This window comes from Hamadaea sp. NPDC051192 (genome assembly GCF_040682475.1).
Lineage (GTDB): Bacteria > Actinomycetota > Actinomycetes > Mycobacteriales > Micromonosporaceae > Hamadaea > Hamadaea flava.
Genome location: NZ_JBFBAZ010000003.1, coordinates 56,452 through 114,122, shown reverse-complemented (window position 1 = coordinate 114,122; position 57,671 = coordinate 56,452). Strand labels below are relative to the sequence as shown.

The following is a 57,671-nucleotide window of genomic DNA, read 5'->3' as shown; positions in this document are numbered from 1 at the left end:
GTCGCCGCGGTGGGCCGGAACCGCACGGGGACGGTCACCTCGCGGTGGCCGGGGGCGATCACGGCGACACCGCTGAGGCCGTCGTAGTCGACCCGGTGGCGGGCGGAGCCGTCGAGGTCGTAGCGCACGACCAGTGGTGCTGCGAGATCGTCGCCGAGCCGCCGGATCGTCACGGTCGCGGTCCCACCGGGGCGTACCATCCGGCGATCGGCGTAGAGCACGACCTTGGCCGCGCCGGCGTGCGGACGGATGTCGAGCGCGACGTCCTTGGTGGCGCCGGCGGTGTCGATGATCGGGTCCTGCGGGCTGACCGCCCAGAGGTCGCCTTGGACGTTGCACAGCGTCGGGTCGCCGGCTCCCTCGACGCCCGCGAGGAACGGCCCGGCGAGGTTGCCCTGCAGCATGGCGTCGTCGAACTGGACGTTTCCGTATTCGGGCAGGACGGTGACCAGCCCGGACCAGATCTTGACGAACGGTTCCGTGCGGGGGGTGTCGCGCAGCGCGGTGAAGGCGACCCGCTCGAACGTGGTACGCAGTCCGTCGTAGCCGCGCTGTCCGTAGACGTTGACGGTGCCAGGCGAGTCGCCGGCGTCGAAGACGCAGTCACGGAAGACGACCGTGCCCTGCTCGGCGGGGCCGCGAGCGCCGGGCTGGACGTGCACGACCGCGTCGCCGGTCGGACCCATGTAGCAGCGCTCGACCAGGACGGAAGCGGGGGTGCTCTCGGGTCGATAGCGCATCAGGTTGATCTCGAAGCTGTACTTCTTGTTGCCCGCGAACACCGTGTCGCGGACGACGACGCCCCGGATCGGCTGAGACAGCGTGTCGGGTTCGAAGTCGATGCCCGCCTCCGGCGCCGTGCCCTGAGTGTTGATCAGCGCGCAGCCCTCGATGAGCAGCCCGTCGGCGGCGATGACGCTGATCGCGTTGCGCTTGTTGTCGTCGCAGACGACATTGCGGATCGTGACGTTCTTCGACCCGGCGCCGAGGATGATGCCGTCGCCGGGCGCCCCGCGCAGCGTCATCCCCTCGATGGTGACGGACTCGCTGGTGCCCATGCGGACGATCGATCGCCACTCGCCGGTGTACTCGGGCTTGTTCATCACACAGGTCGCGCCGTAGCCGACAAGCTTGATGTCATGGCGCTCATGGATACGCCAGATGCCGTCGCGGGTGTCGGGGAAGCCGCCTGGCAGACCACGCAGCACGACGCCGTCCTCGAGGATGACGGTGAGGTTGTCGCGCTGAATCCACAGCGGTCGGGTGATCCAGTCCTGCCCGACGTTGTCGATGATGACGACATCGGCGCCGCTGTTCAGCGCGCCGGTCAAGGCGTCGGTGGCGTCTACCGGGTCGAAGCCGAACTGCGAGGCGCGGACGACCGTGGCGTCCTGGCTCGGCGTGGCGGCGGCGGCACTTGCCCGGGTGGCGCCGTAGAGCGCGGGCAGGACCGCGGCCATCCGTAACATCATCCGGCGGGAAACGGTGGGGTTATTCGGCATGGATGTACTCCAGAAACGTCGAAGTTCAGGGAGCGGTAGCGTTAGACGATCTTCTTTCGAACCCGGTCCGGCCAGGCAAGCTCGACGCCGAGGCGCCCAGCCAGGACACGCTGGTATTCGGTGAGGTGATCCGGTTTGCCGCGAACCGCGCGCGGTGACTGCCCGGTGGTGAGGCAGTACGCGGCCAGGGCTCCGGCGGCCTCCCCGACGTTCCATTCCACCGGATGCATTCGGTAGCAGCCGTTGGTGATGTGGGTGGTGCCGATGTTCTTCGCGGCCGGCAGGAGGTTCTCCATCCGCACCGGAAGAAACGCGCCCAAGGGGATCTGGAAAGGGTGACTCGCAATGTCCACATAGGTGTGTGGTACGCCCGAGCCGGTGCTGGGATGCAGGTCGATGCGGTAGCAACCGATGCCGACGGAGTCCTCGAATATCTCCGAGCCGGCCGGCCTGCCCGAAGCCTCGCGGGCTTCGACGCCGACATGCTCCTCGGTGACGGTGAGGTCGGCGACGATCCTGCGGGACTCCCGGATGTAGGGACGCTGGGCGAGCCACTGAAGCCGAAGCTCCGGATAGCCCGCGCCGCCGTCATGCCGAGGCGCCTCGGTCTGCATCCAGTAGAGCAGCGACAGGCTCAACTCCTTGGCGGCGTCGATGCTTCGCTGCTTCTCGGCAGCGTCGACGCCGATCAGCGGGCCGAGAAAGTAGTCGTTCTGCGGCCAGTTGACCAGAGTGATGTCGCTGGCCAGGAAGCCTGGCTCCAGGTTGCGGGCCGACAGGATTCGCCGGTAGGTCCAGCGGTCGATCGCGTGACCGCCGGTGAGGGAGGCCGATTCGGCGACGAGCGGCTGTGTTCTGGCTTCGAGGGTGATGGGAACGACATCGGTCCACGACAGCAGTGGTCCAGGCCAGAACTCCGGCGTGTAGCTCCGCCAGAAGTCGTAGTCCTCCGGGCGGTCGATGGTCCAGTTCTCGCCATCGCGGTAGTCCATGGCGAAACACCACGTGATGGCCTGCTGGTCAAGAGGTTGCGGCGGGCCCGCAAGGGCGTGCATCTCCCCGGTGGTGGCCTGGCTCTCGGCCCCGGTGACCCACTCGGTCCCCGACAGCTCCAGCAGGTCGCCTAGCTCCGTCGCGTCAAGGACGTAATCGGCGACGACCGTGACCGTGCCCAGCTCCTCCGATGTGAAGGTAACGGACGTGATCCGATCACCGTCGGTAGTGACGTGCTGTGGCTGCGTGCCGGTCAAGACGGTCAGCCGGCCGCAGGTCACGTAAGGCGCGAGCATGCCGTCGATCGCGGCGAGCGCCGCCTTGGGTTCGAAGCACAGCGGGCTTACCCGGCCTCCACCGGGGCTGAGAGCGTCCTGCGCTCGAGCGGACTGGCTCAGCGGATAGAAGCGCCGGTAATAGTCTCGGATCTCTCTGCGCAGCGTGCGGTAGCTGCTGGTGCCGCCGAACGTCTCGATCCAGTGGTTCTCGTCCGGCGGCACGGCCTGGGACGTGAGCTGGCCACCCAGCCACGGTGACTCCTCGGTCAGCACCACCCGCTGGCCGAGGCGGAGCGCGGCGAGCGCAGCGGCGACTCCTCCGGTGCCGCCGCCCACCACCAGGATCGGTGTTTCGGTCTGCATCTGTCGGCCTCCCGACTCCAGGACCTGCTTGCGAGCTAAAGCGCTTCCAGCTTTGGCTAAAGCGCTTTAGCGGATGCTAGGCTCACCGTATGACGTTGTCAATGCGCGCGGGTCTCCGGAATGGACACGGCGACCTCCAAGGGCAGGCAGGCAGGCATGAGTGAGCGCCAAAGGACCGGGCGGCGGCGGGTGACCCAGCAGGACGTGGCCCGCGCGGCCAACGTCTCCACCGCCATCGTCTCGACCGTCGTGAACAACAAGGCCGACACGCTGCGAGTCAGCGAGCAGACGCGCGCCCGGGTCTGGCAGGCCATACAAGATCTGCGATACGTGCCCAACGCGGCCGCCCAAAGCCTGGCCGGCGGGCGTAACCGGCTCATCGGCGCGTTCACGTATCAACGCCTCTTCCCCTGGGAGAGCCGGGACTTCTACTACGAGTTCCTGCTCGGTATAGAGGAGGAGGCGGAGCAGACGGGGCACAACCTGCTGCTGTTCACCGGCGCACGCAACGACGCCGGCGAGCGGTCGATCTTCAACCACAACACCAACCTGCTCGAGCTGGCCGACGGCGCGATCCTCGTCGGCGGACGCATCGACGGCGACGAGATCCAGCGGCTGGCCGAGGAGAAGTACCCCTTCGTGATGATCGGACGACGCGACGCCGCCGGGCCGAAAGTCTCCTGGATCGCCGCCGACTACACCGCCGCCACGCAGATGGTCGTCGACCGGTTGCATGCCTTGGGGCACCGCACCATGCTGTTGGTGGTCGGAAGCCGCACGCACGAGACGGTGCTGGAGCGGCGCGCCGGATTCCAGGCGGCCCGGCGGCGGCACCGGCTGGGCGACCGGGCGCAGACGGTGGTCTACGGCGAGCCGAATCCCGACCTGCCCGAAGCCAAGTGCGTCGCCGACGAGGCCGAGGTACTACGGTTCGCCCGCGCGGCGGGGGCGACGGCGGTCATCGCCGAATCGTCCTATGTCATTCACCGCATCTACCAGGCGGCGCTCGCTGAGGGCCTGCGCATCCCGCAGGATCTGAGCCTGGTCGGGCTAGGCGACCATGGCGACCGGCAGAACGTGCTCTCCCCCGACCCCGCCCTGACCCTGGTGCACACGCCGAGCCGGCTCATCGGCGCCACCGCCGTACGCACGCTGCTGCGTCGGCTCGACGCGCCGGAATCCAAGCCCGACCAGATTCGAATCCCATGCGAGCTGTCCGAGGGGACGACCGTCGCGGCGCCGCCGCGCAGAAGGGCTGGCCAGTGAACATCGGAGTGCAACTATATTCCGTCCGCGCCGACCTGCAGGCAGGCACTCCGGGTGACGTGCTGGGCCGCCTGGCAGCGATGGGATACAGCCTGGTGGAGCCGACCTTCGGGCTGTTGAACGGCGACGCGCTGGGCTTTCGCCGAGTGCTCGACGACCTCGGCCTGACCGCGAGCTCGCTCCACGGCCCGGCATTGGGACCGCTGCGCCCCCAGGTGGCCGAGGCTGCCCACGCGATCGGCGCCGACACCGTGGTGGTGCCGGTCATTCCCGACACCGACTTCGCCACCGCGGCCGGCGTCGCCCGCTCGGCGGAGCGGCTGGCAGAGGCGGCGGATTCGCTGACCGCTCTGGGACTGCGGCTCGCGTACCACAACCATCACTGGGAGCTGGCCAGCCGCCCGGGAGGCCAAGCCGGTCTGGAGTTGCTCGCCGCGCTGCTGCCACCCGAGGTGGGACTGGAGGTCGACGTCTACTGGGCGGCCGTCGGCGGCGCCGACGTGCCCGCGCTCCTGCGCGACCTGGGTGACCGGGTGCGGTTGCTGCACGTCAAGGACGGACCCGCCACGGTCGACGACGCCATGACCGCTGTCGGGTCGGGCACGCTACCGATCCGGGAGATCCTGGCGGCCAGCCCGGAGGCGCTTCGCATCGTGGAGCTGGACCGCTGCGACGGCGACGTGTTCGAGGCGCTCGCCGCATCCTTCGCCTACCTCAAGGAGCTGCCGTGAAGCCGGTCGGCGTCGCTGTGGTGGGCTGCGGCACGATCAGCCACCAATACTTCACCACCCTGGCCGCGCGACCGGAAGTCCGGATCATCGCCTGCGCCGATCTCGACCTCGATCGTGCCGCGAAAGTCGCGCTCGACCATGCCGTGCCGGTGCACGGCGACCTGGCAACGGTGCTGGCCCATCCCGAGGTGGAGCTCGTGGTCAACCTCACGATCCCCGCCGCCCACGCACCGGTCGCGCTGGCGGCCATCCGTGCCGGCAAACACGTCTACACCGAGAAGCCGTTCGCCGCGACGCCTGCCGAGGCCGCCGAGGTGCTGGCGCAGGCCGCGGCTGCCGGGGTGCTCACGGGCGGCGCGCCCGACACTTTCCTCGGCGCCGGTCTGCGAACAGCGGCGCGGGTCGTGAGCGACGGTGAGATCGGGGACCCGCTGTCGGCGATCGTGCTGATGCAGGGACCGGGTCCCCATCGCTGGCATCCCGATCCGGAGTTCCTGTTCGGACCGGGCGGCGGCCCGCTGTTCGACATGGGACCCTACTATCTGACCGCGCTGGCAGTCCTGTTCGGACCAGTCACGCGGGTCAGCGCCACGGCTCGCAAGGGATTCACCGAGCGGGTCATCGGGCAGGGACCGCGCGCCGGGCAGACGTTTCCCGTCGAGGTGGCCACCCACGTCACGGCGCTGCTCGAGTACGCCGGTGGCCAAGTCGCCACTGTCGTGTTCAGCTTCGACTCGCCCCTATCGCGACAGGGCTTCTTCGAGATCACCGGTACCACGGCCACGCTTGCCGCGCCCAACCCCAACAAGTTCACCGGGCCGGTCCAGATCCGCCGCGCCGGGGACTCGGAGTGGACGGACATCCCCGTGCCGGAGGCAGACGACGGGCGCGGCATCGGTGTCTGCGATCTTGCCCGCGCGATCCGCACCGGCGAACGACACCGGGCCAGCGGCGAGCTCGCGGCCCACGTCGTCGACGTCATGGCGGCGATACAGGAGTCGGCCGAACGGAGTGCGATCATCGAGTTGTCGAGTCCCTGGAGGCCATGAGCCGAACCGAGGTCGCGTCGCGACGCGCGGTGCCGCCGGTTCGGGGATCGCAGCCGCGACGTGGCTGTTCGAAACGCGCTGCTGCCGCAGCTGACCTGCCCTGGATGAACCGGTCCGCGTCTTGTGAGGTGCGGGCCGGTTGGTCTGTGCTGCCGTCCGATATGGCGCGTCTGCCACTCGTGACAGTAGACGCGCACCGGTGTTCCGGCTGACCGTGCTGACGGTCGGCGCGCGCGGGCGGCCTGATCGGCGTACCCCGGCCAGGGTGGCGGGTGTCGGATCGACGACCGGCGCACGTGGTCGGCGTACAGCGGCTCCGCGACGGCCTTGCGGGAGGGGGAACGCGCCGACAGGGTGTGGGGCCTGGAACGCGACGAAAGGGCAGGTGGGGCCCCATGCGACGGTTGGCGATGGTGGGTGTGCTGGTCATGAGCCTCGGCTTGGCGGCCGGGTGCAGCGGCGACAAGGTCGCGGATAAACCGCCGACGGTCCACGCCAGCGTCCAGGCTGGACAGCCGGTCAAGCTCGCGGACGAAACTCACCACCTGGTCGTCGAGGCCGCCGCCGACGCACTGCCTCCGGGCAACCTCGTCCTCGCGGGCGTCGCGCCTGCCAATGACAAAGCAGTCGTACGCGACGCGGTGTCGATCACGACGGACAGCGGTGAGCCTGTCGCCGGTGCTGTGACGTTGACCTTCACCGTCCCCGCGACCGCACCGGACACGGCCACTGTCGCGTACCTCGAATCCACGACGCAGCAATGGATTCCGGTTCCCTCGCAGCGGTCGGGCACCACGCTCACCGCCGAATCCAGTCACTTGACGGACTTCGGCTGGTTCGACGACCTGCGCCTCGGGCTCGGGCAGGCGCTCGGCACCCGGGCCGCAGCGCCGACGTGTGGCGGTCGACCGGCCTGGTTCAAGGATCTGGTCATCGTGCCGAGCGCGGACGCCCAGATCTTCGCGTGCGCCGAGTCAGCCGGCTCGGACGTACGGCTGAAGGTGGTCAACAACCGGGCCTTCCCAGTCGGGCTGGAACTGTCCGCCAAACCGTCCGGCATCACCAGTCCCATGTGGCCGACCACCTTGGTCGAACTCTTGAACGCGGCGCTGACCCGGACCCTCAAGTCCGACCGGACGATCGCGCTGCCGCCCTTCGGCGAGGTCGACCTCACCTTCCGCCAGCCGGCCGACCCGGTTCATGTGACCGGATACGTGCGTACCGACATCGCCGTGGCACTGCCGACCGTGCTGCTCAACGCAGCTCTGGACGTCAGCGACTTCGACCTGGTGATGCCGGGCGGCAAGAAGCTCGGCGTGGCCGTCCTGAACTGCTTCGGCAGCCTCCTTTCGTCGACCAAGGGCCTGGCCGACGGCGTACGCACAGCGAACCGCGGACTGATGATCACGGCGATCGCCAACCTGGCGGGCTGCTTCGAGGAGGTCTTCAAGACCGAGCGTGCGGCGCTGGCGTTCAAGAACCCGGACACCGGCGTCGTCCGGGTCATGGCCGACAAGAAGGCGCAGTACCTCCGGCTCTCCAAAGCGCTCGACGCGGTCAAGTACTACAAACTCGCGAAGGCCGCCGCCCAACTCGCCGACCTCGCCATCGACACCTGGAGCAAGGACGTCCGCGAAGGCGCCGACGTCTCGGCCACCCTCGACAGCCCGCCGAGGATCCTGCTGACCGGCACGACCGTCGGCAAGATCCGTGTCGACTCCACCACGGCCGACATCGAGAAGCGCCTGAAAGATCTGTTCGGCGCTCCGACCAAGACCTCTGACTGGTCCTCCTGCTCGCTGGGCGGAAACCCGGAGGCTCGGCGCAGCCTCGAATGGGGCGCGCTGGAGGTCACGATCCGCCGACCGGGCCGGTCCAACGCCCAGCTGGTCGGCTGGACTGTCCGCCCGGGAAAGCTCCCCGACACCGTTCGCCTGCCGTACAACGTCACGACCTCGATGACCGTGAAGGCGGCGATGAAGGCGATCCCGGACGCGAACGGCGAGTGGCTCGACACCTTCGAGATGTACCTCGTGACTACGCCGCGCACGTCGTCGATGACCTGGGCGGGCGATCGAGCCGACGGGAGCGGCAAGATCAGCTACATCTCGAACATGTTCGAACCCTGCGACTGAAAGCCTGCGTCCAGTTCCTGACGGCTGGAGGTGTCACCTGCGCCCAAGGTACTCGGCCGACGTGGCCGGGGTCGTGTCAGTGCAGCCGCTCTGGCCGCACACACACGCGTACGGAAAGGCCGGGAGGGTCGCATCGACATGCCGCTCGTGCGCCACGATCTGCCGATGGACGACGTCGTTCTCAGCACGTCGTCGCGACGCCAGTTCCCGCCCGGGTCGCAACCGCGCGAAGGGCGCCGTGGCGGTGTGGATGGCCGTACGCACCGAGGCCACCACATCGTCCCAATCGACGTCGGTCGGGACTTCCACGACGGCGCGTCCGGCAGCCGCAGCCGCTGATCGTAGCCGCGCACTGATCAGCTGGTCCCGTTCGACCAGCGCTTCCACCCGGACACGGGCCGCGTGGTCTCCTTCCACGAGCCGTTGCCGTCGAGCCACCCGCGTACGCTCGGCGGTGGTGATCAGCCAGATCGCACCGACAGGCGACCACGTCGCCGCCGCTCCTGGATGCAGTTGCGGCCCCTCCACGAGTGTCGGCACCCCAGCGACTTGAGCAGCTCGGACGTCGTCCATCACGGTCGGCAGCCGGAGCGCGGACGCACGCTCGAAGTCATCGGCCGCGGCCACCGGGCCCAACGCGAGCACGTCATCGAGTGGAGGCCCGAGAGTGCCAAGCCGCTCCAGGTGGTCATAGGTGTACGCGTCCACCGGGTGCAATGCGAGGTCGAGCTCGCGGGCGAGCCGGCGCACTATCGTCGACTTGCCGGAGCCCGGGGTGCCGCCAACCCAGAACATCGGCACGCTAGTCACCATTCGCGCCATGGTGCCAGACGACGCGCAGGCTTCGCTGCTGAGTCATGACCGGTCCGTGCTTCTCAGGTGTAGTGCGGAACCCTGGTGCCCTTGCCTTTGGCTGACCCGGTCATCGTCGTGGCGCCTAGATCGAGGAAACACTGCACGACGCGGTCGCCGGCCTGCCACCACGTTTTGTCAGCGAAGGCTGCCATGGTGACGCGGTAACCGCTGTCGTACTGCGACCTGGTCAGGCCGACGAACTTCTGGACGATCGGTTCGCACGCCTTCTCTGCCGCGGTCCAGTCGTCGTCGGCGGGATTGGGCTGCGATGCGTCCAGACTGGTGACGCCCGCCAGCTGGAGGTTGTGTGGTTCACGACAATCCGCTCTCGCGATCGCCGGCTGGCTGGCGCCGTCCGAGGTGAGGCAATCCAGCGTGAGCTCCGCCAGATTTCGGCGAAAGGAACCGGAGAAGGTGATGAGTTCGGCGGTTGACAGGTCGACAAGGTGAAGCGCACACCGAATCCAGCGGCTGCCCTGGTCCCAGTCAGACGGACCCGGCATCTCCGTCCCGAGGCGCATCGGCAGGCTCCGCCAATCGACGCCCAGGTACTCCTGTGCCTTCTGGTCGCAGGTCTCGAACGTTACGGGCAGGCCTTCGTCGGTCGCCTTCGGCGGCTCCGAAGCCGACGAGAGCGCCCCGGTCAGGGACGCGACGAAAACCGTCTCAGCACTGTGCGGCTCCAGGCAATCGACCTTCATCTGGTAGGTGCGGAGCGCGACCCGGCAGTCACCGGCCTTTGGCTGCTCGGTACTCGAAGACGGACTCTCCCCCACTGCACCCGGGTCGCTGCCGATGGCGCAGCCGGCCGCGAGCATCAGTGTCGCTACCAGCACGGGACTCCACCGGCGTCGCGCGCTAAGGCCCATTCTCATCGCGCTCCGGCCGCGATCCCCCGTCACCCACATCCTCCTAAGATCATCTCGCTCCCACCTTACCCTTGACCGATGACTGGCTATCTCGACGGCATGTCTACGTTGGACCGGCTGACCCTGCTCAACGGCATCGTCGCCGACCAAACGCGCTGGCAACCCACTGTCCCGATTCCGCCACACGATGGAGTCGAGTGGGAGCCCGATGCTTACACGGCGTTCCGGGCCCACCATTTCCAGCTGCCCGAGGTGATGCTGCAGGCAGTGGTATGGGTCGGCTCCGCAGCGCTGTCGGGCGTACTCGGCAATGTCGCCCACGAGCTGCTGAAATCCGTCTTCGCCCGACATCGGGAGTCGCCCGACGGCCCATTCGGCGAGCACGACGCAGCCCTCATCGCACGGCTGGCCATCTTCGCCGCGATCGTGGACCTGGACTCCTGGCCGTCGAAGATCCCCTATCAGATGCTGAAGATGTCGCCTGGCACGTTCGATGAATCGATCGGCGCCTGGCAGTTCCGATGCACCGCGAAGGTCGAACCGCCGATCTATTTCATCGCTGAGGTGCTGCCCGGCGAGCCGCCCGAGACCCGCGTATTGATGGAGATCTAGTCCTGTCGTGGATCGTCGGGCTTCTCCTGGCCCGCGACGCCGCCGTCCGCCCCATCGGCTGACAGGCACCTTATCCTTCGCCGGTGGGTTACTTCGTGTCGATCGTGCTGACGCGATCGTCGATGCGCTTGACCGCCCTACCGTCGATCGAGCGCATCGGCCACCGGCATGTGCGGCTACGCGAACTCGGTGGAGGCTGGCAGGTTCTGGAGACGCAGGGCGTCGACGATCCGCCGGAGTTCGAGGATGCGGTGGCGTATCTGACGCGGCTGTGGGATGAACCCGTCCTTGCCGCGTATGTCAGTGACGACTGGTGTGCCCAGGCGCATTGGGCGACGCCAACCCGGCTCGTCAGCTCGGTGCACCTGCCTCGACCTCAGCAGCTGCCCGACTGTGGCTTCCTGCACCGTCCGGACTTCACCGCCTCCCGTGCTCCGGCCGAAGTAGCCGACGACATCGCCGGTTGGGCGTACGCCGCGGGTCTGTCGGTCGCGCGTCGACGACTGGACGCCGTCGTGGCGTATGGGGCTGATGTCGTCGCCCATGAGGGCGATGAGGCTGCACACATGTTCGCCGGTGACCAGATCTTCGAACTGATCCGTGCCCTCGGCTTCACCGACATCCCGCCCTCGGTGCCGAAGAAGTTCGATCCCTACAGCACACCCTTCCGCGCGATCACCGCGATGGGACTGGCCTACACCGCCCGCCTCAACGGAACACTTCGCAAGGACGGCCGCGAGGGACTGACCGGACCCGAGCAGCCCTGGGAACGGGCCGCCATCGTCCTCGACGAGGAAGTCTTCGCCGCGGCGTACGCCGACGACTGCGACCTCCGCGACCTCGTGTCGAGGGCTCTGTCGATCATTTCGGCGCAGGAGAGGCCAGTCGACCCATCAGCGCCACCGATCGAGGTGTCTGCCGACCGCGTCGAATCGACGATCGCAGAGCTTCGACGCGGCCCGGCGTGGTCGCCGCCCGAGCCGTTCGTCGGAACCGGCATATGGCCGGACCTTTCCTCCGACCGCCAACAGTCGTAGCGGTCAGCGGGGATCATCGGATCAGTCGAGCGATAGGCCGAAGGCCGGAGTCACTCGGGCGGCCCGGCGGGCGGGCAGTACGCACGCGAGCAGTCCGGCCATGCCGGCGACGCGGACGACGCGGACGACGCGGACGACGCGGACGAGCGACGGTACGGGGAATCGCATCGTGGCGCCGCTGAGGGCCGGCTTGATGAACGTCCGGTAGGCGACCCACGCGAACCCGATGCCGATCACGGTGCCGAGCAGCGCGGCCACCGCCGACATCAGCACTGCCTCCGTCGCCAGCATCATCCACGCGCATGACGGAACACTCAGCCTCATCCCCCGGCCCGATGGCGGCTCCGCGTCATGGTGCGACTGCCCATCGCACCGTCGCACTAGTTGCCCAAGCGGTCGCCGCTTCCTGTGACCAGCACTCGGCCGCCAGGTCGCCACCGAGTCGCGGGCCCATACGTTTGGCATATCGACGGCTTCCAGGGAAGTGGACGCAACGGCCGCATGGATGCCGATGGAGGGTGGCTGACGTGGTATTCATCGTCGCGGTTCACCGTGCCCGGCGCATACCTGAGCAGGGATAGCTCGTGTCGTCGCGGGTGCTGAATGGGCGCTACCGGCTGGATGAGACCATCGGCAGCGGCACCACCGCCACGGTCTGGCGTGCCTGGGATCGCCGGTACGACCGGGCTGTCGCGGTGAAGATACTGGACGGCTCAGAGCTGGGCCGCGATGACGAACAGCGGGCGCGGTTCCATGACGAGGCGCGTACCTTGGCTGGTCTGTCGCATCCGAACATCGTCGGCCTTTGGGACAGCGGCTCCGAGAACGGCGTCGCCTACGTCGTCATGGAGCTGGTCGACGGTCCCAGCGTCGTGGGCCGGCTGGCCGACGGTGCGATGTCCGTCGCCGAAGCGGCCGCGGTGATGGGCCAGGTGTGCGATGCGCTCGCAGCAGCGCACGCGGCAGGCGTCGTGCATGGCGGCATCAAGCCGGGCAACATCCTGCTCACCGGTGACCAGACGGTGAAGGTGACCGACTTCGGCATCAGCCGGCTCCTGGACACCGCTGCGCTCACCGCCTATTACGTCGCGCCGGGCACGATCAGCTATATGTCGCCGGAGCAGGTCGCCGGGCTGCCGCTGGACGGGCGGGCGGATCTCTACGCCGTCGGGTGCGTGCTGTTCCGGATGCTCACCGGGACCACGCCGTTCGCCGGTGAAGAGGCCTTCGACATCGCCTGCGAACAGCTCTGCGACGAACCGCCGACGATTCGGGCGCGACGACCGGAACTTCCGGGAGATCTGGACCGCCTGGTCGATCAGCTGCTGGCCAAGGATCCCGCGTTACGCCCGGCGTCCGCCGCGGAAGTGCAGGCGGAACTCATCCGCTGGTCCGCCCCCGAGACGGCCGCCGACCCAGTGGAACCGCCGCGGCGCCGTCGGCCCCTGGTCCGGCTCGGGGTCGCCACCATGGCAGCGATCGTCGTTCCGGCCGCGCTCGTGCTTGCCTGGCCGGATCAAGAGCTCGTCCAGCCGCCGGCCGCCGCCTTCTCGCCCTCCCCCAGCACGACGGCCCCGGAGTCGGCTTCGCCGACGCCGAGCTTGGGTCCTGCTCAGATCGCCTGGGAGTCGGCGACCTCCGCGCCCTCTCAGCAATCGTCGCCGAAACCGTCGCCCTCGCCGTCGCCGCGCTCAGCGTCGGATCAGATCCTGGACCTCAGGACGTTGATAAGCCGACCGGATCCGACCTGGCTGCTGCAGCCCAAGAACGGCGACGCGCTGGACCACCTGCTCGACGATCTCAGCCGCCTCGTCGCCGAGGGCAAACGGCCGGAAGCTGAGGACAAGCTAGCCGCGATCCAGAAGAAGAACGACGATCTGCTCGCGGCCGGCAAGATCTCGCCCACGGGGCATGCGGCGATCGCGGGCGGCCTGGATCAGCTCGCGGTGGCGATCTCCAGCCTGCCGGCGGCCTGATCGACTGCCGACTCTGGCGAGGGGTGCCGGGTGGATCAGTAGCGGGCGACCACGTCGTCGATTCGCCGGGCCAGTTGGAAGTCCAGCGCGGTCACAGCCTTCTCGGAATACGTGACGTTGTGGAAGGTGAGGGTACGCCATCGGATGTCGATGTCCGGATGGTGATCCATCTCTTCGGCCACCTGGGCCACCGCGTCGACGACCGCGATCGCGGCCGGGAACGACGGCAGTTCGACGGTGCGCGTGATGCCTGACCGGTCGCCCCGCCAATTCGGCAGGTCACCTAAACCGGTCTGGATCATGGCATCGTCGAGCGGCGCGCGGTTGTGGGCCATGACCACGACTCTACGACCAACCCCACCGGCAGGATGGCCGTTTGGCCGCGTCGGGACGGCACGGATCCAGCTACAGCTGAAGCATGGAATGCAAGGTGCGCAACGGAACCAGCGTCCCCTTCCGTTCGCGCGACTCCGGCATTCCGCGCGGTGACGCCGCCGATCCACAATGGTCTGTACAGGTATTTTCGCGACCTTCTGAACATTGGCTCCGCGGCTGGTTGGCTGTGCTAGCGTTCCCTCCGTGATGTCCCATTTCATGTGGTCTAAGTGCAATTGTGGGGAAACCCCACGCCACATGAATGATCCGCCCTAGTTCCGCTCCACAATCGACATAATCGGCTTAATCGGCATAATCAGCAGGCAGGAGCCTGCGACGCCCTGAGTCGCGCCGCTGCCACCTCGGCGGCGCGCCCGGATGCCAATCCGCCGTCGTCCACATAGGCGAGATGCTGATGGCGCTGCTCGCAGCGCCGCCACCCTGAGGTGACGCTGCGCCACCATCAGCCTTTGACGCCGCTGTGTGACATCTACCCCGTGACGATCTTCGGTGTCTCCGCCTGAAGATGTCCGTCGCGGACTGCTCGACGGCGATCACGCGACAAACCATCAGCAGCATGCTCCGGCATGACTGTCCTTGGCGGCCTGCGCCCTCGGACGCCTGCGGCACAAGGACGGCACCAGGAGCGATCCGCTGACGACACGCATGGTGGGGAGCAATGACATTATCCGTGAGCCAGCCGAACACCGGCGTCACGACGCCGCCGGTGCGTGGCGTCCACAGTGTCCGGATCGGCGGTCGCACGATCGTCCTGCGCTCAGCCGCTCCGCCGGCCGTGGAGATCGAGGACCCCGGCGACGCGACGCCAGACGTGCGGCGTCTGCATCACGTGTTCGACGTCGCATGCGACGCCTGCCCCACCGCCGTCGCGCTGGAATGCGACGGCGAGCGGCTGACCTACCGGGAACTCGACGAGCGCGCGAATCGGCTGGCGCACCATCTCCGCAGCCTCCAGGTGGGCGACGGCGCCCGGGTTGCGATCCTGCTGCACCGCTCGGTGGCGACGTACGTCGCACTACTGGCGGTGGGCAAGGCGGGCGCGGCGTTCGTGCCGATCGATCCGGACTCACCAGCCGACCGGGTCGCCTATATCGCGAACGACTCTGACGTGGATCTTCTGCTGACGGCCACGGACCTGCTGGAGCGTACGACCGGCCTGGACCGGCCCGTCCTGGCGCTCGACCGGTGCGAGGCCGAGCTGCGCCAGGCGCCTGCCGGACGGCCGACGCTCGGCGAGGAAGACGACGACCCGCTCGCCTACATCATCTACACCTCCGGCTCCAGTGGCCGGCCCAAGGGCGTCGCGGTGGCGCAGTCGAGCATCTGCAACTTCCTCGACGTGGTCCCCGGCGTGTACGACGTGCGTCCCGGCGATCGGGTCTACCAGGGGATGACAATCGCCTTCGACTTCTCCATCGAGGAGATCTGGCCGACCTGGTCGGTGGGGGCGACGCTGGTGGCCGGCCCGACGGACTCCCGCCGGCTGGGCGCGGAGTTGGCCGACTTCCTCGATGACGCCGCCATCACCGTGCTCTACTGCGTACCGACGCTGCTGGCGACCATCCCGCGGGACCTGCCCCGCATCCGCAACCTGATGGTCGGCGGAGAGGCGTGCCCTGGGCAGTTGGTCGAGCGGTGGGGCCGTCCCGATCGGCGGATCCTCAACACGTACGGCCCGACCGAGACCACGGTGACGGCCATCTGGAGCGAGCTGCGCCCGGGACGCACGGTGACGATCGGCAAACCGCTGCCCACCTACTCAGCCGTCCTGCTCGACGAGGAGCGCCGCCCGGTCGCCGACGGCGAGGTGGGCGAGATCTGCATCGGCGGGCCGGGAGTGGCCCGAGGCTACGTCGGGCGACCCGACTTGACCGCGGACCGGTTCATCGAGCACCCGTCGGCGCCGCCCGGCAGCAGGCTGTACCGCACCGGCGACCTGGGCCGGCTCACCGCCGACGGCGAGATCGAGTACCTGGGACGGGCCGACGCGGAGGTCAAGATCCGCGGCCACCGTGTCGATCTCGGCGAAATCGAGAGCGTGCTCATGGAGGACGCGGTTGTGTCCGAGGCGGTGGTGGCGCTCATGCCCCTCGGCGACGACCCGGACGCGCCGCGAGAGCTGTCCGGCTACATCGTCCTCGCCTCGCCCGATGAGCCCGGCGAGGGCGACGAGGCGCTGGTCCAGCGACTGCACCGCACGCTGCAGGAGCGGCTGCCCGGCTACATGGTGCCCTCCTACATCGACGTCACCGCCGCCCTACCGACCATGCCGAGCGGCAAGGTGGACCGCTCGAAGCTGCCCGCCCCGGTCGGCCGGCGGCTCATGAGCACCGACGGTCCCGTCGTGGCCGCCCAGAACGATCTCGAGATACACGTACGCGCCGTGTGGGCCGAGGCGTTCGGCATCGAACCGCAAGCGCTGTCGGTGACCGCCGACTTCTTCACCGACCTCGGCGGGCATTCGCTGCTGGCGGCGCGGGTGGTGTCGCTGCTGCGTACGCGCAAGGTCGGTGCGAGCCCGGCGGTGCGTGACCTCTACGACCACCCGACCATCAGCGGCCTGGCCGCGCACCTGGGTGCCACCGTGCGGCCCGCAGCCACGACCGCGCCGGCCCGCACGGCACCGTTGCGGCACCGCAGTAGCCGGATCGCCGGCGCGGGCGCCGGCCAGGCGGCCGCGATCTACCTACTGTCCCTGCTCATCACACTGCCGGTCTCCTTCGTCTACACCCGCAACAACGGCGAGGTGTCGGTCGGCGTGCTCATCCAGCTGATGACCGCGACCCTCGTCAGCTACCTCGGCGTACGCTGGCTCGTCCCGGCGCTGCTCGCGAGGCCGCTGGCCGCGGGCATCCGGCCGGGACGGTACCCGTTGTGGGGACCGACCTACGTCCGGCTCTGGGCGCTGAACATGCTGCTCGCGATCGGGCCGCTGCCGGTGCTGAGCGGTTCCCCGCTGATGGGCCTCTACCTCCGACTGCTCGGAGCCCGGATCGGCCGTCGGACCACCATCGCGACCAGTGCGATCAGTCTGCCCACCTTGATCGACATCCGGGCCGACGCGTCCATCGGATACGGCGTGGCGCTGCGCCCGTGGCATGTGGAGGACGGGTGGCTGATCATCGCCCCGATCTCCGTGGACCGGCAGGCGTTCGTCGGAGCCAATGCGGTTCTGGAACCGGGCACCGCCGTGGGCGCGAACGCGGGCCTCGGCGAGCAGTCGGTGCTCAGCCGCGGCGAATCCGTCCCCGCCGGGGCGCGCTGGTCGGGGTCCCCGGCGACGCCGACGCAGGAGATCAACCGCGTCGTGGAGGCCATGCTCGCCATGGAGGCTCCGCGCCGTGGCTGGTGGCCGCACCACATCCTCGCCGCCGTGCTGGGCCTGATCGGGCTGGAGCTCGGCGCGATCGTCATGATCCTGCCCAGCGTCGCCATGGTGTGGTGGGCGCTGCTGAACTGGGGCACCCTGGCCGGGCTGCTGGCCACGGTGCCCGCCGGACCGGTCTACGTCCTCACCGTCTGCGCGGTCGTCGCTATCGGCAAACGGCTGGTGCTGCCCCGGGCACGGATCGGCATGCACTCCGCGCGGTCGTGGCTCGGCGTACGCAAATGGGTCGCCGACAAGCTGCTCGAGTTCAGCCTCATGTTCACCAACTCCCTGTACGCGACCCTCTACACCGTGCCGTGGCTGCGGATGCTCGGCGCCCGGATCGGGGCCCGGTCCGAGGTCTCCACCGCCGCACATCTGGACCCGGACCTGCTCACGCTGGGACCCGAAAGCTTCGTCGCCGACATGGCCAGCGTCGGCGCGGCCACATTCGCCAACGGCCGCCTGGCGTTCCTGCCGACCGCCGTGGGCAGCCGGGCGTTCGTCGGCAACGCGGCGTTCGTGCCTTCCGGCACCAGGCTCGGCGACGGCTCGCTGATCGGCGTCGGCACGCTGCCACCGCCGGCGGGCGTCCCGGCGGGCACGTCCTGGCTCGGTTCGCCCGCGATGTACCTGCCGGTACGCCAGGACAGCGGCTCCTTCTCGGAGGCGCAGACCTACCGCCCGTCGCGCCGGGTGCTGGCCCAGCGGCTGGCGATCGAGTTCTTCCGGGCGACCTTGCCCGCGTCGATGCTGGGTGCGGGCATCTACCTCTACCTGTTCGTGCTGTCGTGGCTCGCCAACGGCCGTGATCTGCTTGTTCCCGCACTGGTGTCCCCGCTGGTCGCCATCGCCACCAGTGTCGCCGTGATCGCGTTCTGCGCGGCGACCAAGCGCAACATCATCGGCACCTACCGCCCGCGAGTGGAACCGCTGTGGAGTCCGTTCGTCCGGCGCTCGGAATTCGTCACCGGGCTCTACGAGGCGGCCGCGGTGCCCGCCGGCGTCGGGCTGCTCGTCGGTACGCCGTTCCTGCCGCCCGTGCTGCGCTGGTTCGGGGCCCGCATCGGACGGCGTACATGGATCGGCACCACTTATCTCACCGAGCACGACCTGGTCGAGATCGGCGACGACGCCACGGTCGGCCTCGAGGTGTCGCTGCAGACGCATCTGTTCGAGGACCGGGTGATGAAGATGTCGTTCGTCACGATCAGCCCCGGCGCGAGCATCGGCACGCGATCGATCGTGCTCTACGACACCGTCGTCGGCGACGACGTCAGCCTGGGACCGCTGTCCCTGCTGATGAAGGGCGAGCACCTCACCCCCGGTACGCGATGGCGCGGCATCCCCGCCGAAGGCGTGCCCTAAGAGACTTCCACGCTCCACGACCGCAACCGACATCAATGGAGAGACCTATGAACACCGAACTGCTGGTATCCGACGCCGCCCACTTCCGCATCGACTACGAGATCAATCCGTACATGCACACCGAGGTCCAACCCGACCCGGCCGCGGCCGCCGCCGAGCTCGACGAGATCGTCGCCGCGCACCGCCTGGCGGGCCGCCGAGTCGAGTACGTGCCCTCCGCGCCGCACTGCCCCGACATGGTGTTCACCGCCAATGCCGCCGTCGTCCGAGGCAACCGGGCAGTCCTGGGTTACCCGCCGCCGGAACGCAAGGCGGAGATCCCGTACTTCCACGATTGGCTGACCGGCCGGGGGTTCGACGTCCTCGACGCGCCTTTCCCGTTCAGCGGTCAGGGCGACGCGCTGGCCTGTGGCGACCTGCTGCTCGCGGGGTACGGGCAGCGTACCGATCGCGGCATGCACGCCGTGCTGGCCAAGGAACTGCGCTACGAGGTGGTGCCGCTGCGTACCGTCAGCCCGCGCTGGTACGACCTCGATCTGGCCGTCGGGGTGATCGACACGCGGACGCTCGCGTACTGCCCGCAGGCCCTCGACCTGCCGAGCTGCGGGCGTCTGCAACGGCTCGGCCTGGACCTGATCGAAGTCGGGATCGACGAAGCCGCACAGTTCGCGCTCAACCTGATCAGCGACGGCACCACCGTGACGATGACCCGCCACGCACCCCGGCTCGCCGCCGTGCTGCGCGGACGCGGCCTGCGCGTGCTCGAACTCGACACCACCGAACTGGCCAAGGGCGGCGGCGGCGTCCGCTGCACCGCGCTGACGCTGGACAACCCGTCCCCGCGAGAACCGTCATGAAGCCGGCGATGCCCGACACCCGGCGGCTATCCGGGCCGACGTCGCTCCGGGACGCGCCGATCGCACTGGTCTACCGGGGACCCGCGTCCCTGCCCGGCTGCCCGGAGGCGGCGGCGCGACTTCTGAAGACCAGCCCACGGGGTTTCGACGTACGCTACGCCGGCCCCTACGAGGACTTCCCACTGTCCGCGAAGACACTGGCCGGGGCGTCGCTCTACGTGCAACCCGGCGGGGACACGCTCGCCGACGCGTACCGGCACATGCGCCGCCACCGCAAGGACATCCGCACATTCGTCCGCGGTGGTGGCCGGTACCTGGGCATCTGCCTCGGTGGCTACCTCGCCGGCGCGACGCCGGGGTTCGCCTTGCTGCCCGGCGACACCGACCAATACATCGCCTCTCGCGGAGCCACCGTCGACTCCGAGGACGACACGCTCGTCCGCGTCTCGTGGCGGGGCCGGGAACGGACACTGTTCTTTCAGGACGGACCGTACTTCCGGACCCGCCGCGACGCGGACGTGACAGTCGTCGCCACCTATTCCAACGGCGCCATCGCAGCCATGGTGGCCGGGTTCGGCGCGGGCCGGGTCGCCGTGGTCGGTCCGCATCCGGAGGCCGACGAAGGCTGGTACGCCGACGCGAAGCTGGACTCCGGCGGCGTCCTCGGCACCGACCTCGGGCTCGACCTGGTGGACGAGGTTCTGACGCCATGACCGATCAGGCCCTGAAACCGCGTGCCGGCGAGGCAGCCGCACCACCACCGACCGCACCCGTACCGGCCGACGACCGGCGACGGATTCTCGCGGTCGACGCAACCCGGGGCGCGGCCCTCCTCGGCATGATCGCCGTCCACTCGCTCAACGACACCGACGCGCTCGGCCAGCCGACCTGGTCGACGACGATCTTCTCCGGACGGGCCGCGGCGGCGTTCGCGGTCCTCACCGGCGTCACCATCGCGTTCCTGACCGGCCGCCGACGCGTACGCGCATCGGCCGCGCTGCCCACGATGACCGCGCTGCTCATCCGGGCGCTGGCGATCGCAGCGATCGGGTTCGCCCTGGGCTACACGGACGCCGCGACCGCCACTGTGATCCTGCCCTACTACGCGGTCATGCTCCTGCTCACGATCCCGCTGGTCTTCCTGCCGACCTGGCTGGTCGCGTTCACCGGGGTCGCGGTGGCCGGCGGGATGCCGGTGCTCACCCACCTCTGGCTCCCCCGCCTGACGGGGCCGACCCAGCCGAACCTCACGTTCGGGTGGTTGTTCACGCATCCGCTCGAGTCGCTCACCCAACTGTCGATCACCGGCATGTACCCGGCGCTGACGTGGATGGCGTACCTGTGCGCGGGCATCGTCATCGGGCGGCTGAACCTGGCCAGGCTGCGTACGGCCATCGCCCTGCTCGCCACCGGGACGGTGTTCGCCGTCGCGGCCGCGGTGACCGCGTCGCGCCTGTCGCAGCTCGCGCTGGAACACATCTGGCCGGCCCAGTACGCCAGCACGCTGGACGAATACGAGACGCTCGACATGCTCAACCTCGGCGGCGACGGCACCGCGCCCACCTCCACGTGGTGGTGGCTCGCGATCGACTCCCCGCACACGGGCACCCCGCTCGACCTGCTCGGCACCACCGGCACCGCGGTCGCCCTCCTCGGGATCATGCTGCTCCTCGCCCGGATCGCCCGTCCCACCGCGCTGCGCTGGCTGGTGGCCGCGGTGCAGACGCCGCTGGGCGCGGCCGGCAGCATCACGCTTACCCTATATACCCTGCACACGGTGTTCATGAGCTCGAGCTACGACACCTACACGCCGACCACCGGGTTCCTGGTGCAGCTCGGCGGGGTGCTGCTCCTCGGGCTCTGCGTACGCGCGACGATCGGCAAGGGTCCACTCGAAGCGCTCGTCACCGCGCTGACCCGAGCAGGCCGCCGGTGGACGACACCGGCCTCGCGCCGCCAACGACGAACACAACCCCACAGGACCTCGGCGAACGCGCCCGTCGCCGGCCAGCCAGGTGGCGATCCCGCCACGATCCCCGTCAGCTCGGAGGCATCACGGTGAATCGGCGACAACTACTCATTGGCGGGGCCGCCGTCGGCGTCGTGGCCGCGGCGTCCGGCATGGCCTGGTTCAGAGAGGCCAACCGGCCTCCGGCGGAGCCGCAGCCCCTGGCCCTGATCTATCGCGGCGGCGCGTCCTGCTCCGGATGCTCGGAGTCCGTGGCTGCCCTCCTGCGCTCCGGCCCCACGAAGTTCCGCACCGCGTACTGCGGCCCCGACGAGGACCGCCAGATCTCACCGGACGAACTGGCCGAAGCCACCGTCTACGTCCAGCCCGGCGGAGGCCAGGTCAACCGTACCTGGCGTCAGCTGCGTGACTACAGCTCCTACGTCCGCGACTTCGTGGACAACGGCGGCACGTATCTCGGGTTCTGCCTCGGGGCCTACCTCGCCGCCGGCAATCCCGGATTCGGGCTGCTGCCGGGAGACGTCGGCCAGTACATCGGCACTCCCGGCGCCAGCACCGACAGCGACGACGACACCGTCATCCCGATCACCTGGCGCAGCCAGCAACGCCATATGTACTTTCAGGACGGACCGCTGTTCCGGCTCGACGACGGCGCCGCGGCGACGGTGCTCGCCACCTATGACACCGGCGCGCCGGCCGCCGTCGTCGCTAGTTTCGGCTCGGGGCGCGTCGGCGTCGTCGGGCCACACCCGGAAGCCGACCAGGGCTGGTACCGCGATGCGCGCCTGACCAACCCGGACGGCATCCGCTTCGACCTCGGCTATGACTTCGTCGAGACCGCCGTGTACGGGCAGCTGCCGACCAAATGACTCACCGGTGCCCCGCGACCCATCCGACCGATCATCTCCGGGACAGGTACTCCCGCAGCTTCCGCGGCCACACTTCGACCTCCCGGTCGATCCAGTCCGCGGCGTCGGCTGGATACGCCTCAATCCGGTTCCAGCCGGCCTTCTCCAGGGCGCGGCCGCGTAGCACGTCGTGTTCGAGTTCGCGCTGAAGCGGATACGACCAGTGCATCAGCCGACCGCGCAACTGCCCGTCGACGACCAGTTCGGGCCGCGCCGACCAGCGCCTCCTGCTTCCGGCGACGGCCATCTCCAGCAGGAAGGAGTCCGGGTACGCCCACCGCGCGTCAGTCACCACGATCGCCGACCCGGTACGCATCAGCATCGGCCCGGTCGTGGCTTCGAACAGCGCTGATCTGATCTCGTCGTCTGCGATGTCGATGCGCTGGACCAGCTCTGCCGCCTCGGGCGCGTCGACGTCGCCGTACACGCGGTAGAAAGATGCGGCGATCCCCTCCGCCAGCGATGCGTGCAACGCGGGAACCTCTGCCGCCGCGAGGAAGAGCGAACGTTTGCGTGGCCACGGCAGCGGGCCTCCCGCGCGCAGCAGCCACTGTGACTGCGCCAAGGGCACCTGCGCCAGCAGCTGGTCGAACACCTCGTCGACGATGCGATGATCCTCGAAATAGTCGACGTTGAGGGCGAGCCGGGCCGACTCGGCGACCGGCTCCGGACCGTGGACGAGCATCGCGGCGAACTGGCGCACCATCCAGTCCCGCAGGATCCGGCCGGCGCCGTTCCAGACGAAACGCAGGTACATCAGCGCGGAGTACGAGGGATTGGTCTGATGGAACAGCACCAGGACGGCTGCGGTCTCCGGCGACGCGTCGTCGAGGTAGACGTCGTGTCCGTCGGGTTCGGCCGATCCGCTCTCCCTGGCGGCTACGAGCGCCTCGTCGAGCTCTCGGTCCACGGTCGCCCGGTCGATCCCCAGCGCGACAAGCTCATGATCCCAAGCGGCGCTGCCGATCGGCGGCGGAGCCGTCGAAGCTGTCAGAGCCGGAGAAGGCGGGCTGGACACCGGCGAAGGTTACCTCGCCGCCGAGCCGGGCGGTCGGCAGGAACCGCCCGGCTCGTGGCTTCGTTCGTTCCAATCAGCAGGTCTGTGCGCAGTTGCGCAGGCCGTAGCGGAGGTAGAGCTGGGTGCCGCCGTTGCCGTCCCAGTCGTCGACGTAGACGACCGTCAGGGTGCCGTTCTGGTCGACGCCGATGGCGGGGTCGTCCTGCCGGTTGGCCGTGAAGACGCTCAGCCGGCTCTCGGGGAACAGGTTCGTCGTCGCGCCGGTCGGCCCGATGCCGCGGGCCCAGACCTCCGACCCACTGCTCGCGCTGGTGAGCCCGGTGGCCTGTCCCGTCTCGTGCCAGGTCACCACGGCGTTGCCGGTCCCGTCGACCGCGACGTCCGAGTGGGCCTGACGTCCCACCCGATCTGACTGGTACGCCGTCTGCGTCGTCACCGCGTACGCGCCGGTGGTGTCCACCGACCAGGTGTAGATGGGGCCGCTGACGGTACGCGCCGCGAAGGCGGCCGTCGTGCCGGTGAACCCACGCACGTAGATCTGTTGTTGCGGGTTGCCGTCGGACCCGGTTCGGCCGGTGTAGTCGTCGGTCCACGTGGCGTACCAGGTTCCGCCGGATCCGATCGCCACCGCGGGTTCCCATTGCTGGCCGTCGGACAGGTCACCGGTGTGCACGGCGACGATGGAGCCGAAGACGCCGGCGAGGGTGCCGGTGATGCCGCGGATGCTGTAGCCGCCGTTGCCGTCCTCGTCGTCCTCCCAAGCCAGCACGGTGGTACCGGACGAGTTCACCGCGACGTCCGGCTTGTGATACGTGCCGCCGGCGACTGCTTGGACCGGCACGTCATAGCCACTGGTCACTGTGGAGAGCCGGGCGTCGGCGGCCGAGAAGGAGGCGTAGCGGATCGAACTGGCGCCCGCGGTGGACAGGTCTTCCCAGGCGACCGCGAACCGGCCGTCCGGCACCACCGCGACAGACGGCTGGCTCTGGTCCCCGTCAGCCTGGCTGTTGACGTTGACGATCGAGGTCATGGTGCCGTCGGGGTGTACCCGGCGGGATCGGATCTCATATCCGCCGTTGCCGTTGCTGTCGTCGGCCCACACCACGACGGCGTCGCCGTTGGACGCCAGCCCGACGTCGGGTGTCTTGTAGTTCCAACCGGTGCTGCCACCGGTCCGGACCACGACCTCGGACTGGCGTACGCCGTCGACGAACCGGCCCAGCCGGATCTCGTTGCCGGTGCCGGTGAGCAGGCCGGAGCTGAAGGCGACCACGCTCGTGGTGTGCCCGTCGGTGCCGCGATAGGAGGCTACGGCGGGTTCGAACTGGTCGCCGGTCGCGCTGGCGTTGGCCGTCGAGAAGACGGCGTCGGGATAGCGAGACGGGGCGATGTCGATGACGGCGGTCTTGATCGCGTCGTAGTCGGCGACGAATCCGTTGTAGACGGTGGCGTCGTCCGCCCGGATCAGGGTTTCGTCGTTCTTCTTCAGTGCGCCGTTGGTCAGGTTGTGCGATCCGGTGTAGACGTACGCGTGGGTCGAGCCGTCTTTGCGGGACACGCCTTGAGTGAGCAGGTACTTCGAGTGCGCACTGCCGTCGGAGCACTCGCTGTTGACGCCGGAGCCCACTGCGAAGAACGACTGCCGGCAGCCGCCGGGGTCCATCGAGTACACCCGGATGCCCCGGGCGGCCAGGCCCGCGATCGCGTCCTGATGCTCGCCGGTCGCCACCTCGACCGTGCAGCCGGCGTCGGCCTTGTCGCCCAGCGCGTCGATGACCTCCGGGCGGGCGGCCCGGAAGCTCCACATGACCATCCTGATGATGTCGTCGGTGGCGGTCGTCGAGCACTGCACGTCGTCGATGGCCGCCGCGAACACGTCGTGGCGGGTGCTCTCCGGGCTGAAGGACGAGGTGATCTCGGTGTCCTCGGCGGTGCTCGGAGAGTTGCGTGGGGAGAACCAGATCCGGAACGCTCCGGCATCCACATGCCCGGTCTCGTACACCTTGGTGGTGCCGGTGACGGCCACCTTGCGGGCGGCATAGTCGCGGTACGCCGTGGCCAGCGCGGCGTTGCCGGAGACCTCCACCATGTTCTGGAACATCTGCTGCTGCGGATTGGTCGGATTGTTCGACGCGACCACGGTCACGTCGGTGCGTCCGTCCGACAGCGCGCTGAACACCCAGAACTTGTTGTGGTCGATCCCGACGCCGCCGCCGGCGCAGGAGGCGTAGCACTGCTTCACCCAGGACCCGGTCGCGCTCGTGGAATACGCGGGCAGCCCGGCGACAAGCGAGTCGACCTGCACCGACTGGTCGCAGACCGCCGGGTCGCCGTCGGTGCACGCCTCGATGAGCAGCCGGACCTTGACGCCACGAGCGTGCGCGGCCAGGAGATGGTCGGTGATCGCCTGGTCGGTGAAGGTGTACAGGGAGGCGTACAACGTGGAGCCGGCGGAGGACGCCTGGACGAGCGAGTCGATCTCGTCGCGCAGCCCGGTCGTCTGGTACGGGGTGAACTGCGACCCGGTCTTGTAGGGGTCGGGCGTGGCGTACGCCGAGTCGGGCACCGGGTCGAGGTTGGGCCGCAGGAACAGGACTTTGGTGGAACCGCTGGTGACGGTGACGGTGCTGGCCGCGGCGAGGCCCGGGGTCAGTACCCCGGAACCGGTCGCGGTCAGGACCACCAGAGCCAGTGCCAGGAGGGGGCGGCGCATTGTGCTCCCTTCGGTGGGTGACGTGCCTCAGGAACGTGCGGGAAGGCGCAGCCGGACGTTGCGGTCCAGGGCGCCACCGACCGCACCGGTACGCCCGGCGCGGACGGCGTCGTTGTAGGCCAGCTCGCGGTGCAACGAGGCCAGCCAGGTCGACGTGTAGCGGTCCGCGCCGGGGACGGCGGGCGCCACGTGGTCGATCAGGGTGCTGGTGATGCAGAGGCCGCCGTCGCGTTCGCGGGCGATCTGCAGGGTCCGGGCCTGCACGGGCCAGTCGGCGATCGCCGCGGTGGTCACCTCGTAGAAGCCGCCGCCGTCGCCGCGATGGTGGGCCACGATCCGGTTGGCGTGGTGGTGGCCGTTGAGCCACAGGATCACGTTGCGGCAGCCCACCGCCAGCCGCAGCAGCTCATCGGCGTACGCGCGCTCGCCGGGATGGTCCGGGCAGACCCCGTAGCCGTTGCGCAACGAGCTGGTGGCGTGATGTGAGGCGAGCACGATCAGCGGATCGTCCGGGCCTTGGGCTCGGAGCTGGTCGGCGAGCCAGTCCAGTTGCGGCTTGTCGATGCTGCCGTCCCAGTGCCCGTGCGGATTGTCGGTGTTGAGCACGACGATCCGCAGCCCCGGCACGGGGTCGTAGCTGTAGTAGGCGGTGCCGTCGTGTTCGTTGCCGGCGGTGAAGCCGTGCCCGGCCGGCCGGGCGGCGGGATGCCGGTGAGCGAGCACGAAATCGGCCGCGGAGGCGAACGCGCGGCCGGGCACGGCCGGCACCGTCCGGGTGGGACCGGACAGCAGCGTCATCGGATCGGTGAGGAACTGCTGCAGGGCCTGCCGTGTCTCCGGATCGGGCAACGCGATCGGTTTGCCGTCGCCGGTCGCCAGTGCGGCGAGCGCGGCTCGCCCAGGTCCGGTCGCGGTGGAGCCGCCGACGAGCAGATCGTGGTTACCGAGGCAGGCCAGCCACGGATGGCCCAGACCCGGTGCGGTGAACGCGGTGGTGGCAGCCTCCAGCAGACCCGGATGGGTGGGATAGCCCCACATCTGCTTGTACCGGTCGTCGCCGGGGTCTGGCTGCCAGTACCAGGGGTCGGCCCAGTCCAGGCGTTGCGGTCCGTGATAACCGTGCGGGCTCAGCTCGACCCGGCCCCCGTCGAGCAGCGCGAGATACGCCGACAGTTCGTTGGTCTGGGCGTTGTCGATGTTGTCGCCGGTCACGACGCAGACGTCGAGGTCGAGGCCGGCCAGCGTCTGGATCATCGCCGCGGCCGCGTGCGGGGCAAGCGCCTCGTGGGGCCGGAAAACCCAGTCCACCAGGCCGCCCCAGCCGTCCGCGCCGGCACCCGTACGCATCGCGAAGTCCAGCCGAGCGGGCGTTCCGGGGTCGACGATGTGCAGGTCGGTCAGGTGGCCGAGGGTGGCGATGACGGTGTGGTCGCCGCTCGGCGCCGGACCGGGCACGAAGTCGGTCCGCGTGGAGTGGACTTCGCCGGGGGCGAATCGCAGCCGATGGTAGGGGGCGGCCGTGCCGGTGCCGGCGACCTCGCCGACGGCCAGGGTACGTTCGACGGTCATCGCACCGCTCCTGCGGTCAGTCCGCGCACGAGGTGGCGCTGGAACAGATAGATCATGATCAGCATCGGAATGATGGCGAGCACGACGCCGGCGAAGATGACATCGGGTGCCCGCTCCTCCACGGAGTTGAGCTGGGCCAGGCCGATCTGCAGGGTCTGCATCTTCGGGGTGCTGGTCACCAGCAGCGGCCAGAAGTAGTGGTTGTAACTGCTGATGAACGCGTGGATCGCCAGCGTGCCCAGGGCCGGCCGGGACAGCGGCACGAGGATCTTCCACAGGAACCGCAGATGACCACAGCCTTCGACTTTGGCCGCCTCCCAGACCTCGCGGGGGAAGCTCAGGAAGAACTGCCGCATCAGGAAGGTGCCGAAGCCGGCCGCGAGGAAGGGCAGGAACAGCGCTGGGAAGGTGTTCATCAGGCCCCAGTCGGCCATCGTCAGATAGTTCGGAATGATCATGGACTCGGCGGGTACCGCCATGGTCGCCAGGAACATGCCGAACGCGAGCTTCTTGAACGGGAAGTTCAGGAAGGCGAAGACATAGCCCGACAGCACCGAGGTGACCAGTACGCCGGCCACGATCGCCAGCGATACCAGGATGCTGTTGGCGTACTGGCGTCCCAGCGGGATCGCGTGCAGCACGTCGGCGAAGCTGCTCGCGTGCAGGCTGGTCGGGAACAGAGCGGGCGGGAACCGTGTGAGGTCGTCGCGGCTCATCACCGAGCCGGCCACCGCGTAGTACAGCGGGAAGACCACCATGGCGACGAGGACGACGAGGCCGGCGACGGTACCGGCGCGGCGCAGCCGGATCACGAGTAGAACACCTTCCGTTGCAGCACCCGGAACTGGATGGCGGTGATGGACATGACCAGCAGCAGGAGCACGACGCCTTGCACGGAGGCCAGGCCGAAGTCGGACGCGCCGAAGGCGAAGGCCGACTTGTACAGGCCGTAGACCAGCGTGGTGGTCGCACCGTCGGGTCCACCGCCCGTCATGATGTTGATCTCGCCGAAGGTCTGCAGTGAGCCGATCGTCGAGACGACGAGCATGAAGAAGATGGTCGGCGTGAGCAGCGGCAGGATGATGCCGCGCAGGATGCGCCATCGGCCGGCGCCGTCCAGCCGGGCGGCCTCCAGCAGCTCCTCCGGGATGGCCTGGAGCCCGGCGGAGAACACCAGCACCGCGTAGCCGAGGTCCCGCCACACCGACACCGCGGCGACGCTCGGCAGCGCGGTCGCGGGGTTGGTCAGCCAGTCCACTCCGGACAGGCCGAGATGGCTGAGGATGCCGTTGAACACGCCCAGGCTCGGGCTGTAGAAGGCGTCGAACACCACGGCGGCCGACGCCGCCGAGAACGCGAACGGCGTGGCCATCAGAGTGCGGAAGAAGCCGACCCCTTTGACCTTGGCCTGCAACGCCACCGCCAGCGCGAGCCCGATGACCACGGTCGGCACCACCGTGCAGACCGCGAACAGCACCGTGACCGGCAGCACGCCGCGCAGTTTCGGATCGCTCAGGAAATCGGCGTACCGCTCGAAGCCGACGAAGTTCGTGGCGTTGCCGAAGATGTCGCTGCCATGCACGCTCAGCCAGATGGTGCGACCCAGCGGGTAGAAGACGAACAACGCGAAGACGATCGTGGACGGCACGAGGAACGCCGCGGCGATCGCGATCTCAGCCGGCCGGTACCGCGGTCGCCGCCGTCCGGGCAGCGCTCCGGCGATCGCCGGCGCCGTTCTTTCCACCACGGTCGTCATGACGCACCGACTGCCGCCGCTGGGGCTGCGGCGCGCCACAGCCCGAGGATCTCGTCAGCGGCACCGGGAACAGCGGCCAGTATGCCGTCGGCCGGCACGCCTTCGTCCACGCCGTCCTTGGCAGAGACGTGGGCTCCGCCTTCGCGGGCGATCAGCGCTCCGGCAGCGACGTCCCACAAGTTGTACCGGCCCGGCAGCAGCGCCCCGGCCGCCCGGCCGACGCCGACGCTGGCCAGGGCCAGGGCGCAGGAGCCCATGATGCGGGTCGCCCCGAAGCGGGCCGCGACCTGCGTGAGCACGTCGAACATGCCCGGCCACGGCTGATTGCCCGACCACTCGGTGAGCAGGATGCCGCCCGCCAGGCCGGTGGCTGATCCGCATCGGGCCGGCTCGCCGTCGATCCACGCGCCGCCGCCGCGCACGGCGCTGAGAACCTCGGCGCGGGCGGCGTCCGCGACGACGCCGACGGCTACGCCGTGCTCGTCGTAGCCGGCCAGGCTGAACGATGCCCAGGGCAGGCCGTGGACGAAGTTGGTGGTGCCGTCGATCGGGTCGACGTACCAGGTGAAGGTTCCCGTCGAGGGGCTGTCGGCGGCGCCGTACTCCTCGCCGATCACCCGATGCTGCGGGTAGCGGCGGGCGATCTCACTCCGGGTGTGGCGCTCGATCGCCTGGTCGAAGGGTGTCACCCAGTCAGCGAGGTCCTTCTTGGTCGCGGCGTCGTCCGGCTGCGGCTTGCTGGCGGCCATCGTCGCCATCGCCGTTCGGGCCAGGTCCACGGCGAAGTCGTGCAGTTCCTGCAGATTGCTCATGATCGGTTCGCATTCGTCAGGGTCGGCCGCACCGCGGCCAGGTCATTGCTGATGAGGCCTTCGACGTCCCAGGCCAGCGCCCGCTCGGTGGCGGCCGGGTCGTCCACGCAATAGGTCCACATGCGATACCCGAGGCCGGCGGCGTGGTGGACGGACTGTTCGGTGAGGCTGTCGAAACGCAGGTTGAGCGCCTGCGGCCGGACCGACTGCAACAGATCGTCGGGCGGCAGGTCCGGGCCGACCCAGGACAGCACGATCTCCGCCTCGGGCAGGTGCTCGCGGACAACCGTGAGCACCTGCCATTCGCCGATGAAGACCGACCTGTCCAGTGCGCCCGCCGCCCGCAGCGTGGTGGCGACGGCAGGTACCAGCGCCGGCTCCTTGTTGTCGACGACCAGCCGGATCGGCACGGTCTCGGCGACCTCGGCGAGCGTGGGGATGCGCTCGTCGGGATCACCGGTACGCAGCCGCCGCAGCTCGTCGAGGGTCAGCTCGCCGGGCGTACGGGGCACGCCCCAGAAGCGTTCGAGGGTCCGGTCGTGCAGCAGGATCGGCGCGCCGTCGCTGCTGGAGCGGACGTCGAACTCCACGGCGTCGGCGCCGAGCTCGCTCGCCAGCCGCAGGGAGGGGAGGGTGTTTTCCGTCCGGAGCGTGGGAGCGCCCCGGTGTCCGACGAGTGTCGTCACGGTGAGGTGCTCCTTCAGCTGCCGACGGACTTGTTGTACGCCGCGATCACGTCGGACATGGAGGTCTGGGCGTCGGTGATCGCCTTGTCGGCGGTGGACTTGCCGAGGATCACGGACTCGATGACGTCGTTCATCTTGTCCCGCGCCTGCGGCATGACGCCCATGAGGCAGCCGCTGCTGGGCGGGGTGGCGGCGGCGTCACGCAGCTCGGCTCCGGGCTTGGCGAAGTCCGGGTAGGTGGCCAGGACGTCGGTGAATTCCTTGGTCTGCGCGGCCGTCGTCACCACCGGGATGTATCCGGTGTGCGCGGCCCAGTAGCCCTGCGCTTCGGGCGAGGCGAGGTACTTGAGGAACTCGCCGGCCGCGGACTGCTGCGCCTTCGGGTGCCCGGCCATCGTCCAGATCGACGCGCCGCCGTTGAACACGCCGCTGGGCTGGGTGCCGTCGGGCCGGATGTAGTTGGCGACGCCGACCTCGAACTTGGCGCCCTTGATGATGTCGCGCAGGTTGGCGGAGGTGAACGGCAGCATCGCGGCGCGGCCGGCCTGGAACGCCGCCGACGCGTCGGTGTTGTTACGGCCGACGTTGAGCAGGTTGCTGTCCTTGACCAGCCCCGCCCAGGTGGTGACCACGCTGCGGAGCTGGTCGTTGTTCCAGCTCACCGAGGTCGACCGGCCGGACCGGCCATTGTCCTGGTCGCAGTACTGCACGCCGCCGGCGGCGAGCATCTGCTCCACCAGCCAGCCGTCGATGGAGGCCACCACGCCGTACTGCGTGACCTTGCCACCGGAGCTCACGGTCAGCTTCTTGGCCGCCTCGGCCAGCTCGCTCATGGTGGTCGGCGGCTTGGCGGGGTCCAAGCCGGCGTTCTTGAACGCGGTCTTGTTGTAGAACAGCATCGGTGCCGAGGCGTTGAACGGCAGCGACTGCAGCTTGCCGCCGATCGTGTAGTACTTGGCGATGCCGGGCTCGATCGTGTCGGTGGCGATGCCGGCCTGGGAAGCCATCTCGGCGAACGGCACGGTGGCCTTGGTGTCCACCATGAGCTGAGTGCCGATCTCAAAGACCTGCACCAGGTTCGGCGTCTGCCGCGACTGCACCGACGCCTTGAGCTTGGTGAGCGAGTCGTTGTACTTGCCCTGGTACGTCGCCTCGACCTTGATCTTGCCGGTGTGCTGCTGGTTGAACTGGTCGACCAGGTAGGCGACGGCCTCGCCGTTGGCGCCGGCCATGGAGTGCCAGAAGGTCACGGTCTGCTGCCCGTCGGCGGCGGCGCCGTCGCCGTCGCCGCACGCGCTCAAGCCGAGCACGGTCACCGCGGCCAGTGCCGCGGCGAGGTGACGTCTACTCAACATTGCTTCCTCCAGATAAGCCGCCGGGCCGCGGTGAGGGGTTGCGGCCAGCATGAGCGGCACATGTGAGATTTAACATCCAGAACGTTGTTTTCACAAGAGTTTCATCATCGCGGACCATGGTCGAAACAGAATGCCGAGGTGAAGCGACGTTATCGGGCCGGTTCACGCTAGGCAAGATCACTTTTCGGCAGCGAAAAGTGCACATAGATTGCGCGAATTTCACATCACTGGAAACGCTTCATCACGCCATCGGCCAATGCGTCGGCAGCCGCCGCCAGACGCTGGCCGGCCAGGTCGAGGCGGCCCAACAGCAGGATCGTCACGAGGTCGCGCCCTGGGACAGGCTCGCCCAGCAAGTCCGAGACAGCCAGCTGGTAGGCCGCCCGCACGCCCGGCTTCTTGGCGGCCACCGCCGCGAGCGCCGCCTCACGCGGCCCGGTCGCCAACAGTCCCACCGCCACGTCCAGCCGGCTCAGCGCGTCGGCGAGCCGATCCAGCACCGGCCCGTACAGGGGCCGCGGCAGTTCGCCGAACAGGTCGAACTCGCGCACGAAGTCGCGTACCGCGTCGAGCACGTCGTCGACGCCGCGGGAGAGCCGGAACAGATCCTCACGGTCCACCGGCGAGGTCACGCTGCGGCGCAGCCGTCCGATCAGGTCCCCACGGCGGGCGTCGCCCTCATGCTCGATCTCTGCGACGAGCTGCCGGGCCACGGCCGGCGGCAGTTGGCCGTCGACGAGCCGGTGGGCCAGCGCGACCCCACGGGCGGCACAGCTGATCTGCGCGCTCACGTGGCCGACCAGCGACCTGTCGTTGCCTGAGGACAGTTCCCTGACCAGCCCCGGCACCCGGCTCAGGACACCGCCGACGCCACGAGCGCCGCGCCCACGCCACCGGCCAGGAAGGCCACGGGCAGCGTCAGCATCCACGCCCGGCCCAGACCCAGGACCTTCAACCATCGAACTCTCCTCGCACCTCGGGAAAGCCCGGCTCCCACGAGGGCGCCGGACATCGACTGCGTCATGCTCACCGGAGCGCCGACGGCCGCGGTGCCCAGAACGACGCTGGCGCTGGACAATTCGGTCAGCACGACACCGTCCTGGCGGGCCACCGCCAGCCCGCCACCCAGCGGCCCCAACCGGCGGAGGCCAAGCGCGCCACCGATCAGGAAGCACGCTGCGATCACGGCCGCGACCAGCGGCGAACGCGCGTACCGGTCCGGTCCGCCACCGAGCAGCACCGCGAACACCGCGATCATCTTCTGCCCGTCGTTCGCGCCGTATGCCAGGCAGATCGCCCCGAATCCGCCCAGGTGCAGCCATCGCAGGCGGCGCCCGGCACCGCCTCGGTCGCGCGCGGTCGGCGGCAGCGCTGCCAGCAGACGTCCGGCGAGCAGCGCTACGGCTGCCCCTACCAGCGGCGCCACTGCCGCTGCGCCGAGCACCCTGGCCACCACGGCCCAGTCGACGGCGGCCGCCGCGCTTCCCATCAGCCGCCCGCCCAGGCCGGCTCCGGTGATTCCGCCGATGAGCGCGAGCGTCAGGCTGGTGGGCAGGCGGCGGGCCGCGAGCGACACCGTCACCGCGACCGCCGCGACGATGCCGCACAGGACCTGAGCACGGGCTGACCCGCCGGCGGCGCCGGAGGGGACGAGCCGGCTGTCCAGGGTGCTGGCGACCGCCGTTCCGACGAGGACCGGTGTCGCGATCACGGCCACGGTGAGCAGCATCAACGCGGCCGACGGACGCAGTCCTCGGATACCGACACCGACGCCTACCACGACACCCGCGTCGTTGAAGCCGGTGAAGGTCGCGAACAGGGCGGCGATGCCAAGGACGGCCGCGGAAGCAAGCGACACGAGACCTCCGAGATGTGAAGATTTCATCGACATATGTGGCATTCGAGGAATTGTCGTGCGCTGGCAGTCAACCGCCGAGCGGCTACATAACCCCAGTAAGAGAAGGGAATCGAGTACCGCTCGGCTAGCACGAACGTTAAGTCGATGTTATCATAACGCCCGCAAGTGTTCACTTCATAGGAACGGGAAGCTGCGGCGCGCATGGGAACAGAGCATCCGACCGGCCCCGATCTCTGGGCCGGCGTCGACGTCGGGACGCAGAGCCTTCGCGTCCTGCTGTCCGACGAGCACGGCACCGTCGTCGGCCGAGGAGCCGGACCGCTGAGCAGCGTCCGAGCAGGCGACCGGCATGAACAAGACCCCGAGCAGTGGTGGCGGGTGTTAGGTGTGGCAAGCCGCCAAGCGCTGCGCGACGCGGAATCGACTGGAACACAGCCGGACCGGCGGGTGCGTGCCATCGCCATCTGCGCCACCTCCGGCACCTTCCTGCTCGCCGACGACACCGGACACGCACAGACGCCTGGGCTGATGTACGACGACGCGCGAGCCGCTGCCGGCTTCGACGCCGACCGCTGGCGCGCCCTGGACCACCCGGCCCAGCCGACCTGGCCGCTCCCCCGCCTCGCCTGGCTGATCCAGCATGGGTCGCCAGAACTGCGCCAAGGACTGGCCAGCGGGCGGCTGGGGCTCCGGCACTGCGGCGATCACCTGGCCGAACGTCTGGCGGGACACCGGGTCGCCACCGACTGGAGCCACGCTCTGAAGACCGGCTACGACGCGGGCAAGCAAGCCTGGCCGGCCCCGCCGATGGAATACCTCGGCCTGCCCGACCGGGCGCTGCCCGAGGTCGTGCGGCCCGGCACCACCATCGGCCGGGTCAGCACGTCCGGCGCCGAGCACACCGGATTCGCCGCCGGGACCCCGATCCGCGCCGGGATGACCGACGGCTGCGCGGCCCAGATCGCCGCGGGCGCCCTCGCGTCCGGCTCATGGAACTCGGTCCTCGGCACGACGCTGGTCGTCAAGGGCGTCACCGACCAGCCGGTCGACGACCCGGCGGGGGTCGTCTACAACCATCGCCACCCCGACCACGGCTGGCTGCCGGGTGGCGCCTCCAGCGTCGGCGCGGGCGTGCTCGAACGCTGGTTCCCCGGCGCCGACCACGACGTACGCGATGCCGCGGCAGCCCGATTCGAGCCCGCCGGCGGTGTCCTGTATCCCCTGGCGGGACACGGCGAACGGTTCCCGTTCCTTCGTCCCGACGCGACGGCCTTCGAGTCTGGACGCTTCACCGACGACGACGATCGGTACGCCGCCACGCTGCAGGCCGTCGCCTACGTCGAGAAGCTGACCTACGCCCACTTGAGCAGGCTCGGGGCGACCGTGGGCGGGCGGCACTACATCACCGGCGGAGCGACTCGAAGCCGCTACTGGAATCAGCTCCGCGCCGACATCCTCGGTGTCACCCTCGAATTGCCCGCCACCGCTGAACCGGCCTTCGGCATGGCCGTGCTCGCCGCCGCCGGCGACGGACTGCTCAGCGACGCCGCCCACCGCATGATCCGGCGGGGCACTCCGATACCGCCTCGCCCGACCGCCGGCGATCGGTTCCTCTCCGCGTACGCGGCCTTCGTCGACGCGTTGACCGCCCGCGGCTGGATCGACGAAGGCCTGGCCCGGCACGCACTGGCGAGCGCGTGAAGACTGGCGTCCTCGCCCGGCTGGGCCTGGCCGACGGCGCCACGCCGTCCTGTCTGCCGGCCTGCAACGGCCGGTCATGAAGGGTACGAATAGGAAGATGGCAGGCATGACGAGCGAACCGACCGACCGCAGCCGCCCAGCCCAGCGTCAGACGGAGATCTTCGAGCATGTGATGCAGCACGGCTCCGTCGCCGCCACCGATCTGGCCGACCTGTTCCACGTCAGCCTGATGACCATCCATCGTGACCTGGACGAGCTGGAACGGCAGGGGGTGGTCAGAAAACACCGTGGCGGCGTCAGCGCGCAGCCGTCCAGCGTCTTCGAAAGCAACGTCTCCTACCGGCTACGTGCGGCCCGGGCCGAGAAGATCGCCATCGCGCACAAGGCCCGCCAGCTGATCGAGCCCGGCATGGCGATCATGCTCGACGACTCCACCACGACGCTGGAGCTGGCCCGCCTGCTGGAGGACGCGGCCCCCCTCACCGTGATGACCAACTTCCTGGAGACCATCAAGCTGCTCAGCACGATCCGCGGCATCCGGCTGCTCGCGCTCGGCGGCGACTACTTCCCGACCCACGACTCGTTCCTCGGCGTACCGTGCGTCGACGCCATCGAAGCGCTGCGCGTCGACATGCTGTTCGCCTCCACCTCGGCGATCTCCGGCAGCTACACGTATCACCAGGAGCAGGAGATCGTCCTGGTCAAACGAGCGATGATCCGTGCGGCACAGCGCACCGTGCTGATGGCCGATCACACCAAGATGGGCCGCGTCGCCCTGCACCGTCTCGCTCCGCTGTCCGACATCGATCTGATCATCACCGACACCCAGGCCTCCCCTGAATCCCTCGTGGAGATGCGGGAGAACGGCGTGCGATATGAGATCGCCTAGCCCACCGATCCCCCACGTCGTCGGCCACCCTCGACCACGCCCGGACCACCTGGAGGAGCTCCGCATGACCCGCGTACTCGTCGCCGGAGATCATTTCGTCACCCCCGACCTCGTCACCGCCGCCCTCGACGCCCGCCGCGACCGGCTCGGCGAACTCGACGTGCGCACCCACACCGGACCCTGGCCGCACACGCCGTTCGGTCCCGTGGGCGAAGTCGACGAAGCCTCCGACATCGAAGACGAGCTGATCGCGCAGTTGCCCGGGGTCGAGGTGCTGATCACCCAAATGGCTCCGGTCACCGAACGAGTCCTCGCCGCCGCCGATGAACTCAAACTCATCGTCGTGACCCGGGGCGGCCCGGTGAACGTCAACCTCGCCGCGGCCCAGGCGCAAGGCATCGAGGTGCGCAGCACTCCCGGCCGCAACGCGCCCGCCGCGGCCGAACACACCATCGCGCTGCTGCTGGCCGCGATGCGCGCCATCCCCGCCACCCACGCGTCGGTCCTGGCCGGCGAATGGCGGTCCGACCTGTACGCGCTCGACGAAGTCGGCTCCGAACTCGGCGGCGCGACCGTCGGCCTGATCGGCTACGGGGCCATCGGCCGCCACGTCGCCCGGATCCTGCGCGCGTTCGGCGCCACGGTTCTGGTTCACGACCCGTACGCCGATCCGGCCACACTCGACGGTGCCCAACCGGTGCTTCTCGCCGAGCTCCTAGAGCGCAGTGACGTGGTCAGCCTGCATGCCCGGCTGACCGACGAGACGCGCGGCCTGATCGGAGCCAAGGAGATCGCCCAGCTGCGGTCCGGCGCCATCCTGGTCAACTCGGCCCGTGGCGGGCTGCTCGACTACGACGCCGTCGCGGACGCGCTCACCGCCGGCCACCTGCGTGCCGCCGCCTTCGACGTCTTCGACACCGAGCCGCTGCCGACCCACTCGCCACTACGCACGGCACCCAACATCGTGGTCACGCCGCATCTGGCCGGCGCGACCGTCCAGACCGCCGAACGAGCCGCCGGGCTGGCAGCAGACGCCGTCGTCACATGGCTGGCTTCGCGCCCGTGAACGCTGACCACCCCCGCCCCTCGTACCGCGTCGGCACCATCCGACGACCGACCGTCGACACCAGCCGCGGGCTGCGATGACGCAGACGATCGCCGCCCTGGGCGGCCACGGCTGGACGCAGACCGCAGACCTGGCCGTCGCGCTGGTCCTGTCGACCGCCATCGGGCTCGAACGCGAGATCCGTCAGAAAAGCGCGGGGCTGCGAACCCACACCCTCGTCGGAATCGCCTCGGCGCTGATCATGCTGGTGTCCAAATTCGGTTTCAGTGACGTCCTCGGCGATCACGTCGCTCTGGACCCTTCCCGGATCGCGGCCCAGATCGTCTCCGGCATCGGTTTCATCGGCGGCGGCCTGATCTTCATCCGCGGTGACGCCGTACGCGGCCTGACCACCGCGGCGACGATCTGGCTCACCGCCGCGATCGGGATGGCGGCCGGAGCGGGGTTGTGGCCCATCGCGATCCTCGTGACCGCCGGCCACTTTCTGGTGACGATCGCCTACACACCGCTGGCTGCCCGGCTACCCCGATCGAAGTACGCCCCCGTCCGGCTCAGCCTGTCCTATCACGACGGTCACGGCGTTCTGCGCAACGCTCTGGCCGCATGCACGGCGCGTGGCTTCTCCGTGCACGAGATGACGATCGAACAACACGGCCGCGCAGGCGAGGCCGATGACACCGTATCCGTGTCGATGTCCCTCGCGGGAAGCCGCTCCATCGATGACCTGACCACCACGCTCGCCGGCCTCGACGGGCTCATATCGATCAGGAACGACGCGTCCGACGAAGTCCCGACGTGAGACTTCGCCGGGAACGCCGTCGCTCCTGACGTATACGGCGTTCCCGACGTGCGGTCATTGATGGCAGCCCCTACGCGGGAGGTCGGGGCCCGAGGCAGAGGACCGGGATGTGCTCGCGCCTCATCGCCCGTCCAGCAGCACGCCGAGGCGCTGGAACATGTCTGGCACCTGCTTGCCTAGCTGGGCTTTGACCAGGTGCTCGGCGAGCCGGGGCACCCCGTCGAGCTCAAGGCGGAACTCCAGGCGGCTGCCCGGGCCGTCCGGGTGGATGGTGTACGCCTGGGTGACAGCGGGCTTGGCACCGGGCTCGGTTCGCAGCGTGATGCGCACGCCGGGTTGGTAGTCGGTGACAGTCAGGACGACCTCGGTGCGGCGGCCCATCACCTTGCGCGTCTGCGTCAGCCGGGTGCCGACGGCGACGGGTGCCGAATCGGGGCGGGAGACCTCCAGAACGTCGGGTTGCCAGGCCGGGTACGCGGTCAGGTCGGCCACTGCGCCGGCAACGGTCTCCGGGTCAGTGGGATACGTGGTTTCGTGCTCGACGACGATCATGATTCGGCTCCTACCTGTTCGCGTACAACAGCTGGGCAGTGAGGGGGTTGAGTTCGACGGCGCTGTCGTCGCCGATGACGACGGTGCCGCCGAGGTTGGCGAGCCGGCCGCCGACGACGGCGTTGGGTTCGAAAGCGAAGGTCATGCCGGGGGCGAGTGGCAGTTCGCCGCCCATGGTCGGGACGTCGAACAGACGCGCGTATGTACGGGCCTCGGGCAGGCGGCGAAGGCCGGAGCCGAAGCCGCAGACCGGGCCCATCGGATTGATCGAGTGCACCAGCGGATGCACGTTCCACGCGTCGGCTTGGCGCAACGGCGCCTGCATGGCCTCGACCAGATCCGCGAACGTGTTGCCCGGCCGCGCGACGGCCAGGCCGGCCGCGTAGCTGGCTTGGGCGATCTCGATGGCGGCTTCGATGTCGGGGTGTGGCTCGCCGATCGCGATCGCGACCTGGTGCTGGGTCTCTTTCATGCCGAACCGGCAGAACACCTCGGCCATGATCACGTCGCCGTCGGCGAGGACACGTGGCGCTTGCGGCCGGTAGGACCAGGCGGCCGGGCCCCATGACACGAAGCCTGGGCCAGAGGAGATCAGCATGTCGGGCGCGGCGACGCCGAGGCGGAACGCGGCCGCCATCCCGGCGGCGTAGACCTCGGCCTCGCTGACGCCCGGACCTGCCGCGTCGCGCATCGCCTCGGCCATGGCGTCCCCGGCGGCGGCCGAATAGCGGATCACCGCCAGTTCTTCCTCGGACTGGCAGACGGTGGCGAACAGGAAGCCCAGCCCGACCGGAGCGAACGTGACCTCCGGCAGCTCAGCCACCACCTCGGTCCACATGCGATAAGGAAGGATCGGGTTGATGTGGAACGGAGGATATGGATCCAGGCCGAGGACGCCGACGGTCGCGGATTCGAGCCGGTTCTCCCGTAGCACTTCTACGATTCCGGCCGCGTTCTTCGCGACCCGGATGCGGTGCGGGGCGATCCACAGATCGTCGCCGCGCCGGGTGGCTTCGATGTGGTCGGCGATGGGCAGCGTCGACCAGGTGAGCTGAATCGGGTCCGCGTCGCGGCAGAAGATCACGATCGAGCCGGGCCGGTCGTTGGTGAAGTACACGTCGGGCGCGAAGGGGGCGAGGTCGGCGCATTCGTGCTCGCCATACGCGATGAGGGCGTCGAGCCCTTCGGCGTCCATGATGTCGCGGGCAAGGCTCCAGCGGCGATCCCGCTCGGCCAGACTGTAACGCGGCACAGTATTGATCATGCCGTTGACGGTAGGCAGGCCCGCCTGACCAGCGCGTCTGTCGCGCTACCGGGGTTTCTCCGGACACGACTGGCGTTGCTTAGGTATCGGGGTCGGCCCGCTTAAGTATCGACGTGAGTTCTGCGCGCGTCGACACCCCGAGCTTCGGGTACGCCTTGTACAGATGGAAGCCGACCGTACGCGGGCTGAGGAACAGCCGGGCGGCGATGTCACGATTGGATGCCCCGGTGGCGGCGAGCCGGACCACCTGCCGCTCCTGTGAGGTCAGCATCGCCAGCGGAATCGCCGGATCCGGTGTGGGTTCGGCATAGCCGGCCGCACGGAGTTCGTCGTCAGCCCGCGTCTGCCACCCTCCGGCGCCGATCCGGCGGAAGACCTCACGGGCCGCATTCAGCTGCACGGCTGCGTCAGCCCGGCGTTGCCGCCGCCGCAACCATTCGCCGTACAGCAGATGTGTGCGCCCGTGCTCGATCGGATGCGCGTCTTCAGCATGCAGCACAAGAGCACGTTCGTAGTGCGGTTCAGCGTCCTCGCTCAGCAGGGCGGCGCAACGCTCGGCCACCGCCAGCGCCCAGGGCCGGCCGACGGCCTGCGCCCAGTCGGTGAACTTGTCTTTCGCGTCAGCGGCCTCGGCGTACATCTCCGGGCCGAGCCGTGCCGCTGCTTCGACCCGGTCGGGCAGCGTGTGCAGTTGCAGGCTGACGCTGTGCCGGGCGGGCCCGACCGCGGCGCGCCGCAGCCGATCGAGGGCGCTGTCGTACCTGCTGTGTTGAAGGTCGAGCACGGTCAACGCATGCACAGCCCACCCGGACCCGGCTGTCCAGTACCGCTGCTCGCACGCGGCCAAAGCCTCCCGTGCCGTCGTGTCGGCCAGGTCGTCCCGGCCCTGGACCGCGTGCAGCCACGCAGTCAATCCGGTCAGGTGTCCCCGGCGATGGTGTTGCCCGGTGTCGACCGCCGTACGCAGTGCCTCATCCCGGGCCGCGGCGGCCTCCTCGGGCTTGCCCAACAGCAGCTGCGTCACCGCCAGCAGACCCAGCGGCTGGGGCAGCAGCATCGCCCGGCCTTCCTCGTAGCAGTCGGCGACCAACCCGGCGGCCAGGTCGCGAACCCGCCGGTGGTCACCGAGCAGCAGCCCGGCGTACGCGGCCGCCAGCCGCTGCGGCACGGGGGTTCCCGGAACGTCCGCCGCCCGCACATACGCGTCCAACTCGGCAACCGCGCCGGCGGGGTCCCCGGCCGTGGCCTTGTCCAGTCCCTCGACCAGCCTGGCGAGCCGCCCAGCTGCCACGCTCTTCAGGCGGTCGAACACTGCCTGCTGCTCCGGGCCGTACGCGCTGCTCCAGGCGTAGACCGCGGCGCGGGCCACCACCGAGGCCAGGTACTCCGGCATCCCGGCGGCCGCGGGGACGGCGTCGTCCACGAGGACGCGTGCCGCGGTGACGGGCACCCCGCGTTCGAATTCCAGCAGCGCCCGGACGCCGGCCAATCGCCGGGTCGAGGCGGGATCGTCGGCTCGCTTGCCAGCCCGGCGGGCCAACTGCTCGGCCCGGTCGAGCTGGCCCGCCTCCAATGCCGTGGCCGCCGCGTACGCCAAGCGCCGGAACCGGTCCCCCGGCTGGCCGGACATGGCGGCCGCCCGCTCCGCGGTGGACGAGGCGATCGACAACGCACCCCGGACTTCCGCCCGGGTGGCCACCCCCTCGATGTCGTCGGCCAGCCGGTCGTCGACTCCCGTCGTGGCGGCCGCCCGGTGCAGCAGGCCGCGGTCACCCTCGGTTGTATCGGCGAGCACGCGATGGGCGTCGAATCGCTCCTTGATGTCGGCTTCGACCTGGGCCGCGACCCGGATCAGCGGATGCCACAAGGTGATCCGCGCGTCGGCTGTCCGGATCAGCCGGGCCCGCTCCAGCCGGGCGAAGTCCTCCAGCGTGCCGCCGGCCGCCATCGCCGCGGACAGGATCACGTCCCGGTCGCCGTCCCCCGCCACCGCCGTGACCAGCAGGCACATCCGGGTGGCCGAAGGCAACAGGGCGATCCGTTCCCGGTAACCCCGCAACACCCGGCTCGGCAACGTCCCGACCTCCACGAACGCGGGGGTCAGCGGAGCGAACCCACCCGCCCGCTGTTCAGGCGTCAACGACCGCGGCAACTCCAGCAACGCGAGCGGGTTGCCCTCCGCCTCTCTCAGCATCTGATCGCGTACGCCCAACGCCAGGTCGGCGCTGTGCTCGGCGAGCAACTGCTCAGCCGCGTCCTCCGCGATGCCGGTCAGGTGCAGCTCGGCAAGACCCAGGCTCTCGGCGAACCCACCATCGTCGCGGGCGGCGAACACGACGCCGACCGGCTCGGCCTGCAGACGGCGTACCGCGAACAACAGCGCGTCGGCGGACTCCCGGTCCAACCACTGCGCGTCGTCGACCAGGCAGAGCAGCGGCCGGTCGGCGGACAGCTCGGCGAACAGGGTCAGGAGCGCGAGCCCGACCTGGAACCGATTCACGACATCGGCCGATAGCCCGAGTGCACCTTGCATCGCCGCCCGCAGCGCCTGCGGGAGCACGTCGATCCGGTCGACGACTGGACGCAACAGCAGATGCAACGCGGCATATGGCAGCTCTGCCTCGGTTTCCACGCCCGTCACCCGAAGCAAGCCGAACTCCGTGTCGGCCGCCAGGTCGTCCAGCAGTGCCGTCTTGCCGATGCCCGGTGCTCCGCGAAGGACTAGCGCCGCACCTTGACCAGCACGGACCGAATCGGCCAGCGCACGCAACTCAGCTCGTTCCTTGTCGCGTCCATACACCGGCGTACCCCCAAGATCCGCCCGCGATGGTACCGCCTCCCGGCCGCTAGACGGGGTTCAGATATTCCGGGTTGTCCGCCACGAACTCGCCCAACCGGTCACTTCGGGCCGCGCCGAACATCTCCATCGTGCCTTCGTTGAGTCGTTCTCCTCGACCGCCCGGGCTGTAGGTTCCACCATTGGTCTTCAGCGAGATCAGGTCAGCGGCGGCCAGCACCTTCAGGCTGAACAGGAAGTCCCCGGGCTCATAGCCGCCAGTGTCCAGCTTCAGCGAACCACCGGCCGCCTTGAGGAGTTCCGAGAGCTTCGCCGGATTGCTCAGCACTCCCGCCGTGGTCGCCTTCTTCGCCATCGCCCGGATCAGCTGCTGTTGATGACGTTGCCGGTCATAGTCGCTCTTGGGCAGGCCGTAGCGCTGACGGGAGTAGTCGAGCGCCTCCCATGCGGCCATGTTCCGGCAGCCCTTACGGTGCACCCAGGCACCGGGCAGCTCGGGGTACCCCCCGTAGCCGGCCTTCTTGATGTACTCCGGCTGACCCTTGCTGTTCTTGAGGTAGTGACTGGACCAGGTGTTCTCTTCGACGCACAGATACACGCCGCCCATTGCGGCGATGACATTCTTGAATCCGCTGAAGTCGATCACCACCACCCCATCGAAACTGATTCCAGTGACCTGCGTGAGGATCTTCTTCACCAGCCCCGCACCGCCCTGCCAGCCCTGGCCACGTTGCGAACCGTGGTAGTACATCTCGGTGATCTTGCCGCTGCCGCCGGACCACCCGGCCTTGGGCCAGGCAGGGGATTCCACAATGGTGTCCCGTGGGATCGACATGAGGTACGCCTCGTCGTGCGACGCGGGGACGTGCAGCATCATGATCGTGTCGGATCGGGCGTTGTCCTTGTCCTGATTCTGCCGGGTGTCGACCCCCAACAGCAGCAGATCGATCGCACCGGTCAATGGCTTACCTTGAGGCTTGGGTGCAGGACTTCCACCGCTGTCGACGCTGGCGACCTCGATCGACGAGGTCAAGTCGGACATCACCGAACGCGCCACCACGACGCCGCCGAATCCCGCGAGGGTCACCAGCACCCCCACGACGACGACAACCCGAGACCACAGTGGCGATCGGACTTTGGCCCCGGTCCGTGCTCGCGTCGTGGTCTTGAGTGACCGCTTCCCCAACTGCCTACCGCCTCCCGCGTCCTCGGCCGGCGAGCCGACTGGTCAGAGATCTTGACGTGCTCCGAGGAGAAAAACGTTGCCCTCCATGCCGATCACGTAAAGCTCGAGGCCTCGCGGACGCTGGGTCTGTTCACGGGAGGGACGGTCACAGCACGGTCAGCGTCGTCGTGACCGTGCTGTGACCGCGTACGGCGGCGACTTCGGAGTGCCTGGACTCGATCAGGCCGTCATCAAGGCCAATGCCTTGTCCAGTCCGGGATCCCGGCCGGCCGACAGGTCGGCTGCCGTCATCGGGGCCGGGTAGTCGACGGCCACGCCGATGCCGTTGATGATCTCCCGGTTGGCCGACAGGTGATGCAGCGGCGTCAGGAGCAGCACGCTGTTGTCGTCCAAGGCGTACGCGATCGGCATGCCCGAGACCATGCCGGCCGTGCGGGCCCCCACCAGCTTGCCGAGCTGAAGATCCCGCACCGCGCCGCTGAACGCGTCGCACGCCGACGCGCACCATCCGTCGGTGAGCAGCGTCACCGGCACATTCAGCAAGGGAGTCGAATCGTCGGTGCGGTGCGGTGTGCAGTGGTCGCGGACGTCGCAGTCCCAGCTGTAGATCTTGTCGTGCGCGAGCGCGCTGAGCAGCTTGGCGACCTCCTCGTCCCGTCCGCCGCCGTTGCCACGCAGATCGAGGACGACCCCGCGGATCTGATGGTCCTGCCGCAGCGCGGCGATCTTGCCGAGCACCTCGTCGGCCGCGCCCGGGCTGAACGTCGGCAGGACGGCGTACACGATCCCGCCGGGCAGGGCCCGGGCCGACACTGCCGGCGGTTGCGTGGCCGGCAGGACTTCTTCGTGGAGGGCGACCGTCATGGTGGTGGCCGTGGCCGGCCGGCGGATCGTGATCCGGATCGTCTCGTCCGCGGACTGCGGTTGGAGCAGGCCGAGCACGCCTGGCGAAAGCATGCCGGCGACGAACAGGGGCACGCCGTCGACGGCCTCGATGATGTCACCGGGTCGCAGTCCGGCCTTGTCTGCCGCCGATCCGGGCTGGACGGCCTGCAGGTAGATGGGGCCGCTCGCGTCGCGGATGTTGGGCGTCGCCCGGCCTTCGGTGGTGACGGCGATCCCCAGACCCAGGCGTACGCTCGGCGGCGTCTGCTGGACGATCCACGCGTTGTGGTTGTCGTTCAGGGCGGTGATCATGCCCCGCAGCGTGGCCGCCGCGAGGGCCTGACGCAGGCCGGCATCGTCGGGCAGCGTCGCCAGTACCCTCGCGTACACCGTGGCGAAGGCGTTCCAATCCCGGTCACGGTGTCCGCTCAGCCGGGGCAGGGTGGCCGCCGCCCGGTCGAGACCACGGCTCTGCAGCTCCTGGGTGAACGCCGCGAACGCGGTGGTCAGCAGCGTGCGATCGTCCAAGATGGAACCGGCGTAGTACCGGGCGAAGACGCACTCGTATGCCTGCCGCAGCGTCGTGAGCGTGGTAGGCGTGGCCGGCAGCGCCGGCCCGTCGGAGGCGGGCGCGCACGGTGCCGGAGAGTCTGCGCTCGCTGCCGTCGCGCCAAGCGGTCCACTCCCGCCCAGCAGGCTGTATCCGAGTGCGACGACCAACCCGGCGGCGAGCGCCGAGAATCTGACCTTCATCCGTTCTCCTTCGGTCCGGCACGCCGACCGGCGTACGTCCGAAGTAGATCGAGTCTGGTGTTGCCTAGGCGTTAATCGCGGACGTGCTTGCGCCACCATGGAAGGAAGTCCGTCGGGAGCATGGGCTCGCCCAGGTACCAGCCTTGCCCGATGATGCCGGGCAGTTGTGCCAACGCCCGAGTGGTGGTGTCGTCCTCGATCCCCTCGGCCACGACGACGATCCCCATCGTCCGGCCGATCCCGTGGACGCTGTGGACGATTGCCTGACTGGCGCGATTGGACAGGAAATCACTGACGTAGGACCGGTCGATCTTGATCTCACTGAGGGGAAGATGGCGTAGTTGCTGGACCGATGCGTAGCCGGTGCCGAAATCATCCAGCGACAGGGCGAATCCCGCGTCCGTGATGGCGCGAGCAGCTTGGGTGATCCTCGACAGGTCCGTTGCCAGAGCGCCTTCGGTGATCTCCAGCATCAGCTGGCGCGGATGGATGCCGGTGGCCGCCACCGCCGCCTGGAGCACCTGCAGCAGCCCGTCGTCGCGCAGGTCGTTGACGCTGACGTTGACCGACGCACGGATCACGATGCCGATGTCGTTCCATGCCGCGAGCTGACCGGCCACGTGGTGCACGACGTGGCCGGTCAGCATGTGCATGATGTGGCTGGACTCGATCGCGGCGATGAGTTCGCCGGCCGGCACCGGTCCCCATTCGGGGTGGGTCCACCGGACCAGCGCCTCGACTCCGACAGGCCGTCGCGTGGCGAGGTCCACCTGAGGCTGGTACACCATGACGACCTCGCTGTGCCCCGCCGGCCGACGAAGCGCGTCACCCAGGGCGGTCAAGATGTCCAGCCGATGCTGGGTGACATCGGACGCCGTGGCCCGATACATCTCCGTGGGTCTACCGGCGTTACGCGCATCGACCATTGCCAGCTCGGCGTTCTCCACCAGGGTCGCCAGATCGCGCCCGTGCTCGGGGGACATGGCGATGCCGGCGACGGGGTGGAGGTCGAACGGTATGCCGTCGAGCTCGACAGGGTCGTCGAGGAGCCGCACCGCGTTCGCGGCGATCTCCCGCGCTCGCTGCCTGGACGCGTCGGGCAGGAGGATGACGAACCCCTCACCCGCGAGCCGGCCGACCCGGTCATCGCCGAAGGCGTGCCGCAGGCGCCGCGCGGCCACCGCGACGACCTGCTCGTACATGCTGCGGCCAAGACTGCGGCTCACCTCCAGGACGGCCTCGATATTGATGAACACGATCGCCAAAGGTCGTGGGTGCGCCCTGACCACGTCACTCTCGGTCAGTGACGCCAAGCCGACCTGGAGGCCACTGCGGTCGAGCAGACCAGTGACCGGCTCGCGCTGGAACCGTTGCCTCGAACGGGCTTGATCACGCCAGATCTGGTTGAGGGCGAGCAGCGGCAGCGCCACCGCCACGCTCCACCATCCCGGCACGGCAGTCAGTAATGGCGAGACGAGCACCATCGCAGCGATGGCGCCCAGGAGATCACCCCGCAGACTCGACGGCAGAAAACGGGATACCTCGATGGCGGACATCCACCGGCCGACCACTATGAGCCCTAAAGTGATCGTCGCCCATGCCGCTATCGCCGGCATCAGCCCCAGCACGTCGCGCCCGGTCACGTCGACGCCCGGATGCGTTATCGGCCGACCGCCCAGCAAGGCGATCGCCAGTTCCGCCACCGCGAGCGCGACGACCAGCCGAGCTATCAGGAAGACGGCGCGGCCGGGCGGCAGCCGTCGGCTCAGCGCCGACACGGTGCCGGCGACCGCTTGGACGACGATGGCCGGAGCGGCGCCCCACAGCAAGAAGATCACGAGCGTGAAGCACGGCGACAGGGTCGCGTGCGGAGCGATACGAGCCCTTCGAGCCAGCGCACCCACTGGAACGTCGACCAGCACGGCCAGCAGACTCAGCGACCAGAAGCCGGCCGGAGCGTCCGGCAGCAGCCTTACCGTCACCGGTACCGCCCACGCGATGAGCAGCCCGGCCGACACGGCCAACAGCGACACGAACACGGTCGGCGCGATCTGCTGCACTCGCCCAGGCTGACGCTGATCACCGGGCGCACCGGACGACCTTCGTACCCCTAGTGTCTTGGCAATCCAGACCATCGATGTCGCCGAACGTCACAGAAACGGACGCCGTTGCCTAAACGGCTTAATCAGACATACTGCCCTTAGTTACACAATTGTAATCCCGGTCCACTGTCTTCGAGCCAGCATCGCGAGTACGCCGCGGAGCGTAGTGCGCCCAGTCCGATACGACGGGTTACGTAGTTCTGCGGCCGCTGCTCGCAGGATGTCGATACGGCCGTGCTCGGCGATTCTGGCAGGCATGCGACGAATGAGCACAGCAGGGTGGACACTGCCACGGGTGGCGACGGTCGGCGGTCTGGTCGTCGGCGCCGCCGGGATCGCGACCCTGTGGGCAGCGGGGGTCGCGTTCCCGTTCGCCGTCCCACCGGGAATGATCATCCTGTTGGCGGGTGCCATATTCGTGACACTGGCCCGGTGGCGCTGGGCTCCGGGCCTGGGCGCCGGGCTGGGGCTGTTCGTCACGGTCGGTTTCCTGATCAGCCCCAGCGGGCTCAGCAACCTGTCCGGCGACGCCGGGACGCCCATCGCCGTCGGCCAGGCCGTCCAGTTGGTCGGCGTGATCACCGCCTTCCTCGCCGGGGTGGTCGCGACCGCGGCCGCGTACCGAAAGCACGCCGGGGTCCACTAGGCGAGCGTGCGAGTATGAGCACGGTGGGAGGCCGGACATCCTTGAAGATCACCAATTCCCAGCTGGCGGACGGCGTCCTGGCTGCCCTGCTCGTCATCTTCGGGCTCTTCGGCACGGCGTACGCCGAAGGCGAGACCACCGCCACGCGGGCGTACGCGTTCGCGGCGACGGCTGCCGCAGCGCTCGCCCTGCGTCGCCGATGGCCGCTGCAGGTGCTCGCCGCCGCGACGATCTGCACGTGCGCCTATCTGATCATCGGCTACGCCTACGGGCCGATACTGATCACCTTCATGATCGCCGCGTACACCGCGGCACGCCACGCTCCCCCGGTCCGGTCGGCACCGGCCTGTCTGGCTGCACTGCTGCTCCTGCTCGTCCACCTGTTCATCCGTGACACCCCGCTCGGCATGCTCGGACTCATCCCCGTGTCCACATGGGTCGTCGTACCCTTCGCGCTGGGTTTCGCCCTCCGGCTGCGGCACGAGGCGGCGGTCCGGGCCAGAACGGAGGCGATCCGCCGGAGCGTCGACGATGAGCGTCTGCGGGTCGCCCAGGAGGTCCACGACATCGTGGGCCATGGGCTCGCCGCGATCAAGATGCAGGCCGACATCGCCCTGCATGTGCTCGCCAAACAGCCAGGACAGGCGGAGCTGGCCCTGCTTGCCATCAGCCGCACCAGCGGCGAGGCCCTGGACGAGCTGCGGGCGACGCTGGCGCCGGTCCGGGAGACCGGCACTGACGCGCCACGCACACCGGTGGCCAGCCTCGCCCGTCTTGACGGGCTGCTCAAGCGCATGGCCGACGCCGGCGTGCACGTACGCCTGCGGATCGTCGGGCAAGCACCGGCCGCGCTGCCCATCGACGTCGATCTGGCAGGCTACCGAATCGTGCAGGAGTCGTTGACCAACGTGCTGCGCCACAGCGGAGCGCGGCACGCTAGCGTCGACATTCGACACGAGACCGACGGGGTGCTCATCACCGTCGCCAACCCGGTCACCGAAACCGCGCCGGCCCAAGGCGGGCTCGGCACGGCGGGCATGCGCGCACGCGTCCAGGCTCTGGGCGGACAATTCAGCGCGGGGCATCAACCGCACGGCTGCTTCGAGGTCCGGGCCCACCTTCCCACCGGAGACCGAACTTGATCAGGATTCTCATCGCCGACGATCAGGATCTCGTCCGCCTCGGCCTGCGTACGCTGATCGACAGCGAGGACGGCATGGCGTGCGCCGGTGAGGCTGTGGACGGTCTGGCCGCCGTCGCCGCCGCCCGCCGGGAACGACCCGACGTCATCCTGATGGACATCCGCATGCCCGGCGTCGACGGACTGGTCGCGACCCAGCGGATCACCTCGGATCCGGCGCTGGCAGCCACCAGAGTCATCGTCCTCACCACGTTCGAACACGACCAGTACATCTTCGACGCCCTGCGCCACGGTGCCAGCGGCTTTCTCCTCAAAGACACGAAACCCGCCGACCTGCTCAACGCCATTCGATCTGTCGCCCAGGGAGACGCTCTCCTGTCGCCCTCCGTCACCCGCAGACTCGTCCGCGAGTTCGTGACCGCCGTGCCGCGTACCGGCATCCCGCACCCGGCGCTGGACAACCTCACCAACCGGGAACGCGAGACGGTCACTCTGGTCGCCGAAGGGCTGAGCAACGACGAGATCGCCGAACGGCTGGTGATCAGCCCTGCGACCGCGCGCACCCACGTCAGCCGGGCGATGACCAAGCTCGGTGCCCGCGACCGGGCGCAACTCGTCGTCTTCGCGTACCAGTCGGGGTTGGCCAAGTAGCGCCCGCGCCATCGGGCGACGAGCTGCGCGCTGCGTACCATCGGGCTCGTGAAGGAACGCGTCGTCGTCACGGTCGCGTACGACCACGCGGAACTGCTCGACATCGCGTGCGTGACCACCACCCTCGGCATGGCAAACCAGCTGGGCGCTCGCATCCCGTATCGGCAGCTGATCGCCACGCCGGCCGGGCGACCCATCGAGCTGCACTCGGGCCTCGCCCTGACCGGGCAGCAACCGCTGGAGCGGCTCGTCGGGCCGGTGCACACGCTGATCGTCAGCGGAGGCCTCGGGCATGAGCGTGCGGCCGCCGACACTCGGCTGGTCGGGCACGTACGCCGGCTGGCCAAGCTGAGCAAGCGGGTGGCGTCGGTGTGCACCGGCGCTCACGTGCTGGCGGCCGCCGGGCTGCTCGACGGGCGGAGAGCCACGACCCATTGGGGTTTCGCCGCACAACTCGCCGCCCGTTTCCCGAAGGTCACGGTCGACCCTGATCCGATCTACATCCGCGACGGGGACATGTGCACCGCCGCCGGAGTGACCAGCGCGCTCGACCTGACGCTGGCGTTCATCGAGGAGGACCACGGCTCCGATGTGGCGCGGACCGTGTCGCGCCATCTGGTCACGTACTTGCAGCGTCCGGGCAATCAGGCCCAGATGAGCATCTTCACCGCCGCGCCGCCGCCCGGGCACGATGTGGTACGCCGGTTGGCCGATCATGTGGCGAGCAGCCTGGACGGCGACCTGTCCAGCGCCACGCTGGCGGCGTACGCCGGAGTCAGCGAACGTCATCTGGCGCGCCTGTTCGTCGAGCACCTTGGACAGACCCCCGGCCGTTATGTGCGACAGGTCCGCATCGAGGCAGCGGCCAATCTGCTCACGTCGACCAAGTTGCCGGTGGCCGCCGTCGCCCGCCGTTGTGGCTTCGGGTCGGCTGAAACGCTGCGGCTGGCGTTCGCCCAGCGCTATGGCACCACTCCGGCGGCGTTCCGGGCGACGCAGACCACCACTGGCTGACCGACGACGGGTACGCCGCCATGCGTACCAATATTCCGGACATCTCGTGGCGCGCGGCTCGACGTGCCCCGCGGACCGGTGCCACCGTGGCGGCCATGAAGATCATCGGACCTCGCTGGCCGAGCGTGGCCGGCCTGGCCGCCGCGGGGTTTCAGCTCGCGACGGGCGTGCAGCCGGAGACCGTCGCGATCACCCTGACTGTCGCGGCGCTCTGTTACCTGGGCGCGGCGGCCTTGGCGCGGCCGTGGGTGGCCTGGGCCGGGATCGCGGGCGGCAGCGCGGTGGTCGTCGTGACCGAAGCGGCCGGATTCCCCTGGTGGGCCGGTGTCGGCGCGGTGGCGCTCGTGCTCGTGGGGGTGGGCTTGGTCGCGGGCGTTCCGCGATCGGCGCTGACCTGGCAGGCCGCCGCCCTGGTCGGGTACGGCGGTGTCGCGGTGACCGCGCTGCTGCTGGCGCCTCGCCTCGGCCTGATACTCGGCGGGATCGCCCTGGCCGCTCACGCCGCTTGGGATGTCGTCCACTATCGGCGCAACCAGGTCGTGCCGCGGTCACTGGCCGAGTTCTGCGTGCTGCTCGATGTACCGCTGGGGGTGGGGGCGATCGTGGTCGCACTCGTCGGCTGACGGCCGGTCCCGCCTTCGCCGCCGCGCAGCCGATGCGCCGGCTGTCCAAGCCGGCAATCCAAGTTGGCTGTCCAAGCTGGAATTTGCGAGGTGTCTTACGGGGCGAGCAGCCGCACGGTCGCCGTCCGCAGTAGCTGGGCAGCCTGGCGGACACTCAGGTGTTCGGCTGCCACCTGGTCGCCGGCGGCGTGCCCGAGTGCGGTGAGGGCGTTCACCAGCCAGTCGGCGGGCTGATGCGGGTCGATTTCACCGGACGCCTGTCCGCGCTGGATGAGCTGGGTCAACCGCTGCTGGACGTCGTGGTGACGCCGCCGGTCGTGTTCGGCCGGCACGGCCGGCCGGGCGGCGTCGGCCAGCACGGGGTGTGCCCGGTACAGCTGCCAGGAGATGTCCTGCAGCCGCAGCAACGCGGCGATCGCCGGGCCGCGATCGAGATCGGCGGCGTCCATCGCGACGGTGGCCTGTTCACTGATCCGGTCGACGACGGCGATCAGCAGCACGTCCCGCGACGCGAAGTGCGCATAGACGGTCTGCCGGGTCACCCCGGCGGCCGTGGCGATCGCGGCCATGCCGGCGTCCGGCTGGCGGGCGAGCAGGTGGATGGCCGCGTCGAGGATCGCGGTGCGACTGCGTTCAGCGTCAGCGCGACGTCGCCCGCCAGTGGGAGCCGGAGACACCAGTCACATCCTTTACACGGTTGTCAGATCTGTCTGTCTCACATATCTTACAACGATGTCAAGGAAATGGCTGGATGCGAGGAGTACGCCATGACTGCACATGTCACCGACAGTCCGGAGCGGTTCGTCGCCGACTTCTTCACCGGCCTCACCGAGCAGGTCGTTCTCGCGGACACCGATACGGCCGAGGCGATGGCCCGCTTCTACACCCCCGGCATCGTCCAGATCAGCGACGGCATCCACCTCGACTGGGACAAGCTGCTGGCCCACATGAGACCAGCGCGCAAGACGCTGACCGGGGGCCGGTTCAGCGTCGAGGTCCACGAGGCGGTCGCGTCTGGTGACACCGTCGCCGCCCGCCTCACCCTGCGCGTGGTCAGCGGCAAAGGCCGGCGTATCGACACCGAGGTGTTCATGTTCGCCAGCTTCACGCCCGACGGCCGGATGACCCAGTCTCGCCAACTGACCCGCGCCCTCGACGGCTCGTGATGCCTCGCCGGGCATCGGCGGCCGCCTGAGTCCGCTGTTCGCGGTGACACGGGCGGGTCACCGCGAACAGCCGCACCCGGGTCAGCGCTTGACGATCGTGCCGTTGATGATGCAGTTCTGATTGCCGTTGGGCAGCTTCTTGCAGTTGACGGTGCCGACGAACCAGTACCTGGATGTCCCGAGCTGGATCGCGATCTTGCGTGCCGTCACGCCGGTGCCGTCGTCGCCGCCACCGAGCTCACCCAGTTCACCGAGCGTGGTCTCAAGGCCGGGCTTCGCGGCGGCGAGGACCCGGACTCCGGGCACCTCACCGCCGTCGAACAGCGCCGTGAGTTCGTCGGCGGTGAGGTCGCCCTCGCGGCCGGCGGTGTCCAGCACGAGCGCGCCGCCAGGCTCGTCGGCCCGCTCCCCGTACAGGTACTCGACGGCACTGAGCATCTCCCGCACCTGGAGCTGGCCCTCCCGGGTGTCCACCTGGACCCCGAGGACGTCCTTGACCTGCTCCCTCACGTCGACGACCACGGTGTCGGCGGTCCCGGAGACGACCATCTCGAAGGGAATCCAGAAGAATTCCCACACCCCGTTGTTGCAGGTGAACACTCCGCCGCCGAGCTGGGTGCCGTGCGGCACGGTCTTCTTGCCGATCGTCTTGCCGTTGTCGTCGACGTACTCGATCACGCAGCCCTTCTTCGGGTCGGACGGCTTGTCGTCCTGTGCGTACGCCGAACCGGCGGCCGACAGGATCGCGCTCGCGATCACGCCCACGGCCAAGGCCCTGCTGAGCATCCGTTGCGCCATGCTTCCTCCCATGGAGATGTCCAATGCGTTGGCGCTGAGGACTGTGGCAGCCGAGGTTGGCGCTGGGCTGAAGCGGCGCTGAAACTGCCTCCCCCAGGCCACCGTTCACCGTGCGTCACACCATGCTTGCTCAAAAGCCGAACTGTCCGATTTCGACCACGCATGAGGTGACACGTGGTGGAGATGGGCAGACTGTGACCATGACGCAGGTGAGGCTTCTCGGCCCGATCGAGGTTGCTTCCGCCGACGGCACGGTCACGGCGGTGCCAGGGCTGCGCCGCCGCGCCGTGCTCGCCGTCCTCGGCCTCAACCCCGGCCGGACCGTCAGCATCGACCAGCTCATCGACGTCGTCTGGGACGCCGAACCGCCGGCCACCGCGACGAACACGTTGCAGCGCAACATCTCCTACCTGCGAGAGCTGCTCGGCTCCAAGGACGCCATCGTCGCCAAGCCGCCCGGCTACGTCCTGCGTACCGCGGACCTGTCCACCGACGTCGAGGAGGCGGAACGGCTGATCTGCCAAGGCAGGCAGGCAGCCAGTCCGCAGGAGGCGGTCACCCATCTGGACGCCGCGCTCGCACTGTGGCGCGGGCCGGCGCTCACCGACGTGGCCGAGCTGCGGTGGCTGGGCGAGCAGGCCCAGCGACTGGGCCAGACCCGGTTCGAGGCGATCCGCACACTCGTCGACGCTCGGCTGGCCCTGGGCGAGCACGCCCAGCTGGTGCCGGAACTGGAGCAGTTGGTGGCCGCGCGCCCGTTCGACGAGGACCTGCATCGGCAGCTGATGCTCGCGCTCTACCGCGCCGGCCGGCAGGCCGAGTCGCTCGCGCGATACCAGCGGTTGAAGCGGACACTCGCCGACGAGCTGGGGATCGATCCGGGTCAGGGCCTGCGCGACCTGGAGGCCTCGATCCTGCGTCAGGACAGCGCGCTGGACGCACCGAGCCAGCCCCTGATCGTCGCGCCCACGGTTCGCGTACCGGCGCAGTTGCCGTTGGCGACAGCGGCTTTCGCGGCTCGGCGCGACGAGCTGAAACGGCTCGACGAGGTGATGGCACGGCGTACGGAGAACGTGTGTATCGCCATCGTCTCGGGCACGGCGGGCGTCGGCAAGACAACCCTCGCGGTGCACTGGGCGCACTCCGCGCGCCACGGGTTCCCGGACGGTCAGCTGTACGCGGATCTGCGCGGCTTCGACCGGAGCGGTTCGGTCACCGAGCCCGCGACGGTTCTTCGGGCGTTCCTGGACGCTTTCGGCGTACCGCTGGAGAAGATCCCGGCGGAGATCGACGCGCTGGCCGCCCTCTATCGCAGCGTCCTTGCCGACAAACGGATTCTGGTGGTTCTCGACAACGCGCGCGACGCCGAACAGGTGCGGCCGCTGCTGCCGGGAACGCCCGGCTGCGCGGTCGCGGTGACCAGCCGCTACCAGCTCACCGCCCTCGTCACGGTGGAGGGTGCGCAGCCGATCATCCTGGAGCCGCTCACCGACGACGAGGCACGTGACTTGTTGACGCGCCGGATCGGCAAGGATCGCGTGGCCGCGGAGGAGGCGGCGATCCAGGAGATCATCACGTGTTGCGCCCGGCTGCCGCTGGCTCTGGCGCTGGCCGCCGCGAGCTGCGTCACCCGGCCACACCTGCCGGTACGCGGCGTCGCAGCGGAGCTGCGGCAGTCGTTCGGCACCCTCGACGCGTTGCGGAACCTGGACTCCGGCACCGACATCCGGGCCATCTTCTCGTGGTCCTATCATGCGCTGAGCCCTGATGCCGCAAGGGTTTTCCGCCTCTTGGGGCAGCATCCCGGCCCCGACTTCACCGTGGCGGCCGCCGCTAGCCTGACCGCGCTGCCGGTGGCTGACGTCCAGCAGAGGCTGGCCGAGCTGGTCCGGGCGAATCTGCTGACCGAACCCGGCCCTGGCCGCTACGGGCTGCACGATCTGCTGTGGACCTATGCCGCCGATCTCGGGCGTGCCGAGGACGGCTTCCCTCGCCTGCTCGATCACTACCTGCACACCGCGATGTCAGCCGCTCTGCTGCTCAACCCGCAGCGGGAGCCGCCGGTGGTGCCGCCGCCGAGCCCGGATGCGACGCCGGAGCGCTTGAGCAGCCGGGAGGAGGCCGCTTCGTGGTTCACCGCCGAACGCGCCGTCCTGCTGGGTCTGATCAAACGCGCCGCCGCGCTCGAATACCACGAGTACGTGTGGCGGCTTGCCTGGGCGACCCTGGACCACCTCGACCGCGGCGGTCACTGGCGCGACCAGGTGGCCAACCAGCAGGTGGCGATCGAGAGCGCGAAGTGTCTCGGAGCGCAGGCAGCGCAGGCCAACGCCCACTTCTACCTGGCGACCGCGTACGCCCGGATGGCCCGCTATGACGCGGCCCAAACCCAACTGGCGCAGGCGTTCGACCTCTACGCCTCCCTCGGCGACCTCGGCGACCAGGCGAAGGTTCAGTACCAGATGGGCTGGCTGTCCAACCGCCAGGGCGAGCACCAGCAGGCGGTCGGGCACGCGCGGCAGGCGCTTCGGCTGTATCGCCTCGCCGGGCAATCGATGATGGCCGCGCGGGCACTCAACTCCCTAGGTTGGGCGTACGCGCTGGGGGGCGACTTCGCCCGCGCCCGCCCCCGGTGCGAGCTGGCTCTAGCCCGGATGCGTGAGCTGGGCGACCTCACGTTCCAGGCCGGGACGTCGGACAGCCTCGGCTACATCTACCACCATCTCGGCGACTTCGACCTTGCCATCGAGCACTTCCAGCGGGCGCTGGAACTGTTCCGGGAGCTGGACGACCGCTACTACGAAGCCGACACGCTCAAGCACCTGGGCGACACCTATCACGCCACTGGCGATGACGGCGCCGCCCAGGTGGCCTGGAAGCAGGCTGTGGAGATCCTCGAACTACTCAGACATCCGGACTCCGCGAAGGTTCGGGCTCGACTACAGACATCGGCTGATCGGAGCCGATAGAGCACACGGTCGAATCCGAGGGCCACGGTTCGTCCGGGCACAGCACGAAAACCCGGATGTCCTTGAACTCGCAGGCACCGATGACGGCCCTGGGGTCCTGGCTCCACGTGCCACCCGCCATGTCGCAGCGGTCCCTCAGCGGCGACGGCCACATGCGCGCGCTCACCTCGTACCCGCAGCGCACCGCCGGCGGTTCCTCGGCGTCCTTACCGCCCGGGTCCTTGCCCGCCTCATCGCGTGCCACCGCGCAGAGGATCTCCTCGTCGCCGATCCGGCAGGCATAGGTGAGCGGATCTGTCTCGTGATACTCGCCCGCGAACAAGGCGCAGATGTAGCTCAAGGTCGCGGGGTCCGGTGTCCCGCCGGGCGCA

48 protein-coding genes (2 of these 48 only partly in view) are annotated in these 57,671 nt (G+C 69.1%); 23 read left to right on the top strand and 25 right to left on the bottom strand.

The annotated features are described in order from the left end of the window. Positions 1-1,460 carry the 5' portion of a right-handed parallel beta-helix repeat-containing protein gene (locus AB0M47_RS02685; RefSeq protein ID WP_363407216.1) on the bottom strand. The gene continues 88 nt to the left of window position 1, outside the view, so 1,460 of the gene's 1,548 nt are visible here — the first part of the coding sequence; its start codon is at positions 1,458-1,460; its stop codon lies off the left edge, out of view. Positions 1,461-1,543: 83 nt separating this feature from the next. Continuing rightward, positions 1,544-3,136 carry an FAD-dependent oxidoreductase gene (locus AB0M47_RS02680; RefSeq protein ID WP_363407213.1) on the bottom strand — a complete coding sequence of 531 codons (1,593 nt, stop codon included), beginning with the start codon at positions 3,134-3,136 and terminating at the stop codon, positions 1,544-1,546. Positions 3,137-3,292: 156 nt separating this feature from the next. Here AB0M47_RS02680 and AB0M47_RS02675 point away from each other — a divergent pair, with 156 nt between their 5' ends. The 4 genes from AB0M47_RS02675 to AB0M47_RS02660 all read left to right on the top strand — a co-directional run bounded on the left by AB0M47_RS02675 (position 3,293) and on the right by AB0M47_RS02660 (position 8,317). Continuing rightward, positions 3,293-4,402, top strand: coding sequence for a LacI family DNA-binding transcriptional regulator (locus AB0M47_RS02675; RefSeq protein WP_363407210.1), 1,110 nt, complete (start codon positions 3,293-3,295; stop codon positions 4,400-4,402). A gap of 8 nt (positions 4,403-4,410) precedes the next feature. Next, positions 4,411-5,133, top strand: coding sequence for a sugar phosphate isomerase/epimerase (locus tag AB0M47_RS02670; protein WP_363407207.1), 723 nt, complete (start codon positions 4,411-4,413; stop codon positions 5,131-5,133). Next, a complete protein-coding gene (locus AB0M47_RS02665) occupies positions 5,130-6,182 on the top strand; it encodes a Gfo/Idh/MocA family oxidoreductase (protein WP_363407205.1) in 1,053 nt (350 codons plus the stop codon). The genes AB0M47_RS02670 and AB0M47_RS02665 overlap by 4 nt, the downstream gene beginning before the upstream one ends. A gap of 395 nt (positions 6,183-6,577) precedes the next feature. Continuing rightward, positions 6,578-8,317 (top strand): hypothetical protein, encoded by a 1,740-nt coding sequence (locus tag AB0M47_RS02660; protein ID WP_363407202.1) that lies wholly within the window; start codon positions 6,578-6,580, stop codon positions 8,315-8,317. A gap of 33 nt (positions 8,318-8,350) precedes the next feature. On the opposite strand, the gene AB0M47_RS02655 is transcribed toward AB0M47_RS02660, so the two are convergent. Together AB0M47_RS02655 and AB0M47_RS02650 are read right to left on the bottom strand one after the other, a co-directional pair. Continuing rightward, on the bottom strand, positions 8,351-9,118 hold the full coding sequence (locus tag AB0M47_RS02655) for a hypothetical protein (RefSeq protein ID WP_363407200.1): 768 nt from the start codon (positions 9,116-9,118) through the stop codon (positions 8,351-8,353). 74 nt (positions 9,119-9,192) lie between these two features. Next, positions 9,193-10,008, bottom strand: coding sequence for a septum formation family protein (locus AB0M47_RS02650; RefSeq protein WP_363407198.1), 816 nt, complete (start codon positions 10,006-10,008; stop codon positions 9,193-9,195). 111 nt (positions 10,009-10,119) lie between these two features. On the opposite strand from AB0M47_RS02650, the gene AB0M47_RS02645 reads away from it, so the two are divergent. Together AB0M47_RS02645 and AB0M47_RS02640 are read left to right on the top strand one after the other, a co-directional pair. Further along, positions 10,120-10,653, top strand: a complete 534-nt coding sequence (locus tag AB0M47_RS02645) for a hypothetical protein (RefSeq protein WP_363407195.1) — start codon at positions 10,120-10,122, stop codon at positions 10,651-10,653. A gap of 83 nt (positions 10,654-10,736) precedes the next feature. Next, positions 10,737-11,690: a hypothetical protein gene (locus AB0M47_RS02640; protein WP_363407193.1), complete on the top strand. Its 954-nt coding sequence runs from the start codon at positions 10,737-10,739 to the stop codon at positions 11,688-11,690. Between the two features lie 21 nt (positions 11,691-11,711). Here the strand turns inward: AB0M47_RS02640 and AB0M47_RS02635 are convergent, their stop codons facing one another. After that, positions 11,712-11,984 (bottom strand): ABC transporter permease, encoded by a 273-nt coding sequence (locus AB0M47_RS02635; RefSeq protein WP_363407190.1) that lies wholly within the window; start codon positions 11,982-11,984, stop codon positions 11,712-11,714. A gap of 290 nt (positions 11,985-12,274) precedes the next feature. On the opposite strand from AB0M47_RS02635, the gene AB0M47_RS02630 reads away from it, so the two are divergent. Beyond that, positions 12,275-13,666, top strand: coding sequence for a serine/threonine-protein kinase (locus tag AB0M47_RS02630; RefSeq protein WP_363407187.1), 1,392 nt, complete (start codon positions 12,275-12,277; stop codon positions 13,664-13,666). 35 nt (positions 13,667-13,701) lie between these two features. Here AB0M47_RS02630 and AB0M47_RS02625 read toward each other — a convergent pair whose 3' ends face one another. Then, the gene (locus AB0M47_RS02625) at positions 13,702-14,001 is read right to left on the bottom strand and encodes a 4a-hydroxytetrahydrobiopterin dehydratase (RefSeq protein ID WP_363407184.1); all 300 of its coding nucleotides are present in this window, start codon (positions 13,999-14,001) and stop codon (positions 13,702-13,704) included. Between the two features lie 719 nt (positions 14,002-14,720). Here AB0M47_RS02625 and AB0M47_RS02620 point away from each other — a divergent pair. The 5 genes from AB0M47_RS02620 (at position 14,721) to AB0M47_RS02600 (ending at position 22,492) form a co-directional block, all read left to right on the top strand. Then, the gene (locus tag AB0M47_RS02620; protein WP_363407181.1) at positions 14,721-18,797 is read left to right on the top strand and encodes a Pls/PosA family non-ribosomal peptide synthetase; all 4,077 of its coding nucleotides are present in this window, start codon (positions 14,721-14,723) and stop codon (positions 18,795-18,797) included. Between the two features lie 47 nt (positions 18,798-18,844). Next, positions 18,845-19,654, top strand: a complete 810-nt coding sequence (locus AB0M47_RS02615; RefSeq protein ID WP_363407177.1) for an arginine deiminase-related protein — start codon at positions 18,845-18,847, stop codon at positions 19,652-19,654. 8 nt (positions 19,655-19,662) lie between these two features. Further along, positions 19,663-20,367 (top strand): BPL-N domain-containing protein, encoded by a 705-nt coding sequence (locus AB0M47_RS02610; protein WP_363407174.1) that lies wholly within the window; start codon positions 19,663-19,665, stop codon positions 20,365-20,367. Continuing rightward, complete coding sequence (locus AB0M47_RS02605; protein ID WP_363407171.1) at positions 20,364-21,716, top strand: heparan-alpha-glucosaminide N-acetyltransferase domain-containing protein; 1,353 nt, start codon at positions 20,364-20,366, stop codon at positions 21,714-21,716. Before AB0M47_RS02610 ends, AB0M47_RS02605 begins: the two co-directional genes overlap by 4 nt. A gap of 158 nt (positions 21,717-21,874) precedes the next feature. After that, on the top strand, positions 21,875-22,492 hold the full coding sequence (locus tag AB0M47_RS02600) for a BPL-N domain-containing protein (RefSeq protein WP_363407168.1): 618 nt from the start codon (positions 21,875-21,877) through the stop codon (positions 22,490-22,492). Positions 22,493-22,523: 31 nt separating this feature from the next. Here AB0M47_RS02600 and AB0M47_RS02595 read toward each other — a convergent pair whose 3' ends face one another. The 10 genes from AB0M47_RS02595 to AB0M47_RS02550 form a co-directional block, all read right to left on the bottom strand. Continuing rightward, positions 22,524-23,549, bottom strand: a complete 1,026-nt coding sequence (locus AB0M47_RS02595) for a hypothetical protein (RefSeq protein WP_363407165.1) — start codon at positions 23,547-23,549, stop codon at positions 22,524-22,526. Between the two features lie 73 nt (positions 23,550-23,622). Next, entirely contained in the window at positions 23,623-26,262 is a 2,640-nt protein-coding gene (locus tag AB0M47_RS02590; protein WP_363407163.1) for a phospholipase D-like domain-containing protein, read from the bottom strand. Between the two features lie 27 nt (positions 26,263-26,289). Further along, positions 26,290-27,831 (bottom strand): metallophosphoesterase, encoded by a 1,542-nt coding sequence (locus tag AB0M47_RS02585; protein ID WP_363407160.1) that lies wholly within the window; start codon positions 27,829-27,831, stop codon positions 26,290-26,292. Further along, on the bottom strand, positions 27,828-28,643 hold the full coding sequence (locus tag AB0M47_RS02580) for a carbohydrate ABC transporter permease (RefSeq protein WP_363407157.1): 816 nt from the start codon (positions 28,641-28,643) through the stop codon (positions 27,828-27,830). Before AB0M47_RS02580 ends, AB0M47_RS02585 begins: the two co-directional genes overlap by 4 nt. Next, a complete protein-coding gene (locus tag AB0M47_RS02575; protein WP_363407154.1) occupies positions 28,640-29,578 on the bottom strand; it encodes a sugar ABC transporter permease in 939 nt (312 codons plus the stop codon). The genes AB0M47_RS02580 and AB0M47_RS02575 overlap by 4 nt, the downstream gene beginning before the upstream one ends. Before the next feature lie 5 nt (positions 29,579-29,583). Continuing rightward, a complete protein-coding gene (locus AB0M47_RS02570; RefSeq protein WP_363407152.1) occupies positions 29,584-30,399 on the bottom strand; it encodes an inositol monophosphatase in 816 nt (271 codons plus the stop codon). Then, the gene (locus AB0M47_RS02565; protein WP_363407149.1) at positions 30,396-31,085 is read right to left on the bottom strand and encodes a glycerophosphodiester phosphodiesterase; all 690 of its coding nucleotides are present in this window, start codon (positions 31,083-31,085) and stop codon (positions 30,396-30,398) included. Before AB0M47_RS02565 ends, AB0M47_RS02570 begins: the two co-directional genes overlap by 4 nt. A gap of 14 nt (positions 31,086-31,099) precedes the next feature. Beyond that, on the bottom strand, positions 31,100-32,437 hold the full coding sequence (locus AB0M47_RS02560) for an ABC transporter substrate-binding protein (RefSeq protein ID WP_363407146.1): 1,338 nt from the start codon (positions 32,435-32,437) through the stop codon (positions 31,100-31,102). 227 nt (positions 32,438-32,664) lie between these two features. Further along, a complete protein-coding gene (locus AB0M47_RS02555) occupies positions 32,665-33,288 on the bottom strand; it encodes a DUF47 family protein (RefSeq protein WP_363407144.1) in 624 nt (207 codons plus the stop codon). A 5-nt stretch (positions 33,289-33,293) separates the two neighbouring features. Continuing rightward, on the bottom strand, positions 33,294-34,298 hold the full coding sequence (locus tag AB0M47_RS02550; RefSeq protein ID WP_363407141.1) for an inorganic phosphate transporter: 1,005 nt from the start codon (positions 34,296-34,298) through the stop codon (positions 33,294-33,296). A 201-nt stretch (positions 34,299-34,499) separates the two neighbouring features. Here AB0M47_RS02550 and AB0M47_RS02545 point away from each other — a divergent pair, with 201 nt between their 5' ends. The 4 genes from AB0M47_RS02545 to AB0M47_RS02530 all read left to right on the top strand — a co-directional run bounded on the left by AB0M47_RS02545 (position 34,500) and on the right by AB0M47_RS02530 (position 38,753). Continuing rightward, on the top strand, positions 34,500-35,999 hold the full coding sequence (locus AB0M47_RS02545; RefSeq protein ID WP_363407138.1) for an FGGY family carbohydrate kinase: 1,500 nt from the start codon (positions 34,500-34,502) through the stop codon (positions 35,997-35,999). A 106-nt stretch (positions 36,000-36,105) separates the two neighbouring features. After that, positions 36,106-36,888 (top strand): DeoR/GlpR family DNA-binding transcription regulator, encoded by a 783-nt coding sequence (locus AB0M47_RS02540; protein WP_363407135.1) that lies wholly within the window; start codon positions 36,106-36,108, stop codon positions 36,886-36,888. Between the two features lie 64 nt (positions 36,889-36,952). Then, positions 36,953-37,954, top strand: coding sequence for a 2-hydroxyacid dehydrogenase (locus AB0M47_RS02535; protein WP_363407132.1), 1,002 nt, complete (start codon positions 36,953-36,955; stop codon positions 37,952-37,954). Between the two features lie 76 nt (positions 37,955-38,030). Then, complete coding sequence (locus tag AB0M47_RS02530; RefSeq protein WP_363407129.1) at positions 38,031-38,753, top strand: MgtC/SapB family protein; 723 nt, start codon at positions 38,031-38,033, stop codon at positions 38,751-38,753. A 120-nt stretch (positions 38,754-38,873) separates the two neighbouring features. On the opposite strand, the gene AB0M47_RS02525 is transcribed toward AB0M47_RS02530, so the two are convergent. From AB0M47_RS02525 to AB0M47_RS02500, 6 genes are all read right to left on the bottom strand, one after another. After that, entirely contained in the window at positions 38,874-39,305 is a 432-nt protein-coding gene (locus tag AB0M47_RS02525; RefSeq protein ID WP_363407126.1) for an SRPBCC family protein, read from the bottom strand. 10 nt (positions 39,306-39,315) lie between these two features. Next, positions 39,316-40,569 (bottom strand): M24 family metallopeptidase, encoded by a 1,254-nt coding sequence (locus tag AB0M47_RS02520; RefSeq protein ID WP_363407123.1) that lies wholly within the window; start codon positions 40,567-40,569, stop codon positions 39,316-39,318. A 79-nt stretch (positions 40,570-40,648) separates the two neighbouring features. Continuing rightward, positions 40,649-43,369 carry a LuxR family transcriptional regulator gene (locus AB0M47_RS02515; protein ID WP_363407120.1) on the bottom strand — a complete coding sequence of 907 codons (2,721 nt, stop codon included), beginning with the start codon at positions 43,367-43,369 and terminating at the stop codon, positions 40,649-40,651. Between the two features lie 46 nt (positions 43,370-43,415). Further along, positions 43,416-44,459 carry an LCP family protein gene (locus AB0M47_RS02510; RefSeq protein ID WP_363407117.1) on the bottom strand — a complete coding sequence of 348 codons (1,044 nt, stop codon included), beginning with the start codon at positions 44,457-44,459 and terminating at the stop codon, positions 43,416-43,418. A gap of 312 nt (positions 44,460-44,771) precedes the next feature. Beyond that, on the bottom strand, positions 44,772-46,190 hold the full coding sequence (locus AB0M47_RS02505; protein WP_363407114.1) for a S41 family peptidase: 1,419 nt from the start codon (positions 46,188-46,190) through the stop codon (positions 44,772-44,774). A gap of 71 nt (positions 46,191-46,261) precedes the next feature. After that, the gene (locus AB0M47_RS02500; RefSeq protein ID WP_363407111.1) at positions 46,262-48,250 is read right to left on the bottom strand and encodes a GGDEF domain-containing phosphodiesterase; all 1,989 of its coding nucleotides are present in this window, start codon (positions 48,248-48,250) and stop codon (positions 46,262-46,264) included. Between the two features lie 307 nt (positions 48,251-48,557). Between AB0M47_RS02500 and AB0M47_RS02495 the strand changes: the two genes are divergently transcribed. The 5 genes from AB0M47_RS02495 (at position 48,558) to AB0M47_RS02475 (ending at position 52,367) form a co-directional block, all read left to right on the top strand. After that, positions 48,558-48,938: a hypothetical protein gene (locus AB0M47_RS02495; RefSeq protein ID WP_363407108.1), complete on the top strand. Its 381-nt coding sequence runs from the start codon at positions 48,558-48,560 to the stop codon at positions 48,936-48,938. A 14-nt stretch (positions 48,939-48,952) separates the two neighbouring features. Continuing rightward, complete coding sequence (locus tag AB0M47_RS02490) at positions 48,953-50,080, top strand: histidine kinase (RefSeq protein ID WP_363407105.1); 1,128 nt, start codon at positions 48,953-48,955, stop codon at positions 50,078-50,080. Next, on the top strand, positions 50,077-50,730 hold the full coding sequence (locus AB0M47_RS02485; protein WP_363407102.1) for a response regulator transcription factor: 654 nt from the start codon (positions 50,077-50,079) through the stop codon (positions 50,728-50,730). The genes AB0M47_RS02490 and AB0M47_RS02485 overlap by 4 nt, the downstream gene beginning before the upstream one ends. Before the next feature lie 48 nt (positions 50,731-50,778). Next, positions 50,779-51,744, top strand: coding sequence for a GlxA family transcriptional regulator (locus tag AB0M47_RS02480; protein WP_363407099.1), 966 nt, complete (start codon positions 50,779-50,781; stop codon positions 51,742-51,744). Between the two features lie 95 nt (positions 51,745-51,839). Further along, entirely contained in the window at positions 51,840-52,367 is a 528-nt protein-coding gene (locus AB0M47_RS02475; RefSeq protein ID WP_363407096.1) for a hypothetical protein, read from the top strand. 95 nt (positions 52,368-52,462) lie between these two features. Here AB0M47_RS02475 and AB0M47_RS02470 read toward each other — a convergent pair whose 3' ends face one another. Then, complete coding sequence (locus tag AB0M47_RS02470) at positions 52,463-53,044, bottom strand: TetR/AcrR family transcriptional regulator (RefSeq protein WP_363407093.1); 582 nt, start codon at positions 53,042-53,044, stop codon at positions 52,463-52,465. Between the two features lie 90 nt (positions 53,045-53,134). On the opposite strand from AB0M47_RS02470, the gene AB0M47_RS02465 reads away from it, so the two are divergent. Beyond that, positions 53,135-53,533, top strand: a complete 399-nt coding sequence (locus tag AB0M47_RS02465) for a nuclear transport factor 2 family protein (protein ID WP_363407090.1) — start codon at positions 53,135-53,137, stop codon at positions 53,531-53,533. A gap of 81 nt (positions 53,534-53,614) precedes the next feature. Here the strand turns inward: AB0M47_RS02465 and AB0M47_RS02460 are convergent, their stop codons facing one another. Continuing rightward, positions 53,615-54,331, bottom strand: coding sequence for a hypothetical protein (locus tag AB0M47_RS02460; protein ID WP_363407087.1), 717 nt, complete (start codon positions 54,329-54,331; stop codon positions 53,615-53,617). Positions 54,332-54,531: 200 nt separating this feature from the next. Here AB0M47_RS02460 and AB0M47_RS02455 point away from each other — a divergent pair, with 200 nt between their 5' ends. Next, a complete protein-coding gene (locus AB0M47_RS02455; protein WP_363407084.1) occupies positions 54,532-57,300 on the top strand; it encodes a BTAD domain-containing putative transcriptional regulator in 2,769 nt (922 codons plus the stop codon). On the opposite strand, the gene AB0M47_RS02450 is transcribed toward AB0M47_RS02455, so the two are convergent. Further along, on the bottom strand, positions 57,236-57,671 hold the 3' portion of the coding sequence (locus AB0M47_RS02450) for a hypothetical protein (protein ID WP_363407081.1). It continues 83 nt past the right edge of the window; the window shows 436 of its 519 coding nt (coding positions 84-519); its start codon lies off the right edge, out of view — the gene reads right to left on this strand; it ends in the stop codon at positions 57,236-57,238. The genes AB0M47_RS02455 and AB0M47_RS02450 overlap by 65 nt on opposite strands.

Excerpts from the sequence above, each read along its gene's own strand:
- AB0M47_RS02680 (WP_363407213.1), bottom strand. The coding sequence starts at position 3,136 with ATGCAGACCGAAACACCGATCCTGGTGGTGGGCGGCGGCACCGGAGGA.
- AB0M47_RS02675 (WP_363407210.1), top strand. The coding sequence starts at position 3,293 with ATGAGTGAGCGCCAAAGGACCGGGCGGCGGCGGGTGACCCAGCAGGAC.
- AB0M47_RS02660 (WP_363407202.1), top strand. The coding sequence starts at position 6,578 with ATGCGACGGTTGGCGATGGTGGGTGTGCTGGTCATGAGCCTCGGCTTG.
- AB0M47_RS02645 (WP_363407195.1), top strand. The coding sequence starts at position 10,120 with ATGACTGGCTATCTCGACGGCATGTCTACGTTGGACCGGCTGACCCTG.
- AB0M47_RS02635 (WP_363407190.1), bottom strand. The coding sequence starts at position 11,984 with ATGATGCTGGCGACGGAGGCAGTGCTGATGTCGGCGGTGGCCGCGCTG.
- AB0M47_RS02625 (WP_363407184.1), bottom strand. The coding sequence starts at position 14,001 with ATGGCCCACAACCGCGCGCCGCTCGACGATGCCATGATCCAGACCGGT.
- AB0M47_RS02620 (WP_363407181.1), top strand. The coding sequence starts at position 14,721 with ATGACATTATCCGTGAGCCAGCCGAACACCGGCGTCACGACGCCGCCG.
- AB0M47_RS02615 (WP_363407177.1), top strand. The coding sequence starts at position 18,845 with ATGAACACCGAACTGCTGGTATCCGACGCCGCCCACTTCCGCATCGAC.
- AB0M47_RS02610 (WP_363407174.1), top strand. The coding sequence starts at position 19,663 with ATGCCCGACACCCGGCGGCTATCCGGGCCGACGTCGCTCCGGGACGCG.
- AB0M47_RS02605 (WP_363407171.1), top strand. The coding sequence starts at position 20,364 with ATGACCGATCAGGCCCTGAAACCGCGTGCCGGCGAGGCAGCCGCACCA.
- AB0M47_RS02590 (WP_363407163.1), bottom strand. The coding sequence starts at position 26,262 with ATGCGCCGCCCCCTCCTGGCACTGGCTCTGGTGGTCCTGACCGCGACC.
- AB0M47_RS02585 (WP_363407160.1), bottom strand. The coding sequence starts at position 27,831 with ATGACCGTCGAACGTACCCTGGCCGTCGGCGAGGTCGCCGGCACCGGC.
- AB0M47_RS02570 (WP_363407152.1), bottom strand. The coding sequence starts at position 30,399 with ATGAGCAATCTGCAGGAACTGCACGACTTCGCCGTGGACCTGGCCCGA.
- AB0M47_RS02545 (WP_363407138.1), top strand. The coding sequence starts at position 34,500 with ATGGGAACAGAGCATCCGACCGGCCCCGATCTCTGGGCCGGCGTCGAC.
- AB0M47_RS02540 (WP_363407135.1), top strand. The coding sequence starts at position 36,106 with ATGACGAGCGAACCGACCGACCGCAGCCGCCCAGCCCAGCGTCAGACG.
- AB0M47_RS02535 (WP_363407132.1), top strand. The coding sequence starts at position 36,953 with ATGACCCGCGTACTCGTCGCCGGAGATCATTTCGTCACCCCCGACCTC.
- AB0M47_RS02530 (WP_363407129.1), top strand. The coding sequence starts at position 38,031 with ATGACGCAGACGATCGCCGCCCTGGGCGGCCACGGCTGGACGCAGACC.
- AB0M47_RS02525 (WP_363407126.1), bottom strand. The coding sequence starts at position 39,305 with ATGATCGTCGTCGAGCACGAAACCACGTATCCCACTGACCCGGAGACC.
- AB0M47_RS02520 (WP_363407123.1), bottom strand. The coding sequence starts at position 40,569 with ATGATCAATACTGTGCCGCGTTACAGTCTGGCCGAGCGGGATCGCCGC.
- AB0M47_RS02505 (WP_363407114.1), bottom strand. The coding sequence starts at position 46,190 with ATGAAGGTCAGATTCTCGGCGCTCGCCGCCGGGTTGGTCGTCGCACTC.
- AB0M47_RS02495 (WP_363407108.1), top strand. The coding sequence starts at position 48,558 with ATGAGCACAGCAGGGTGGACACTGCCACGGGTGGCGACGGTCGGCGGT.
- AB0M47_RS02490 (WP_363407105.1), top strand. The coding sequence starts at position 48,953 with ATGAGCACGGTGGGAGGCCGGACATCCTTGAAGATCACCAATTCCCAG.
- AB0M47_RS02475 (WP_363407096.1), top strand. The coding sequence starts at position 51,840 with ATGAAGATCATCGGACCTCGCTGGCCGAGCGTGGCCGGCCTGGCCGCC.
- AB0M47_RS02465 (WP_363407090.1), top strand. The coding sequence starts at position 53,135 with ATGACTGCACATGTCACCGACAGTCCGGAGCGGTTCGTCGCCGACTTC.
- AB0M47_RS02460 (WP_363407087.1), bottom strand. The coding sequence starts at position 54,331 with ATGGCGCAACGGATGCTCAGCAGGGCCTTGGCCGTGGGCGTGATCGCG.
- AB0M47_RS02455 (WP_363407084.1), top strand. The coding sequence starts at position 54,532 with ATGACGCAGGTGAGGCTTCTCGGCCCGATCGAGGTTGCTTCCGCCGAC.